This is a genomic window from uncultured Ruthenibacterium sp., assembly GCF_963558415.1.
Lineage (GTDB): Bacteria > Bacillota > Clostridia > Oscillospirales > Ruminococcaceae > Ruthenibacterium.
Window position 1 is genome coordinate 1 of the sequence record NZ_CAUWGY010000005.1, and the last position, 56,136, is coordinate 56,136.

A 56,136-nucleotide genomic window follows, 5' to 3' on the forward strand; every position below is an offset into this window, starting at 1 on the left:
GGATTCCATCTTCGAGGGCGTGGATTGGTTCCACTTCACCGGCATCACTCCGGCGTTGGGACCCAATGTGGTAGACATCTGCCGCGAGGCTTGCAAAGCTGCCAAAGCGCACGGCGTGAAGATTAGCTGCGATTTGAACTACCGCGGCAAACTGTGGACCCGTGAAGAGGCCCGCGCTGCCATGACCGATCTGTGCCAGTATGTGGACGTTTGCATCTCCAACGAAGAGGATGCCAAGGACGTATTCGGCATCGAGGCCGAGGCGACCGACATCTATGCCGGCACTCTGAACCACGAGGGCTACAAGAGCGTGGCCAAACAGCTCGCGGACAAATTCAACTTCGAGATGGTTGCCATCACCCTGCGTGAGAGCCACTCTGCATTTGACAACGGCTGGAGCGCCATGCTGTACAACGTTGCCAAGGACGAGTATTGCTTCTCCAAGAAATACGATCTGCACATCATCGACCGTGTGGGCGGTGGTGACAGCTTCGGCGGCGGCCTGATCTACAGCTTGCTGAACGGCAAGGACACCCAGGCTGCGGTGGAATTCGCTGTGGCGGCTTCCGCTCTGAAACACTCCATCGAGGGCGACTACAACATGGTCACCGTGTCTGAGGTGGAGAAGCTGGCCGGCGGCGACGGCTCCGGACGTATCCAGCGCTAATTTTACTGATCCCGAGACGACGGCAATTAGCGCTTGCCGTCGTCCCGTGTTTAAAAAACTCAAGATCACTCAAACCCAAAAACACCGCTCCGCAAGGGGCGGTGTTTTTGGTTGTGCACGGAAATTTTACACGGCCTGCCGCCGCTTTTTACACCCGGGGCGGAATGGGGAAAATTTTCGGCGCTTTTTCTGAAAAGCAGGCGGGTCACGTCTGCTTTTTGTTGTTTTTGGACAAAAGAAAAGAAACGATGTAAAGTCATTTTTTTCGAACATTTGACGAAAAGGTGTCTGGTTTAAAATGAGCAGAATGCTACAATAAAAAAGGCGGCAAAAGTCCGGACGGCCGCCCAAAATGCCCTTCTTGAGAGGAGGAACTTTTTCGATTGGAAGAAGTCAATTTTTTGCACATTTCCGATACCCATTTGTGCTTTGAGGAAAACCGGCAGCCCATCTGCTCTTCGCCCCAGCGGGTGGAACGTGTATACGCCGCGGCCGCGGCGCTGGACCAAAAGCCGGCCTTTGTCCTGATCACCGGCGACTTTGTACACGAAGGCGACGCCGCTGCTTACGCTGCTGCTCGTCTGTTTGTCCAGACCATGGAACAGCGTTACGGTTTGCCCACCTATGTGGCCCTGGGCAACCATGACCGACACGATGCCTTTTACCGGGGCTTTTGCGAAACACCTGCTCACTCGGGCCCTTACTACTACAAAATCAAAATGCCCGGCCTGCGCCTTTTGGTGCTGGACTCGGCCGTGGACGACCAAGTGCTCGGACGGCTGGATACCGAACAGCTTCAGTGGCTGGAAGAACAGTTGGAAAAAGGGTGTACGACCCCCACGGTGGTGGCTTTGCATCATCCACCCTGCGGCACCACGGTGCACGCCACCAATGGCAACAATTTGCAGCAGCCAGATTTGTTCCAGCACATTCTGGAGCGCTATCCGGTAAAAGCGGTCCTGGCAGGGCACAAGCACTTTGCCACCGCCGCGATGCTGCCCGGCGGCACGCCCGCCTACACCGGCGCAGGAGTGGCCTTTGCCATCGACATGCCTCAGGGCGGTGCGCTGAACTTTGTGGACGGCTTGCAGGCTCAGTTCTGCGCCGTGTACGACAACGAATTTTACTGGTCTCCCTTCTGCCTGGATGAAAGAACGGTTTTGGGGCGCATGACGCCCCGGCAGATGCGGGAATACCACGCGGAGAAATAAATTTTGTGAGAGAGAGGAAAGAACGATGATTTTTAAAAAATGGATGGCCTTGGCTTTGGCCGGTGTTCTGGCGTTTTCCCTGGCCGCTTGCGGACAGAGCGAGGAAGGCGCGGCCCAGCAGACCGCTGCGGCGGCCGGCAGCGAAGACACTGCCACGGAACCCGTGGAGATCACCTTTTACAGCTACACGCTGCTGAACGCAAACTCCCAGGAAGGGACCCAAAAGCTGCTGGATGAGTTCATGGAACAAAATCCGGACGTGAAAGTTACGGGCATCCCGGTGTCCAACTCCGACATGGCTGCCCGCCTGCAGGCCGACATGGCCGCCGGGGAAATTCCCGACGTGGCACAGCTTCCGTTCCGCGCCATGGATTTCGCCGTGAACAGCCTGGGCGCCGTACCCATCAACGATTTGACCAGCGAAGAGGAGTTTGACAAAAACTTCGAGACCTTCTCGCCCAACGGTCTGGCTCTGGGCGAGTTTGACGGCAAGACCTACTGCCTGCCCTTCACCTTCAGCACGCCCATTCTGTTCTACAACGGAACCCTGTTCGAGCAGGCAGGTCTCGACCCCAACGACCCGCCCGAGACCTGGGATGAGGTGCTTGCCTATGGCCAGGCCATCAAAGAAGCCAACCCCGACGTGGAGGCTCTGCACGTGGCCACCACCGGTGCATCCAGCGGTGAGTGGATCGCCCAGGCGCTGATTTATTCCAACGGCGGCAGCATCCTGTCCGATGACCGCACCACCGTCACCTTCAACGAAGAGGGCGGCATGGGCGCCATGCAGATGCTGCGCGACATGGCCGACGCGGGCGTTCACGGAACCCTGACCGAGGAAGAGGCCAGCGAGGCTTTCTCCAACGGAACACTGGCCATGTATCTCCAGTCCAGCGCAGTGCACGCCAGCATGAAAAAGGCTGCCGAGGCCGGCGGCTGGGAGCTGTACGGTGCAGCCATGCCCGCCTTTGAAGGCAAAGAAGCCGTGCCCACCAACTCCGGCAGCGCGCTGTTCGTATTCACCCAGGATGAAGCAAAACGCGATGCGGTGTGGCGCTTTTTGCAGTACATGTCCAGCGACCGCGGCTATGAGATCATCACAGAAGAAATCGGTTATCTGCCTTTGCGCCCGGCGCTTGTAGAAGAGGGCGGCGCTCTGTACGAATTCGCACAGGAAAATCCGCTTTTGGGTGTGAACATGGAGCAGATGACCCGCATGCAGCCGACCACGCCCTTCCCCACAGAGAACTGGCAGACCTTGAGTGCTTCCTTGTACGAGATGGTGGACAAAGTGCTGTGGACCGACGAGCCGGTGGAGCAGATCGTCAACGATACCGCCGCCCAGGACCAGGAACTGTTGAACGGCTGAGAAGCATATGAGAAGCGATACATTGACTTGCGCGCCGGGGCTTGCGCTGCCCCGGCGCGGCCGCGAACAAGCGGCTGTGAAAACAAAGCGCAAAGCTCTTTCCCGGGTGTGCTGGCAGCCCTATGTGTACCTGCTGCCCGCCCTAGTTTTGATGTGCGTGTGGATTTACTGGCCGCTTTTGCGCACCTTTTATCTGAGCTTTTTTAACTGGAACATGCTGCCCACCACCACGCCCCAGTTCTGCGGGCTGGACAACTTCGCAAAACTTCTGCGCACACCGGGCTTTTCCAATGCGGTGGTGAACACCCTTTTGATGATGGTGGGGCTGCTGCCCTTTTCCATCGTGCTGCCGGTGATGGTGTCCATCTTTGCCAAAAGCATCACCAAGCGGGCCAGCGCCTTTTACCGGGGCATGATCTTCGTGCCCATGATTCTGGCCCCCGTGGCCGCGGCGGCGGTATTCCGCTGGATTTTGCACCCGGCGGGCGGCCTTTTGAACCAGCTTTTGGAAAAACTGGGCGTCCAGGAATCCATCTCGTTCCTCAATGACCCCAAGTACGCGCTGGGATGCATCATCTTCATCACGGGCTGGAAGATGACCGGTTTCTTCACACTGCTGTTTTACAGCGCCGTGCAGAACATCGACGACGGATACTACCAGGCCGCAGCCATGGACGGCGCGGGTTTCTGGCAGCAGACCTTCCGCATCACACTGCCCCTTCTGTCACCCACACTGGTGTTCAACACCATGCTCAGCATTCTGTTTGCATCCAGTTGGAGCTTTACCTATGTGGACACCCTGACCCAGGGCGGACCGCTGAACGCCACCATCAACGCTTATTATTTCATGTGGGACAAGGGCTTCCGCACTTCGTCCTCGGGGCTCACCAGCTCCTCGGCAGTGGTGTTCTTTTTGGGCTTTGGGCTCATCGCTCTGGTGCTGAGCCACGTGGGGCAAAAACTGAGCTATTACGACAATTAGGAGCGAATCGTACATGGAAACACAGGTGCTTGTTTACCGCGGCCCCGTCCGCTGGGCGGGCCACGTTCTTCTGGCGGCGGTCAGCGTGCTGTCGCTGTTTCCGCTGGTGTGGATGGTGCTCAATGCCTTCAAGCCTACGGATGAGATCCTCTATTTTTCCTTTTTGCCCCAAAATGTGACCTTGCAGAACTTTGTGGATGCGCTGGCCATGATCCCGCTGCCCACCATGATCGTCCGCAGCTTTGCCAGCGGCATTTTCCAAATGACAGGCCAGCTTCTCACGGGCATTCTGGCGGCTTACGCTTTGACCCGTTGGGACTTTCCCGGCAAAAAGTTGTTCTACGGACTGTTCACGGTCACCTGGCTTGTGCCGTTTCAGGCCACCATGCTGCCAAACTACGTGAACCTGGTGCAACTGGGCTTGCGGGACACGGTCACGGGCATTGTACTGCCCAATCTGGCGTCTGCCTTCGCCATTTTGACGCTGTATCAAAGTTTCAACGCCTTCCCAAAAACCATCTTTGAGGCGGCACAGGTGGACGGGGCAAACTCTCTGAAAACCCTTTTGCAGGTGGTGCTGCCCAATTTGAAAGGGCCGGTGGCCTCTCTGGGCATCATTTTGTTTATCAACTGCTGGAACGAGTACTTCTGGCCGCTGCTCATCACCCGCAGCATCGACAAGGCCACCGTGCAAATTGGCCTGAGCATGTTCCTTTCCAGCGACGGAAACCTCTGGGGGCCGCTGCTGGCCGCCGCGGTGCTGGCCAGCCTGCCCATCCTGATTTTGTACCTTGTTTTGCAAAAGCAGATCATTGACTCTTTTATGAAAAGTGGGATCAAATGAACGCTTCACTGTTACAGGGCACCCGCAACACACGGGATCTGGGGGTGCTCCTTCCCGGCGGCAAGCCTTGCCGCCTGTTGCGGTCCGACCATTTGGCCGCTCTCACCGACGCGGACATCCGCCTTTTGCAAGACTGGGGCATTGGCTGCATCCTCGATTTGCGCCGGCCCGATGAACAACTGCGCCAACCCACCCCTGCCGCTTTGCAAAACGCGGTGGTGCCGGTGCCCATCGACAACACCCCCTTGTTCACCGTGCGCCGCATGGACCCCACCTTCCGGCTGGGCGAATTGTATCTGCACATGCTGCACGTACAGGGGCCACGCTTTGTCCGGGCCGTGCATTTGGCTGCGGACAGTCTGCGCCGGGGGCAGGGCGTATTGTTCCACTGCTCTGCCGGCAAAGACCGCACGGGGCTTTTGGCCGCGCTGCTCCTTCTGTGCGCGGGCGTGCCGCGCGCCGAGGTGATTGGGGACTACCTGCGCACAAAAGACATGCTGGCAGGCGCGCCTGAGCTGGACGTGGCCACCATCCCGCCGAACACGGCCCCCGATTTTTACAAGGCCTTGCTGGGCTGTGAGGCCGAGGCCATGGAAAGGGCTCTGGACGAGTGGGACAAACTGGGCGGTGCGGCCCGCTGGCTGGAAAATGCAGGCGCCGACCCGGCGGACATTGCTTTTTGGAGTTTTCAAAACACATAAAAAAACGCGCTCTGTCCGAAACAGAGCGCGTTTTTGACTTTCAAAAAAATCAGATCTCTACTTCGAAAGCAGCTTCCAGGCTCTTGCCTGCATCCAGCACTTCGTGGGTGCCGCGCATGCTGCCGGGATAGCCGTTCCAGGGCTCCATGCAAACAAATTTCTCGGCGCCCTGCTGCCAAAGCACTGCGTTGGTAAAGTGCTCGTCAAAGCGCACGGTCACGTGGTGGCCGTTGCCCTTGTCGGTGAAGGACATGGGGCTCTTCACGCCTGCATAGTGGCGGGTGGTCTGGTCCGGATCGTAGGGGAAGTCCACGCCCGTGAAGGGAGTCAGCGCGCCGGTGTCTGCGTCGCGCACGCTCTCGGCGGTCAGGTCCCACACAAGGTTGTCCACCGCGCTGATGGAGAAATAAGGATGGAAGCCAAAAGAGAACGGCATGGCCTTGTCGCCGGTGTTCTCATACTTCTGGGCAAAGCGCAGCACGTTGCCTTTGAGCGTGTAAGTCACGGTGACACGGAAGGAATAGGGATAGCTCTTGCGGCTCTCGTCGTTGTCGGTGACCGTCACAGTCACAGATGCGCCGTCCTGCGTGTTCTGGCCTGCATACTCCCAGGGTGTGGTGTGCAAAATGCCGTGGACCACCATGGGATAATGGCCGCCTTCAAACTCGTTGCCTTCCTCCGGGGTCGGGCCGCACACAGGGAAGCACACGGGCACGCCGCAGCGGGGACGCTCGGGCAACTCAAAGTTCGGATGGCGCAGCCAGGAATACTCCTCGCCGTTTTTGGTCATACTGACCACCATACCGCCCTTTTCGGGCACCACGGTAGCCGTGGTGCCGGCTTCGGAATCGGCCAGCACGTAGGCGGTGTATTCGCCAAAGGGTGTTTTCGTAACAGTAAACATGATCATCAACCTCCATGGAACGTATTATGCGCACAGCCCGAATATTGTTTCGGACTGATGTGATACTCTGCTTTGAACGCGCGGTAAAAATTGGCGTAATCTCCAAATCCGCAGTGGCGGTACACGTCGGTGGGCGCCACGCCCCCCGCCAGCATCTGCTTTGCAATCACAAGCCGCTTTTGCACGATGTACCGATATACACTGGTTCCTACCACCCGGTTGAAAGCGTGGGAAAGATGGTACTTGCTCACAAAGAATTTGCTCGCCAAAAGCTCCAGCGACAACGGGTCCGTGTAGTGCTCGTTGATGTACCGCAGCACCTGAGGCACCACCCCCGCGTCCTTCTCGCCTGCGCCGTCCGGCGGCAGCGATTCGGCCATGCGGTTCAGTTCCACCATCACCTGCAACAAAAGGCCCCGGCACATCACCTCGGCACCGTAACGCTGGCTTTCGTTTTCTAAGGCCAGTTGTTCCAACAGCCGTTGAAATTCCGCCCGCACCGCCGGTGCCAGCCGAAGAAGATTGGTGTGGCCCGGCACGCTCACGTCAAAACAGCGGGTCAGGCTGGTGGCATCGGTGCTCAAACTTTCCAAAAACGTCTTGTCCAGCCACAATACCATGCGCTCGTATACGCCGGCGTCTTTCTCAATGCGGGGCTGGTGCAGTTCGGTGGGCCCGATCAGCAAAATGTCCCCCGGCAACAGATGATAGTTCCGGCTCTCTACATTATAGCAGACATGGCCGCCCAAAAACAGATATACTTCGTAAAAATCGTGATGATGCAGCGAAATTTCTCCCGGTTGTGCGTCGCAATAGCGGTAAATTTCAAAGCTGCGCCGCAGCATGTGCTGGCGGGATGTAAAGTGCTGATTTCGGCTTGCCATGCCTGTGCCTCCTCGTGGATTTTTCCATTTTCAGTTTACAACAATATTCGCAATGTGTAAAGCAATTTAAGCTATTTTCATTGTAAATCAAAGTGGTACACTAAACTTGTGAAAAACAGCGCAATCCGTTACAATAGAACCAGATACAGAAAGCGCAGGAAGGCGCTTTTTATTCGAAAAACAGGAGGTTTTGTCTATGAAAATGTCGTTCCGCTGGTACGGCGAATCCGACCCCATCAGTCTGGAGTACATCAGCCAGATCCCTGGCATGCACAGCATTGTCAGCGCTGTGTACGATGTAAAACCCGGTGAGGTGTGGCCTGAGGAGAGCCTGGCCAAAATGAAAGAGCAGTGCGAGGCCCACGGCCTTGTGTTTGACGTGGTGGAATCCATTCCTGTGCACGAAGACATCAAGCTGGGCCGCAACAATGTGGACGAGCTTTTGGAAGTATACTGCGAGAACATCCGCCGCTGTGCGAAATACGGCGTCAAATGCGTGACATACAACTTCATGCCGGTGTTTGACTGGACCCGCACCCAACTGGACAAAAAGGCGCCGGACGGCTCCACCAGCCTTGTGATGTACTGGGATCAGATGAAGGGCCTGGATCCTTTGAAGGATGACATCCATCTGCCCGGCTGGGATTCCAGCTATACCCAGGACGAAGTGCGTGAGTTGATCAGCGCCTACGGCGAGATCGGCGAAGAAGGTCTGTGGAAAAACCTGGAGAAGTTTTTGAAGAAGGTCATCCCCGTGGCCGAGGAGTGCGGCGTGGTCATGGCCATTCATCCGGACGATCCTCCCTATCCCATCTTCGGTCTGCCCCGCATCATCACCTGCGAGAAAAACCTCGACCGTATGTTGAAACTGGTGGACAGCCCCGCCAACAGCCTGTGCCTGTGCACCGGTTCTCTGGGCTGCGCCAAGTCCAATGATATCCCCGCCATGGTGCGCAAATATTCTGCTATGGGCCGCATCGGCTTCATGCACATCCGCAACGTAAAAATCATGGAGGATGGCAGCTTTGAGGAGCGCGCTCATCTGTCCAGTTGCGGCAGCCTGGACATCTACGAGATCGTCAAAGCACTGGTGGAGACCGGATTCGACGGCTATGTCCGTCCGGACCACGGCCGCATGATCTGGGGCGAGACCGGCAAACCCGGTTACGGTCTGTTTGACCGCGCTCTGGGCGCCACCTACATCAATGGCCTGTTCGAGGCTTGCGAGAAGGACCGCAAATAAACCTTTTTGAGCAAAGGAGACATTATCATGCAAAAGAATGTTTTGGATACCAATTTGACCGGAAAAGTAGCCGTTGTGACCGGTGCGGGCGGCGTTCTGTGCAGCGCTTTTGCCAAGACGCTGGCTCGTGCGGGCGCCAAAGTGGCCCTGCTGGATTTGAACGAAGAGGCTGCTCAGAAATTTGCCGATGAGATCGTCGCCGAGGGCGGCGAGGCAAAAGCCTACAAATGCAACGTGCTGGACAAGGACGTTTGCTACGCTGTGGCCGACCAGGTGGAAAAAGACCTGGGTTCCTGCGACATCCTCATCAACGGCGCCGGCGGCAACAACCCCCGCGCCACCACTGACAAAGAGTATTTTGAAGCGGGCGACATCGACGCCGACACCAAGAGCTTCTTTGATCTGGACGCTTCGGGCGTTGAGTTCGTGTTCAACCTCAACTTCCTGGGCTCTTTGATCCCCACCCAGGCGTTTGCCCGTCAGATGATCGGCAAAGAGGGCTGCAACATCATCAACATCAGCTCCATGAATGCCTTCACCCCGCTGACCAAGATCCCGGCTTATTCCGGCGCGAAAGCGGCCATCTCCAACTTCACTCAGTGGCTGGCCGTTCACTTCTCCAAAGTGGGCATCCGCGTGAACGCTCTGGCTCCGGGCTTCTTCTCCACCAAGCAGAACGCCAAACTGCTGTGGAACGATGACGGCACTCCCACGGCTCGTACCGGCAAGATTCTGGCCGCGACCCCCATGGGCCGTTTCGGCGAGAGCGAAGAGCTGGACGGCGGCCTGTTGTTCCTGTTGAACAACGAGGCAGCTTCCTTCATCACCGGCGTGGTGCTGCCCATCGACGGTGGCTTCTCTGCCTATTCTGGTGTATAATTTTTACGCTCAAACGCGCAAAAGAGAGGGCTTTGGCCCTCTCTTTTTTTGCAAAAAGACAGGCGGCAGACCCAAAAAAGCGTCTGCCGCCCTTGCTTTTTTAAAGGGAATGGCGCACAATGATACATGACAGGAGGGTAAGGGGATGGAAAAAACACTTATCCGACCGGTGTTCACCGGTGCTGAACTGCGGCGGCTGATCGTGCCGCTGGTGTTTGAACAGCTTTTGGCGGTCACCGTAGGCATGGCCGATACCATGATGGTGGCCACCGTGGGCGAGGCGGCAGTGTCCGGCATTTCGCTGGTGGACCAGGCCAATGTGCTTTTGATTCAGGTGTTCGCGGCCATGGCCACAGGCGGTGCGGTGGTGGCCAGCCAGTACCTGGGCCGCCGGGACCGGGAAGGCGCCCGGGACGCGGCGCGTCAACTGATTTATGTGATACTGGCCATGTCTGTGGTGCTGGCGGTGGTGTGCGTGGCGTTTAACCGCCATTTGCTGCGCTTTATGTTCGGTCAGGTGGAGCCGGATGTGATGGCTGCCGCCGAGACTTATTTCTGGATCAGCGCATTGTCCTATCCTTTTATTGCCGTGTACAACGGCGGTGCGGCGCTGTTCCGCAGCATGGGCAATTCCAGAGTGTCGCTGCTGGCCTCGTTTATTATGAACGCAATCAACATCGGCGGCAATGCGCTGCTGATTTATCAATTCAATATGGGTGTGGCCGGTGCCGCCACGGCCAGTCTTGCTTCCCGCATGACGGCCTGTTTCATGGTGCTGGTGCTTTTGCGCAACCCGCACAACGCCATTTGCCTGGAACATGTGCTGCGCCTGCGCTTTGATGGTGGCAAAATCCGCAGCATTTTAAAAGTGGGTGTGCCCAACGGCATCGAAAACGGCATGTTCCAAATCGGCAAACTTTTGGTGGCGGGGCTGGTGGCCTCTTTCGGAACTTCCTCCATCGCGGCCAATGCCATCTGCAACAACGTCAGTTCCATCGTCAGCATTCCGGCCTCGGCCATCGGCCTTGGCATGGTCACGGTGGTGGGCCGGTGCATGGGCGCAGGAGAGAAAAAACAGGCCCGCACCTACACCCGCAATCTCATGGCGCTGGCCTGGGGTACCATTGTGCTCATGAACGGTGCCATCCTGTTTTTGGCCGGGCCTCTGGTGGGCTTTTACGCCATGCCCGCCGCCACCACGGCGCTGGCCATGGAGATCATGCGCGAATTCTGCTTTTGGAGCGTGCTCAGTTGGACGCCCTCCTTTATTCTTCCCAATGCACTGCGGGCTGCGGGCGACGCCCGTTTTACCATGTGCGTGAGCATGATTTCCATGTGGATCTTCCGCATCGGCATGTCCTACGTGTTGGGATATGCCCTGAACATGGGGCTAAAAGGTGTGTGGCTGGCCATGTACATCGACTGGTGTGTGCGTGCGGTCATCTTTTTGTGGCGGGCCAAAGGCGACAAATGGCAGCAGAAAAAAGTCATTGAATAAAGAAAACAGGCGGTACGGCATCTTGTTTGTTTATCGATAAAGGGACACAAGGCCTTTCAGGTGCGCAGTGCGAAACTATTTTAGGAGCATCGAAGATGGAATATGTATATTTTTTGCCCCCGATTGAAGTTTTAATATTTAATTTAATCAATCTGGACCGTTGTCTTACCAGGAAATATTCCATCTTTAAAACCGCATTGGTGCTTTGCTGTTTTACCGCTCTTTTCAGCCTGCCTTGGATTCTTTCCCCGGGGAAAGAATTTTATGGAAAAGGCCAGCTTTCTGTATTGGGATTTCTGTACATCGTTCCCTTAAAATTTTTGTACCAAGAAAAGCTGGAACTGCTTTTTACCAACGTGTGTATGAATTGGTCCTATTCTTTGGCAATCATGGCCATTTCTGTACAGACAGCGTATTTTTTGGGCTTTCCAAATTACGATTTATCCTTGGCACTGGTCGAAGCAATCCTCTTGGGGGCAGCGTTTGTTCCGTTTAGAAAATATATGATCCCTCAATTTTGTTACATCCTCCAAAATACGCAGAAAGTTCAAAAAAAGCAGTTTGCATATTTGAAAACAAGCATTTATTTTCAATTTTTTATGCTTCTTGTCCTTCATGTGATTTTTTTGGATAGCAAAAAATACATACTCCAAATTGCCGCGCTGGTCATGTTTGTCGTATCGAACTATCTGCTCTATCGAATTGTTTACGAGGTCATAAACAATTCGATCAAAGTGAATAAACTTGAAAAGGAAGTTTCAAAGGATGTCTTAACAAAACTTGGAAACCGCATGCAATTGATGAAAGACATGCGTTCTCTCATGCAAGAAAATCGGACGTTTTCGATTGTTTTCCTTGATTTAGACAGCTTTAAACTCATCAATGACAAGTATGGCCACGATATTGGCGACAGGTATCTGATACATTTTGGAAAAGTGGTTTCGGAGGAACTGGGAGACAAGGGAAAGCTTTATCGATACGGCGGGGATGAGTTTATCGCAATCTATTATGGTGTACTGACCGAGCACAAAGTTGACAGAATCGTTCAATGCAACAATTGGGATGAAGGCGCACCTTGCGCGTTTAATCAGGTCAGTGCAGGTTTTGTTGTGTGTGAGCCGCCGTATGACGCTCAAAATCCGAGCGATATCATCATGTCCGCGGACGATATCATGTATCAAAACAAACAAACCCGGAAAGAGGTCAAGGCGTAAAAGCTCTTTGCGTGCAACAAAATACAGGGCTGCGGCTAAAATGCCATAATCCAGTCCCCTTTGCCAAGGAAACCCGGCCTTAGACTCCGAATAAAGTGCGGGCGTTTTCCTCCGTGATGCGCAGAATCTCCTCTTCGGTCATGCCGCGAATCTCCGCCAGACGCCGGGCCACGTACAAAATCAGGCCCGAGTGATTTTCCTTGCCGCGGAAGGGCACAGGTGCAAGATATGGGCAGTCGGTCTCCAGCAGGATTTTGTCCAGAGGACACGCGGCCGCGGCTTCCACGGTTTTGCGGGCGTTGGCAAATGTCAAAACGCCGCCGAACCCGATGTACAGCCCCTGGGCGGTCAGCCAGGCCACGTCGTCGGCGCTGCCGGAATAGCAGTGCACCACCCCTTTGGGACGGTGCTTTTTCAACAGAGCATAGGTGTCGGCGTGGGCTTCCCGGTCGTGGACAATGATGGGCAAATCATGGGCCCGGGCCACTTCCAGCTCCGCCTCGAACAGAGCGGCTTGCTCGTCCTTGGGAATGGGCCAGTAATGGTCCAGCCCGCACTCGCCTACGGCCACCACCCGCTTGTCTGCGTACAGAGGCTCGATGGCCGCAAGCTCGCCAGTCCCCGCCAAAGCGGGTGCGGGTGGAGGCGTCCTCTTCAATCAGGCTCTGGGGATGAATGCCCGCGGCCACGTACAGCCAGGGGTACTTGTCCGCCAGCGCCAGGCACTGGTTGGCGGTGTCATAGTCCGTGGCGCAGTCCACCACGGCGCAAACTCCCTGGCCGGGCAGCGAGTCCAGAAGCTGGGTACGATGGTCGTCGAACCGGTGGGATATGTAGTGAGAATGAGTGTCAAAAATCATAAAATACCTCTTGAAAAAAGCGCCCCGATGGGGCGCTTTTGTGTTTTGTTAGGAAATCAGGCTGCCGGGCTTCACTTCGTCCGGGAAGAAAATCACAGACGCGCCGCCGTCGGGCAGATTGGCGGCCATAATCATGCCCTCGCTCACGTATTTGCCCTTCATCATGGGACGGGGAGCCAGGTTGGCCACGATGGCCACGGTGCGGCCAATCAAATCCTCGGGTTTGTACCATTTGGCAATGCCCGAGAGCACCAGACGCTCCCGCTCGCCGTCAAACAGGGTGATTTTCAACAGTTTGCGGGACTCCTTAATGGTCTCGCAAGTCAGCACTTTCGCAGCGCGCAGCTCGCACTTGGCAAAGTCGTCGATGGTGATTTGAGGCCGGTGCTCCAGAGGCTCGGCGTTCTCATCGGGCTTGGGTGCTTCGGGTTTCGGAGCGGCTTTGGCCCGGGCTTCCGCCTCGGCCTTGGCCAGCTCTTCCAGCTCTTTGGCCGCGTCGATGCGGGGGAACAGCGCTTCGCCCTTGTGTACGGTGTATGTGGCGTGGGTGCCGAAGCCCTTCAAATCGTCATAGCCCATGGCTTCGCCTGCAATGCCCAGTTGCGCTGCCATCTTCGGCGTGGTGTCGGGCAGGAAGGGAGCCAGCAGAGTGGCCACATAGCGCAGGCTCTCGCACAGGTTATAAAGCACCGCAGCCAGGCGGGGTTTGTTGGCTTCGTCTTTGGCCAGCACCCAGGGAGCGGTCTCATCGATGTACTTGTTGGCACGCTGGATGCCCTTGAAAATTTCCGCCAGAGCCTGGGGAATCAAGAGCTGGTCCATATTCGCAGTGACCGCGGCAGGCATGGCCTCGATCACATCTTTCAAATCCTCGTCAAATTCGCCGGCGGTGCGCTCTTCGGGCAATGTGCCGCCAAAGTATTTTTCCACCATGGCCACCGTACGGCTCAGCAAATTGCCCAGATCGTTGGCCAAATCGGAGTTGATGCGGGCAATCAGCGCCTCGTTGGAGAAGTTGCCGTCGTTGCCAAAGGGAATCTCGCGCAACAAAAAGTAGCGGATGGCGTCCACGCCGTAGCGCTCGCACAGAATCACCGGGTCCACCACGTTGCCCTTGGATTTGGACATTTTTCCGCCGTCCAAAAGCAGCCAGCCGTGGCCAAACACCCGTTTGGGCAAGGGCAGATCCAGAGCCATCAGCATGGCCGGCCAGATAATGGTGTGGAAACGCAGGATCTCCTTGCCGACCATGTGCAGGTCCGCAGGCCAGTATTTGTCATAGTCATGGTAAGCGTCGTTTTCATAGCCCAGAGCGGTGATGTAGTTGGACAGAGCGTCCACCCACACGTACACGGTGTGCGCCGGGTCAAAGTCCACGGGAATGCCCCACTTCACCGAGGTGCGGGACACGCAGGTGTCCTGAAGACCCTGGTTGATGAAGGCGATCATCTCGTTTTTGCGGCTCTCGGGCTGAATGAAGTCGGGCACGTCCTCGTACAGCTTTAGAAGGCGCTCAGCGTATTTGCTTGTCTTGAAGAAATAGGCCTCTTCCTCGGCCTCGTACACATCGCCGCCGCAGTCCGGGCACTTGCCGTCCTTGAGCTGGCTGTCCGTCCAGAAGCTCTCGCAGGGTTTGCAGTAATGGCCCTTGTAGCAGCCTTTATAAATATCGCCCTTGTCGTACAGCGTTTTAAAAATCTTCTGCACGGCCTTCACATGGTAATCGTCGGTGGTGCGGATGAACCGGTCGTTGGAAATGTTCATCAGTTTCCACAGATCCTTGACGCCGCCTTTGCCCTCGACGATCTCGTCCACGTACTGTTTGGGAGTCACGCCTTTGGCCGCGGCTTTGTCCTGAATCTTCTGGCCGTGCTCATCGGTGCCGGTCAGAAACAGCACGTCGTAGCCCTGCATCCGTTTGTAGCGGGCCAGCGCGTCGCAGGCCACGGTGGTGTAGCTGTGGCCGATGTGCAGCTTGTCGCTGGGATAGTAAATGGGCGTAGTGATGTAATAGGTTTTCTTTTCCATATGTTTTCTTCCTTTCAAAGCGTGCGAATGGAACACGCTGTGATTTATGTTCCGCACAAGGTCTGTGCCTTGTGGTCAACAGCATCGAACAGTTCCCGGTAGAGTTCGCTCTCGCCGGGATAGGGGTGGGTCAAAAGCGCCTTTTCCAAAGCGGCGCGGGCCCTTTGGGCGTCCTTCTCATTGCCAGTCTGAAGCCGGGCGGCGGCGTACAGCGCGCACTGGCTGGGAGGCGAAGTGCGGCCCGCACGCAAAGCGCCCAACAGCTTGGGCGTGCACAAAGCGCCTGCCTCGGCACCGGGGCCAACGGTCAAAAGGGTCAAAAGCAACAGATCGCCCTGGGCGGCCAGCCGCTGGGCCGGCACTACCTGAGGATATTCCAAAAGTTTTTTCAAAAGAGCCATGGTTTCATCGTATGCGCCTTCGTCCATGCGGCGGGCGGCCTCCAGAATCACCAGGCCAAAGGTCAGCGGCGGGGTGCGCTTTGTCAGTTCGGGCAAAGGCTCGGTCCAATCGGCAGGCAGATCCCGGGGACGCATTCCCTCGGAAAGCCGGGCGTTGGCCTCGAGCGTGATCCAGAAGGCCCGGCGCGCTTCGTCGCTTTTGCGCAGGTCCAGAAGATTTCTTCCGTCGTTGCACACGCCCGGAAAAGGCAAAAGGTTCATCAGCGCCACGGCCAGGCTCGTCACGGCCGCAATGGCGCACATCAATCCGGGGATGCCGTTCACGGCCAGAGCCGCAGCCCACAAAAGCACCGCGGCCAGCCCATTGGCCAACGCACCGCCCAGATTGTACAGAGCGTAGGGGAAGGATTTGTCCGGCGCGCCCGGAGGCGTCATCAGGCACTGGCCGCCGGTGCCTGCCACCTGACAGCGGCCCCGCACCAGCTTGCCGTCCCGTTTGGTCCAGATGGTCTTGCCCACCCGGAAAGAGACAAATTCATATCCTGTGAGCAGGCCGCACACAAGATGCCCCGCCTCGTGCAGGGGAATGGACAGATAAATCACCACATACATCCATACCAGCGCACCCGCCCAGATGCCCGCAAAGGACAGGCCAGGCAGATCCAGCGCGCCGGGCACAAACCGGTCCATCAGCAGTGCCATCGCCACGCCCAGCGCCGCGCCAATCAGAATAAAACACACTTTTCCGAGAAACTTTTTCATAAAAGGCTCCTGTCCGCCTCAAAGGGCAGGGTCATCGGGTCATTTTTCGTCAATGAAGAAGCGCTTGTACCAAACAAGGAAGGTGAATACGGTCCCGTTGGGGGGGAGCGGGGGGCTGGCGCATCCCCCGCCAAAGCGTCGGATTATTTCTCATCGATGAAGAAGCGCTTATACCATACCAAAAAAGTAAATACCGTCCAGATTTTGCGTTGGTTGTTGGCCTTCTCGTGGAAGTGGTCGTCCAACAGCTTCATCAGCGCGTCGGTGTCGAAGAAAATGGCTGCGTAGTCGCTGGTGAAGTAATCCTTGACCAGATTGTAATATTTTTCCTCCCGCAGCCAGTAGCGGATGGGCACCGGGAAGCCTTTCTTCGGCCGGTTGGCCCACTCGTCGGGCAGGGTCTTGTTGGCCGCGTGGCGCATGACGATTTTCGTGTTCGTACCGTGGATGCGGTAGCGGGTGGGAATGGTCTCGGCAAACTCCATGACCTGCTTGTCCAGGAAGGGAACACGCAGCTCCAGGCTGTGGGCCATGCACATTTTGTCCGCCTTCAAAAGAATGTCGCCGGGCAGCCACAAATTCATATCCAGATACTGCTTTTTGGTCACTTCGTCCTGGTCCTTCACCCGGGCGTACACCTGGTCGGTCAGAGCGCGGGGCGCCGGGCCCACCCGGTAGGCGGGCTTCAAAACGGCCTCGGCCTCTTTCTCCGGGAACACCAGCGCCTGTCCCATGAAGTAATCCTCGGGCCGCTCGGAACATTTCAACAAAAAGTTCTTGCCCTTGAAGTAGGGCAGCTTTTTGGCCACGTCCGCGGCCAGACGGCGCACAGGACGAGGAACCTTTTTGAACTTCTCCATGGCGGGGGTGTCGGCGTACCACTCGTACCCGGCAAAAATTTCGTCCGCGCCCTCGCCGGACAAGACCACGGTCACGTGCTCCCGGGCCAGCTTTGCCAAAAAGTACAAAGGCACGCTGGAAGGATTGGACTGGGGCTCGTCCATGTGATACTGAATGTCGGGGAAAGCGTCAAAGCACTCCTCGGCGGTCAAAAGCTTTCGGTAGTTTGTCACGCCCAGCTTTTCGGACAACTCGGCCGCGTAGTTTGTCTCGTTGAATTTGTGATAGTCAAAGCCCACGCTGAAGGTGTTGTCCGGCATCAGGCAGGCGGTGATATAGCTGGAGTCCACGCCGCCGGACAAAAAGGAGCCTACCTTCACGTCCGCGATGCGGTGGGCCTGCACAGACTCGTGCACGGTCTCATCCAACTTGTCGGCGCAAGCTTCAAAGTCCTGCTCCTGTGGCTCAAACTCGCAGTCCCAATAGCGCTGAATGGTCAATTTGCCATGTTCGTACACCACGTAGTGGGCTGCGGGCAGTTTGTACACGCCCTTGAAGAAGGTCTCCTCGGTGGCCGAGTACTGGAAGGTCAGATAGGGGCGCAGAGCCTTCTCATTGACCTGTTTGACAAAGTCCGGATGCTCCAGAAAGCTCTTGATCTCACTGCCGAACAAAAGCCCTTTGTTTCCGGGGATGGGATAATAATAAAAAGGCTTGATGCCGAAGATGTCCCGGGCGCCGAACAGACGCTTGTTCTCCTTGTCCCAAATCACAAAGCCGTACATGCCACGCAGCTTGTACACCAATTCGATGCCCCACTCTTCGTACCCGTGCACCAGAACTTCGGTGTCGGCGTTGCAGTGAAACGTGTGGCCCTTGGCCTCAAGCTCCTTGCGCAGGTCCATGAAGTTGTAAATCTCACCATTGAACGTGACGATGACGGTGCCGTCCTCGTTTTTCATGGGCTGGGCGCCCGCCTCGGACAAGTCCAGAATGGACAGGCGGCGAAAGCCCAGAGCCACGTCCTCGTCGGTGTACATGCCGCCCATGTCCGGGCCGCGGTGCACGATGCGGTCCATCATGCGCTGCAAAACAGTCTCTTTGCTGTTCAGAATGCCGGTAAATCCAATAAATCCACACATAGGCGGGTCAGTCCTCCTCAAAACCGATGGGCGTTTTGCCAAAAGCCAAAATCGCATTTTTGGCCAGCACTTCCATCGAGTCGATGTAAAATGAATCCAGATGCTCGTCCCGCTTGATCAAAGACAGCTCGGTGCAGCCCAAAATCACCCGGCCGCAGCCGGCCTGGCGCAGATGGTCCACTACGCTTTGAAAGGCGACCATATCCGCGGGCTTGCCCTGCTTGATGTCATTGTAAATAATGTCCATCACTTTTTGCTGGTCCGCAGGGTCCGGGACCACACACGCAAGGCCCTGGGCCTCGCACTGGCGCTGATAGGTGCGGGTCTCCACAGTGCCGCTGGTGGCCAGAATCCCCACCTTGTCGCAGCACTGTTTTGCGGCGCACACGGTCTCTTCCACCATGTTCAGAATGGGCACCGGGATGGTTTTGTTCAGCCGGTCGTAGAAATAATGGGCCGTGTTGCACGGAATGGCCAGCATTTCGGCCCCAAAGGTCACCAGCCGCGCTGCGTCCGCCGCCATGATGTCAAAGGGGTCGTCCTTGCTCTGACCCAAAATGAAGCGGGTGCGGTCCGGGGTGGTGGCCCGGCTGTTGATGATGATGTCGATGTGGTCCTGGTCGCAGGCGGCCTTGGTGTGCTTTGTCAAAAGCTCATAGAAATAGACCGTGGCCATGGGCCCCAGCCCGCCCAGAATGCCCAGCATCTTCGGAGGCATAAGCGTCCCTCCTCACTTGTAGTAAGTCTTGAATTTTTTAAAGTAGCGCTGCATGTGCACCAGATAGTAGGCCATGCGCTTTGGGTTTGTCAGAAGATCGAACTTGTAACCGAAGCTGGTGGTCTCCCGGCCTTCCCGCACAAGCTGGCGGGCCTTGGCCACAAAGGCCGGGTCTTTCACAAATTTGTACACCACGGCCCGGGGCACCGAGTGCCAGAAGGTCTCCTTTTGATTCATTACGCAGGGGCCCAGGTCCTTGTGCAGCACCCGGTCCTCCACCACGTATTTGGCCAGGTTATAGCCTGCGCCTGTCACGTAATAATTGGAACGGCCCTGCCGCAGATTGATCTCAAACACCCGGTAGGAACCGTCCCGGCTGTCGTACTTCACGTCAAAGTTGGCAAAGCCCGTGTAGCCGATGTCCTCGAGAAAGGTTTTCAGCTTTTCCATCAAAGGCTCATTGTACTCGGTGATGATGGCCGCGTGATTGCCCAAGGCCTTGGGCGTGTGCTCTTCCAGCCCCACATGGCCAAGACACATCATTTTTACATGGCTGTCCTTGTCCACATAGGCGGTCAGCACGTGCATGAAACTGTCGTCTCCGGGCACCATGTCCTGCACCAGCACTTTGTCCGGATACCCCGCTGCGTAAATCTGACCCAGAATCTGGGCGGCCTCTTTGGGATTTTGGGCTGTGTACACCTTTTTCATGCCATCAAAGGGGTGTTTCCAGTACAAAATCGACGAGGAAGGTTTCACGATCACCGGGTAGGAAAAGCCCAGCGCTTGTTCGCTCAGCGCCTCTTCGCTGAGCGCCTGCTCGGCGCAGAAAGTTTTGGGGTAGGGAATCTCATACTGGTCGCACAGAGCGTAAAAATCTGCCTTGCTCACCAGCTTGTCCCGCAAAGCGGGCGTGATGTAGGGCGCCACGCAGTTTTGGGGCAGCTTGTCCCGAATGTCCATCAAAAGGCTGGCGTAGTCGTCGGTGCAGCCCAGCACAATGCAGGTCTTGCCGGCGTTCTGATTGGCAAACTCCGTCACGGTTTTTAAAAGCGTGTCGGGATTATCAATGTCCTTGATATAGGTGCATTTCACAATGCGGGAGTACATGGTGTCGCCCATGGGCCAGCGGCCGAACGCGTGCGACACAACGCCATAGGCCTCGTGAAAAGCACGGGCCACAGAATAACAGTTCATATCCGCGCCGATGAGCACGGGAAGGATCTCGGTTTGAGCCATACAAAAAAGCCTCGCTTTGTCTGAAACTGGGGCGGGGTATACCACCCCATAATATTACTACTATATTATATAGCCAAAACAGGGCTTGTCAACCAAACGAGTTTTTGAAAATTCCCGTTTGAGCGCATTGGCGCTGAGAGAAAAATACATCCCAAAATTCAAAAAAAGCGGCAACGCTCTCGCGCTGCCGCCATTGTTCAATGATTCACTTGTCCAAACCGTTTCTCCGCTTTTTCAGAGTCTCAAACATTTGCTTTCAACCACTGCGGAAAGGGCGGCGTCCCTTTTTTATTTACCAGTGCATGGGTCTAGTTTCCCTTCTTGAGAAATGCCGGTTTACTCGCCTGCAAATCTCTGTCTCAAGCTCATTGCATTCGTTCAACCACAAACATACGAAATCTTGTGCGATCTATATTAATTTGCGATTTATTTGAAATGTGAATGTGTTTGGAAGAATAAGGCCATTTGCCTACTGCATTGGTAGAATAACCTTTCTTTGTTATTTTTGTTCGCGCTTTGCTTATCAACTGCAAACCGCGGGATTTATTGCAGTTTTTCTGCTTTTTTCGGTCCTTGCACTTTGTTTATCAACGTACAAATCACAAAGCCTGCAGATTTTCTGCTGTCATCCTGGCTTTCGTACTCCGCTTGTCAACCACAAACTACGAAACCAGCAACAGATCTGCTCTTTTTGGTTTTTACACTCTGTTTCTCAACGGACAAATTGTAAAACCTTTTGCAGTTTTTTCTGCTCTTATTCCGATTTCCGCACCTTGTTTGTCAACCACAAAACTACGAAAACATATGCAGCTTTTGCTGCTGTAACCGCCGCTTTATTTTTATGGGCACGTTTCCAACAGGTGCCAAATATTTTTGTGGGGCGGTGTTTGAGTGCCTCTCGGCTGCAAGACGCATAGACTCTTTTGGCGGCGCCTCGCTACACGGTGTTCCATCTGCCTCATCTCCTGCGGTTTCTCTTCCCGCAACTCCGGGCAGTGAACCAGCTCTAATCGATGTTCAATCGTAGCGGTCCGTCCTGAGTTATACGCCCTGCACCAACTGCACAGGTTCTTCTGCTTGGTACATGGGCTTCAACTCCCTTCTGTCTTTCTGTGTCTTTATTATACCCCGCATTTTCATTGTATGCAATAGCTAAAATGTGAGAATGCTGTTAATTTTTTATGTACAATTTGTACATAAACACTCCGGAAGAAAGGTTGACGGCCGGGGTAAAAAACGTCATAATAAGAAAGACGACGATTCGGAGGGGAAAACGATGAAAGCACACATTGCTGCGGCGGCGCCGCGCGCTTACCATTACGGTGTAAAACAGGCCGATCGCCAGGGTCTGGAACGGGTGTTGGAGCAGTTGAACATTTCGGCGAAGGTCATTGCGCCGGGTCAAATCACGCAGCGGGTGGACCGGCTGGACGAACCCGCGCCGCAAGGCCCCTTTTCCGGGCCGGCGCAGAGCCTTTTGCTTTTGGACGGCGTGGACGGCGAGCTTTTGCAGACGCTTCTGGCTGCTCTGAAAAAAGAAGGCGTACAGGTGGACTACAAGGCCGTTGTCACGCCCCACAACCGCCAGTGGACGGTTTTGGAGCTGCTTGAGGAGTTAAAACGGGAGCGACAGGCGATCAGGGAGGCGCAAAAATCATGAAAATCGATGGATTGACCAGCGAGATCCGACAGGCGGGTTGCGCGGGATTTTGTTACGAGCAGACCGGGCGGCCCCGGTTTCGGGACAGAGTGACCTTTTATCGGGACGGCCGGGTGCTGTTTGAGCGCTACTGCTACGGGGAGGCTGCCGGCCGGGCGTGTTCGATGTGGGCCTCGGGAGTAGACCCGCAAGGGCGCATTTTGTGGGATTACGACGCCTGTTCCTACACGGGGAAAACCGAGGCGCCGGTACAGATCACCGGCGCAGGACACGGCGGTCTCGTGCTGGACGGAAAACCTGCGGTGTGGGCCCGGGTGGAAACGTTGAAAACCGATAAGGAACACGGCTACGGCGCTCTTAAAATGTTGTGGCTGCGTTTGCGGGGCATGTAGAAAAGAAAAGGGGGGCGGCAAGCCCCCTTTTTTAATTCAGGTGATTTGGAACAGGTAGAACTTCAGATAGTTTGTCTCGGGAACGCCCCACAAAATGGGGTGGTCGGGAGATTGCTGGCGCGCCTCGATTTGACGCAACTGCACGCCTGCGTCCTTGGCGGCGTCCCGCAGCATTTTGCAGAAGGCCTCCTCGCTGGCGAAATGGCTGCAACTGCAGGTGGCAAGGTATCCGCCCCGGGGCAAAAGTTTCATGGCGCGGTAGTTGATCTCTTTGTATCCCCGCAGCGCCGCGTGCAAAGTTTTGCGGGACTTGGTGAAAGCCGGCGGGTCCAGAATGATAAAATCGTACTTGGGTGCGCCGGATGCGGCCAGCGTGGGAAACAAGTCAAACACGTCCGCGGCCACGCACTCCATCACGTTCTCCACACCGTTCACCCGGGCGTTGTGCCGGGCCATCTCCACGGCGCTCTCGCTCACGTCTACGGCGGTCACGTGGGCCGCTCCGCCCAAAGCCGCATTCAGCGCAAAGCTGCCGGTGTGGGTAAAGCAGTCCAGCACAGTCTTGCCTTTGGCCAGCCGCGCCACCGCCGCCCGGTTGTACTTCTGGTCCAGAAAGAAACCGGTCTTTTGCCCGTTCTCCACGTCCACGGTGTAGCGCACGCCGTTTTCCACAATCTCAGCCAGGGCCGAGTCCGGCGTGGGCAGTCCCGGCACCGGGAACCAGGCCTTGTAACTGTCCAAGCCCTCCAACGTGCGGATGGATACGTCGTTTCGCTCGTACACGCCGGTGATCTGCTGGCCGTCGGCCTGCAAAAGTTCCACCAGCATGGGAAGCAAAAGCCCTTTCAGCTTCTCCATGCCCACACTCAGCACCTGCACCGACAAAAGAGGGCCGAAGCGGTCCACGGTCAGACCGGGGAAATGGTCCGCCTCGCCGAATATAATGCGGCAGCAGTGCACTTCCTCGGGCCGCAGCACGGTCTTGCGGTATTGCCAGGCGTGGTCCAGGCGTCTGCGCCAGAAGGCGGGGGAGAAGTCATCGTTGGCGTTGCGGGACACAAGCCGAATCCGAATTTTGCTTTTCAAACTCACAAAGCCCGTGCCCAGGTACCGGCCCTTGGGGCTGACCACGTCCACCAGTTCGCCGTTTTCCACGGGCGCGGCCGTTTGCACCTCGGTGTCATACACCCAGGGGTGGCCGCTCTGAATGGAATGTGCCGCCTTTTCGCTGACGGTAAACAAGGGGAAGGAGCGCTGTTGTTTCATACATCTATACCTCGATTTTTCAGTCTTTCTCCATTATAATAGAGCCAGAGCAAAATGAACAGGGGGAACTGTTATGGAAATTGAACGCCGCTGGAAAATTGCCGGCTTCCCGGAGAACCTGCCGATGGTGCGCCAAGCGCAGATGCGGCAGGGATACATTGCGACGGCGCCGGTGGTGCGCATCCGCACCGACGGAGTGCGCTATGTGCTGTGTTTCAAAGGCAAGGGCACGCTGGCCCGTGAGGAGATCGAGTCCGACATTGACAAGGACCTGTTTTGCCGGCTGGAGGCGTTCATCGCAAAGCCTTTGGTCTCCAAAGACTACCGGGTATATGCGCTGCCCGACGGCCGCAAGCTGGAAGTGAGTTTGGTGGATGCGGATTTGCCCACACGCTTTTTCTACGCCGAAGTGGAGTTCGACAGTGTGGAGGAGGCACAGGCCTACACGCCGCCGGCGGACATCGGCCTTTTGGAGGAAATGACCGAGGACAGAAGCTTTTCCATGAGCGCCTACTGGAAGCGCACCCGGGGCGAAGGTTGACACGGGCGGTGGGGATGTGTTATCCTCAGTCCAAATCATAAAAAAGGATGTGGGAAGATGCGCAAATGATCCGGATTTGTACGGCATGAGACGCGCCGCCTTGGGCGGCTTTGTTTCGTGCGCCACAAATGCGGGATGATTTTGCGCATCCGTACCTGTTTTTACAAGGCCGCGGATGCGGTGGACTGCGCCTTTGGGCGGGGTCTGCCGTCCCGCGTCTTTTTTTATGAAAAGGAGAGAATATGTCACAAATCTCTGTGGAACATCTTAGTTTTGCTTACGACGGCGGCGAGATGCTGTTTCGCGACGTGAGCTTTTCCATCGACACGTGCTGGCGCCTGGGCCTGACCGGGCGCAACGGCCGCGGCAAAACAACGCTGCTGCGCATTCTGGCCGGACAGTTGCCTTGCGCGGGGGCTGTGCGGGACAAGGTGCCCTGCGTGCTGTTTCCCTTTCCGGTGACAGATCCCACTCTGCCCGCGGCGGAGTTGCTGCGCTCCTTCGCGCCCGATGCGCCCGACTGGCGCTGCGCCTGTGAGGCGGAGAGGCTGGGACTGGACGGGGCGGTCCTTGCGCGAGCCTTTGAGAGTTTATCCAAAGGCGAGCAGGTCAAGTGTATGCTGGCCGCGCTGTTCGTGCAGCAGGGGAAATACTGCCTCATCGACGAGCCAACGGACCATCTGGACGCAGCCGGGCGCAGATGCGTCAGCGCCTATCTGCGGCATAAGCAGGGCTTTTTGCTGGTCAGCCACGACCGGGATTTTCTGGACGGATGCACCGACCACACATTGGCGCTGGGGCGGGACGAAGTCACGCTGTGCCGAGGAAATTATTCCGTATGGGAGCGCGAAAAGCTGCGCCGGGACGCATCCGAGCAGGCGCGGGATGCCCAGTTGCGCCGCGAGATCGCCCGTCTGGACCAGGCGGCGAGGCGCGCCGAGGACTGGGCAGGCAAGGCCGAACAGGAAAAACACACCCGCAACTCCGGGCTGCGGCCGGACAGGGGGTATCTGGGCAGCAAGGCCGCCCGGCTGATGAAGCGGGCCAAGACCGTACAGGCCCGGCGCCAACAGGCGGCAGACGAAAAACGGACGCTGCTGCGTCAGGTGGAGACGGCCGAGGCGCTGCGTTTCCAGCCGCTGCGCTGGGACAAACCCAGCTTTCTTGTGCAGGCGCAAGAAGTGTGCCTGTACTACGGTGACCGGCTGGTCTGCCGAACGTCGTTCTGTTTGCGGGCAGGCCAACGGCTGGCCGTGACCGGTCCCAACGGGTGCGGAAAATCCACGCTGCTGAACGCGGTGTGCGGCGCCGCGGTAAAACGCACTGGCACTTTGGTCACCGCTCCGGGCCTGGTGATCTCGCGCGTGCCCCAAGACCCGGGTGAATGCACAGGCACTCCGGCAGAGCTGGCCGCCCGCGCAGAGGTGGACCGGACGCTGTTTTTTACACTTATGCGAAAATTTGGCTTCGAACGGGAAGCCTTTGCACAGGATGCGTCCCGGTTCAGCACAGGCCAGAAAAAGAAAGCGCTTTTGGCTTTGAGCTTGTCCAAGCCGGCCCATCTCTACGTGTGGGACGAACCGCTCAACTATGTGGATGTGTTGTCCCGCAAACAAATCGAAGCGCTTTTGCAAAACGCCGAAATCGCCCTTCTGCTGGTGGAACACGACCGCGCTTTTTTGCGAAATGTGGGTGCTGATGAATTAGCGCTCTTATAATTTAAGTGCTAATTTAACGAGTGAAAGCAAAATAAAGTGCGTAATAACGCATAAAATAAAATCAATTGTGACGAATTTGTGAAAATTAGCACTCTATGCTTGACAGTGCTAAAAAACTGGGTATAATAAAAGTGTACCTTGAAGGAGGGCTTCAAGGGAACCAAAAAAGACCTTCCAAAATGAAGGGCAAACGAAGGCGGGCAAAAAACACAAACCCGCCGGGTAGGACGTTTTGATTGGAGGAATGACTTATGTTGCCTAGCATTTTTGGTGAAAATTTGTTCGATGATTTCTTTATGGATCCGTTCAACGATCCGTTCTTTACTTCCAGCCGCAATGCATTGTACGGCAAACACAGCAAAAACCTGATGAAGACCGATGTGCGCGAGACCGATGGCAGCTATGAGCTGGACATTGATCTGCCTGGCTTCAAGAAAGACGAGATCAGCGCCGAGATTCGGGACGGATATCTCACCGTCAGCGCCGCGAAAGGTCTGGACAAAGACCAGAGCGACAAGGAAGGCCGGTACATCCGCCGCGAGCGCTACGCCGGTCAGTGCAGCCGCAGCTTCTATGTGGGCGAGGGCGTGACCGAGCAGGACATCAATGCGAAATTTGAAGACGGCATCCTGCGTCTGTCCATTCCTAAGAAAGAGCAGCCGCAGCTTCCGCAGACAAGGCGCATCGCCATCGAATAACAAACAAAAAAGCCCCGGCGGGCATGCCCGCCGGGGCTTTTCGTTTTGTGTGACAAGGGGTTTTGCTTGTCAGCGCGCTGCATACAACACGGGCCGGCGCTTTACATTTCAAAATCGCAGCTCGCACGCTCGCAGATTACGCTGTGTACGAATTTTTTTACTTCCAGATGCGCGGGGTGGTTCTGGTATCCGTCCAGTGCGTCCCGGTCTGTGAATTGGGATTCCAAAACAACGTCAAACCCTGCAAAACTACGGCTCACCTGGGCGCACACAAGGCCCGGGACAATGCCCACCAGACCCTCCAAAAGCTCTTTCATGCGGGCGGCGTTCTCCTGTTTGTGTTCCGGGTCGGAAAGATTCCAAAATACAATGTGTTTTACCATTTAAAAATTCTCCTTTTTGTATTTTTTGGGCGCTTCGGTTCCTTCGAAGAATGGGGCAGGGACGCGGCCTGTGGAGGCGGCGTCCGGAGCGCTTTTCGGCGAGGCCGGAACTCCCTGTCACAGACGGGATTGCCGGGCTCTGCGGTTGTGCGGCCGGCGCTCACCGCTGGGGTTCTCCGGGAAAGGGGGCTTTCAGGGCACCGGGGGCTCGTCCTTGTCTGTTTCCATGGATAACTCCCGCAGGCCCAAGTCGTTTTTCAAGCGGCTGGCGCTGGCAATGGACGCTTTGCCGTATTTTTTTCGAATGGCGTCCAAGCTCTTTTCCAGTTTTTCCCGCTTTTCATCGCACTGAGGCTCCGGGTCCAGCAGAGAGAGCTGGCGGGCATCCGTTCCATCGGTGAGGCCCATGGCTGTGACGGTGAGCATCCGAATCGGCTTTTGCGCGGGCCAGTGTTTGTCCACCAGAGCCAGGGCAGCCCGGGCGATGTCCCGGGCCAGATGAGTGGGGGCGGGCACCGGCGCCTGCCGTGTGATGGAGCGCAAGTCCGTATCCTTGATGAGCACCTGCACCACGGTGCACAAAAGCCCGTGGCTGCGCAGACGGGCGGCCACGTCGTCGGCAAGCGCCGTGAGCGCGGCGGCGATGTCGTCCCGGCTCACAAGGTCCCGGCGGAAGGTCATGCCGTTGCCCACGCTCTTCACCTCGGGCTGCTCACAGGCTGCGCGCACGGGGGCGTCGTCCTCGCCCCGGGCGTAGCGGCGAAGCTCCGGACCCAGTTTGCCCAGAGCCTGCTGCAACTGCACCGGGTCCGCAGCGGCCAGTTGCCCAATGTTGCGAATCCCAAGTCCGGTCAGCGTCTTTTGCGTGGCTCGGCCCACATACAAAAGCGTTTGCACAGGCAACGGCCAGACCATGCGCTTAAAATCCTCCCGCCCGATGACCGTGGTGGCGTAGGGCTTTTTATAGTCCGAGCCCAGCTTTGCGAACACCTTGTTGAAACTGACGCCCACGGACAGCGTCAGGCCCGTTTCGGCCCGGACCACATGGCGGATCTGGTCGGCCACCTGCTGGGCAGACGAACCGAACAAATGCCAGGTGCCGGTCATGTCCAGCCAGCTCTCGTCGATGCCAAAGGGCTCCACCCGGTCGGTGTATCGGGCATAGATGGCGTTCACCTGCCGGCTCAAAGCCCGGTACCGGTCGTGGTGAGGCGGCAGCAAAGTCAAATCCGGGCATTTGCGCAGGGCGCTGTACACCGTCTCGGCGGTCTGAATGCCAAAGCGCTTGGCCGGTTCGTTCTTGGCCAGAATGATGCCATGGCGGCTCTTTGGGTCGCCGCACACGGCCACGGGCACATCCCGCAGCTCCGGGTGGGACAAAAGTTCCACCGAGGCGTAAAAACTGTTGCAGTCGCAGTGAAAAATCACCCGGTCCGTAGCCATGCCGCTCCCCTCCTTTTTTGCTTATTATACCATTTTATGATATAGTAGGGAAACAGAATCTGGGGGGAAGAAAATGGCAAAACAAAAATGCTATACCCTGTTTGCGTGGGCCTTTGCCGCTGTGTTTGCCCTGGTGCTGGCAGACGTGCTTTTCAACAACCGAACGCCGTATTATGAGGTGAAGCTCCTGCCGGCGCTGGTGTGCTGCGCGGCGGCGTTCGGTGTGCTGGTGGTCCTTTGGCAAGGATGGAAAAAACTGCGCTGGCAGCCGGGTTTTCGCTTGGAGATCGGGCTGGTGGCGGCGCTTTTGGTCGGCTATCTATTGGTGCAGATGGTGTTTGCCTTTGTTTTGGAAGTGCAGCCCACCCGCACCTGGGACTTTGGCCTTGTGTTCAGCGCGGCCCAGCAGTACGCCCAGACCGGCGTGTTGCCCGCCGATTATTTCAATCAGTTTCACAACAACGCGCCCATGTATCTCGTGCTTGTGGCGGTGTTCAAGGTTTTGGGCGCTTTGGGCGTGGAAAACACAATGCCCGCAGCCCTCGTGTGCAATGTTTTGTGTGTGAACGTCTCGCTGCTTTTGCTGTACCGGGTGCTGCGGCATTTGTACGGAGTGAAAAACGCGTTGTTCGGGCTGATCGGGGCGTTTTTGTTTTTGCCTTTTTTGCTGTACGGACCCATCGTGTACACGGACACGGTCACGCTGCCTTTTCCCATCGGGGCGCTGGCGCTGTGGCTCAGTGCCCGGGACCGGCCGGCCGGCGCCGGGCGGATGCTGCGCTGCATGGGCGCGGGATTTTTGGCCGCGGCAGGCGCCTGGCTAAAAATCACAGTGGCCATCGCTTTGGTGGCGGCGGTGCTGGATGCGCTTTTGTACGCGGGCAGCCGCAAGGGCTGGAAAATGGCCGCGTGCATGGCGGTGAGCTTTGCGGCGCTGTACACGGTTCTGAGCGTTGCCGCGCTGATTAGCCCCTGGCTGCCGGCCTATGACAAGGAAAAGGCCATCCCCTGGCAGCACTGGGTGATGATGGGCCTTTCCGGCGACGGCGGCTACAACGACGCGGACTACAAACTGACCCTTCAGGGCGAGGATTACAGCGCCCGGGTACAAATCGCCCAAAGCGAGATCGTCCGCCGCATAGAGGAGATGGGCCCCAAAGGCCTTTTGAGCCACGGGCTGGACAAACTGAGTTACATCTTCGGCGACGGGCTGTACTATGCGCCCATGAAACTGGACATCGGCTCGGTGCACAAGGGAAATTTCTTGCAGGAATATTTTATCCAGGGCATGCGCCACACGGGCCGGTCCGTGTACGCCGCGCTGGGCATACAGGTGGCGATGCTGGCGGGGCTGGCGGCGGCGTCTGTGAACGCTGCGCGCCGGCGGGACCACCGGGCCACGGTGCTGCGGGTGGCGGTGCTGGGCCTTGCGCTGTTTTTGCTTTTGTGGGAGGCGCGCAGCCGGTATCTTTTAAACTTTTTGCCTGTGATGCTGGTGGCGGCCTTTCCCGCGGTTGACGAAGGCAGTCAAAGCGTTTAGAATGGACGTAGCGGCGTATAAGCGCATTTTTACACGAAGAGAGGGAGAGACATGGATCGAAATACAAGCAGGATCTTGCAAGAACTGGCCAACGCGGCCGACGAGGCGAAAAGCGCGGTGCAAAACGCGGCTACGGCCGTGGGTGAAAAGTACGACATTGTGAAAGCGGGCTTGGAGATGAACCGCCTGGAAGTGCGCCAGGAAGCGGTATTCAGCGACATCGGCCGGGTGCTGTTCCTGGTGCATACGGGAAAAGTGAAGGATACCATGGAATCCGATGAGGGGCCCCGTTCGCCCCAGCAGGTGATCGACGAGCTGTTGATCAGCGCCGAGCAGATCCAGCAGGAGATCGACGCCGCCGAGCAGCGCATCCAGCAGGAGAGCCACACGGGCCGTTTTTGCACCAAATGCGGGCGCGAGGCCGGTGAGGACGATGTCTACTGCGCCGGCTGCGGCGCGAAACTGGCGGACAAATAAGAAGCCAAAAGAGAGGATGACGCTCTATTTTTTCGCTGTATGAATATTTTTGGTTCTTTTTGATCTATTCGTTTTTGGGCTGGTGTCTGGAAGTGTGCTTTTGCACGGTGGACACGGGAAAACTGGTGAACCGGGGCTTTCTGAACGGGCCGGTGTGCCCCATCTACGGCTTCGGCATGGCGCTGGTTTTGGCGGTTTTGACACCGGTGCAAAACAGCGGCCTTGCGCTGTTTTTCGGCGGCATGGTGCTGGCCAGCGCCCTGGAGCTGGTGGGCGGCTGGGCGCTGAAAAAAATCTTCCACACCACCTGGTGGGATTATTCGGACCAGCCCTTCAACCTGGGCGGATACATCTGTTTAAAATTCAGCATGGCCTGGGGCGTTTGCATCGTGGCGGTCATGCGGGGCATTCAGCCCTTGGTGTACCGGGTGGTGATGGCGCTGGACACAACGCCGGGCCGCGCGCTGGCTGTGGTGGCCGCAGCCGGGCTTTTGTGCGACATTGTGGTCACGGTGCAGGGCCTTGCCCGGCTGGATCATGATTTGGGCGCCATCAGCGATGTGGCGCGCCTTTTGCGGGACGGCAGCGACGCCGTCAGCGAAAAACTGGGAACGGCGGCTTTGAAAGTAGACGCCGAAGTGGATGAGCGCCGGCCTGCGGCCGCGGCGCGGCTGGACATTGCCCGTGCCGAGATGCTGGACCGCCGCAATTACGTGGCGCGCCGTTTGATGCGCGCGTTCCCTCAGATGAAAAACCACCGGTACGAGGCCGCCATGGAGCAGCTCAAGGACTGGATGAAAGAGAAAAAAGGATAAGGAGACCCCCACATGAAAACATCCCCGTTGAAAGGCATGAGAGACTATTTGCCCGCCGAGCAGCGCATCCGCGACTTTGTGCAGGGCGAGATTTTGCGCGTGTACCGCGCGTCCGGATTTGAGCGCATCGCCACTCCGGTGCTGGAGGACATGGAGAATTTGGACAAGAGCGAGGGCGGCGAGAACCTGAACCTGATTTTCAAGGTGCTCAAGCGCGGCGAAAAACTGCAAAAGGCCCTGGCCGATGGTAAGGAGAAGGATTTGTCCGACATGGGTTTGCGGTACGATTTGACGCTGCCTTTGTCCCGCTACTATGCGGCCAACAAAGAGCAGTTGCCCAGCCCCTTCAAGGTCATTCAGACCGACCGGGTGTACCGGGCCGAGCGGCCTCAGAAAGGCCGGCTGCGCGAGTTCGTACAGTGCGACATCGACATTTTGGGCGACGAGAGCCCCAACGCCGAAATCGAGCTCATCGACGTGACCGCCCGGGCGCTGATGGCCATTGGGTTTGCGGATTTTACCGTGCGCATCAACGACCGGCGGATGCTGCGCCAAATGCTGGAGGGCATGGGCTTTGCCCCCGACAGTCTGGATTCGGTGTGCATCAGCTTTGACAAGCTGGACAAGGTGGGCCCCGAGGGCGTGGCCGCGGAGCTTTTGGAAAAACAGTGCCCCGAGACAGCGGTGGCCGCTTTGCGCGCGTTTTTGGAAAAAGGACAGGTGAGCCTTGCGGACGTGGCTGCACTGTGTGCAGACAAGAGCCTGGGCGACAATGTGAAATACGTGATGGACACCGTCACAAAGCTGGCGGGGGGCGCCTACAAGGTGGCGTACGACCCGTCGCTGGTGCGCGGGCAGGGTTACTACACCGGCATGGTGTTTGAAGTGAGCTGCGCGGGCTTTGCAGGTGCGGTGGCCGGCGGCGGCCGGTACGACAACATGGTGGGCAAGTTCTTGGGCCAGCAGGTGCCGGCCGTGGGCTTCTCCATCGGGTTCGAGCGCATCTGCGCCATTTTGCTGGACCAGGGCTTTGCCGTGCCCGCCGAAAAAAAGAAACTGGCCCTGTTGTACGCACCCGGCTCCGACTTTGCCGACGTTCTGCAAAAGGCCGCCCAGTTGCGCGGGGAGTACGCAGTCACCGTGCTGACCACGGGCAAAAAAGTAGGCAAACAAATCGACCGTCTGGCCCACAGCGGCTACGCGGCCGTGTGCTTTGCGGACAAGTATCCCGAAATCAAGGTCATCGAGGAAGCATAAACTCAAAAAGAGGGACCACTCTTGCCTTTTTGGACAAAGAGGTCCCTCTTTTTTCATCTCTGGCTTTGCGCCATGCATCACAAATCGGGGGAGCGTGCAGCAATCATGCGTCAGAAAGAAAAGATACGGTTGGTGCTCAAGGACAAGGGAGCCATGACACAGCGCCAGTTGGCCCAGGCCATGTATGGAGATGACCGGCACGCGCCAAGCATTTATTTTGCGCTCATGGCACTTGTAGATGAGCGCGTGGTCACAAAGCAAGGCGAACGCCCCGCCGTTTATTTTCTCAGCGGAAATGTGCCGGCGGTCAAAACGCCCGAACAAAAGCAAAAACGCAGGCGGGACGTTTTAAAGGATGTCATCAGCAACGAGAGCATCGAAAAAGTCTCCCGCCTGGTGGAGCAAAGCGATGCGTACGGCCCGGAAAACCGGCTGCTGACGCGCTGTCTGCAAAAATTTCCCTACAATCGGGACCCGGACATCGTGGCCATGAAAATCGGGCTCATTGATATCACCAATTCCACCCATCTGTCCCAGCACAAAAGCTTGATCAGCATGGACCAGTTGAGCCGCATCATTGCCGCCATCCCGAACATCGATGAGCGACTGGAGGCCGGAGACCCTGAGCTGGTCAATGAAATCGCGCGCAGCAACGGTAAAATCAATCTGTTTTCGTTTGCATCCAAATATTGCTGTTATCACAACCGGAACTTGTACGAAAAAGACGACTACTCCATTTTGGACACGGTGCTCAAAGAGTCCCTTCCACGCTACTTTTCGGACATTACAAAAGCGCAGATCCAAAAATGGCAAAATCAATTTCAATACGCCAGCTACAACGACTACATCACAAGAAAACTGGACGAGCTGGGCATTACAACGCCGTATCGAAAACGCAAGTTCGACCACTTTGTGTGGTACAAAAACCGATAAAAAAGCACCCGCCCCGTTTTGAACGGGCGGGCGCTTTTTTTATTGACTTGTAAAACGCAGGGTGCGTGCGGCCTCGTCCGCCGCAAAGCGCAATTCAAAAAGTTTGCAAAAATCTTCGGCGCTCAGCGCTGCGCAGAACGTGGCCCCCACCCGGAAGTCCTCATCCACGGTGACAAAATCAAGCTCCAGGGGCTGACCGTTTTTCTCCAGTTGCACCGACACGATTTCTCCGTCCCGGTACACAGTCTTCATGCGCCAGGTGTTCGCACCAATGGTCCACTCGCTCACGTACGCATCGCCGTTTGCGTTTAGATGGTACTCGCCCCCAAGCGCCCGCACGTACTCCCGCACGATCAGCGGAAAACTGCTCGAATCGCTTACCACGCCCAGGTCCACAGGCAAAAGATAGGCCTCTTTTTCCGTGCTGTAAAAGGCGTAGCAATAGTCGTCCGTAGTTAAGCCGTAAGGCGAAAAGGGATTGTCCTCATCGTCGTAGGCCATCTGTCGGCCGTCCAATTCCAGCGTATCCAGCGAGGACACGTGCTTATTTTCTAGGTACTTTGCGGGCACGGTGCTGTCCACGATCTCTCCGTCCACGCACAGTTGCGCGTACCGGTGTGCAAGCTCCTCATACAAAGCCTGCCGGTCGTTCTGCCCGGTCACGGCCAGGTCCGTCAGGTTCACCCAGTCCTCGTGTTCCAGAGCCTCTTGCTGCGTTGCGCTCCACGCAAGATGCACGCTGGCCACCGGGTTGTGCTTGAGAAACTCCGGAGTGTTAAAAGCCAGCTCCGCTGCGTAGATCTTATCCGCCTTCAGCACCGCATCCACCGCCGTGGAAAGGTCCGAAAACTGCAAAACATACATCCAGCCGTATTGTTCGAGATACAACGGGCAGGTGGCCAGATTGGCCTGCACCTGCTTTTTGTACAGCTCGTGCACCGCGCTCACATAGTTGCAGGTGATGGTGGGCGTGTAAAAAGAGGTCTTGGACGCGTCAATGTAAATGGGCTCCAGATAGCTGTGAGCCTCAAATTGCAGACCCCGCTGTGTCTCAAACCGGTATTCCATATCGTCCGGCGTCTCGGCCACCAGTTCGCTGCCCAGCTCCTCATAGGGCTCGGCACACACCTCGTCCACGTACCGGAGCACCTCTTTGCGGCTGGGAATCTCTCCGTCCGCCCCTACGCACCCGGCCAGCAGCATTGCCGCCAGGGCCAGCGCAGCCATCCGCTTTTTCATGCGGTCCGCCCCCCTTCGCCCTCATTCTACCACAAATGTGAACAGGGCGTCCACGGTCGTCTCCAGTTCCTTTGCAAGGTGAAAAGCCAGGGCCAGCGTGGGGTCGTACTTGTTGTTCTCAATGGCGTTCACCGTCTGGCGGGACACCCCGCACCGCCGGGCCAGCTCCTCCTGAGAAAGCCCCAGCGCCTTTCTTCTCGCGCGAATCTGATTTTCCATGTCAGCCACCGAGCTTTCTTTTAAAATACATCAGCTCAAGAAAATAAACGATGGACGTGACCGTCAGATGGGTGAAGGGGTTCACCATCTCCGGCTGCCCGGTCACCAGATTGCGCACAATGTCCAGCACCAGCACCAGGCTCATCACCAGCAGCGTGTGACTGCCTGCCTTCCACACCATCAACTGGCTTCGCTCGTCCCCCGGATGAAGCAGACTCACCATCAAAAATACATCGAGAGATGCAAAAATCAGCAGCACCGCCAAAAAAAGAAAAGCACCTACCGGCATACCAACACTCCTCTCTGAGCAAAAATGTCAAACTCTTTTGACATTTTTAGTTTTGCACAGAAAGGAAAAAATGTCAAGAGTTTTTTACATTTTTCCTTCCCAACTGAGAGTACAGCACGCTGATAAGCACAAAGGCCATGCCGGGTAAAGCGGCCTTGCCGGGCATTTCGCCGTAGAACAGCGCCACCCAGACCGGGGACAAAAGGGGTTCCAGAGCGGTGATGAGGCTGGCGGCGCCGGCGCTGGTTTTGGAAAGACCCTTGGACATGCACACGTAGGAAAGGCCCAGTTGAAACACGCCCAAAATGGCCACGCACGCCAGCGAGACCGCGGAAAAATCGTGTTCAAGCAACAAAAAGGGAAGGCCCGCCGCCGCGCCGATGAGCTGGCCGAAGAAAGAGGACGAGGCGGCGTCGCCCTCTTCGTCGGCGCCGAACAAAAACACACCCGCGTAGCACACGCCGCTGCACAGGCCCAGCACGTTGCCCAAAAGCCGCCCGGAAAACAGACCGTCCCACAAAAAGAACAAAAGCCCCACAAACACACCCGCCGCGGCCCGCACCTGCCTTGCCTCCAAGCGCCGGCCCTGCAGCCGCTGGGCCACCAGCACCCAAACGGGAGAAGTGTACATCAAAAGCACCGCGCAGGCGGCACTGGTGAGCTTGGTGGCAAAGGCATAGAAAATGGTGGTCAGGGCAAGGCTGAAAGCCCCGCACGCCACCGTGGTGTTCCAGCGCAGCCGGTGACGGCTTGCCGCCAGAAAAAGCCCGGTCACGCCTGCGGCCACGGCGCAGCGGGCGCCGTTCACCGCCACAGGCGACCAGGGCACCAGTTTGATGCACACTCCTCCGGTGCTGCACAAAAGCGCCGCCAGCACCAGCCACAGCGCGCCGCTTGTCTGTTTCATGGTCTCATCCCCCTTGCAAAAAAAGGCTGCATCGCCTATCATAAAAGGATATGAGAGAGCACGGGGGGAGAGAACATGAAACCATTTTGCGCGGCGGACATTCTGCTGCCTGCAGAGAGCGTGGAACTGGAAAAGTGGGCGGCGCTGGCCTGCGACCAGTTCACAAGCAAGCCCGAATATTGGCGCCAGGCTGAGGCGCTGTGCCAGGATGCGCCCAGCACGCTGCACATCACGTTGCCGGAAGTGTATCTTGGCAAAGAGGGAGAAAAAGAGCGCATCGCGAAAATCCATCAAACCATGGAAGAATACCTGAAAACGGTGCTGACGCGCACGGTCCACGGTTTTGTGTACGTGGAGCGCACCACCGCCAGCGGCGTGCGCCAGGGCCTGGTGGGCGCGGTGGATTTGGAACAGTACGACTATCGTCCGGGCACCCGGCCCCTGGTGCGGCCATCGGAAAACACCGTGGCCGAGCGCATCCCGCCCCGTCTGGCGGTGCGCCGGGGCGCGGCGCTGGAGACGCCCCACATTCTGATGCTCATTGACGATGAACAAAACACCGTGGTGGAGCCTTTGGCCGCGCGCAAAGACCGGCTGCAAAAACTGTACGACACGCCCCTGATGCTGGACGGCGGCCGCGTGGCGGGCTGGGCCGTGACCGACCCGGCGGACATCGCCGCTGTGGAGCGTGCGCTGGAGACCATGGGCACCCAGGCGTTTTTTGACGCAAAATATCCACAGGCCGCGTCCGCGGCGCCTTTGGCGCTGGCTGTGGGCGACGGCAACCACTCGCTGGCCACGGCCAAAGCCGCCTGGGAACAGGTGAAGGCCGGGCTCACAAAGGCCCAGCAAGAAACCCACCCGGCTCGCTGGTGCCTTGTGGAACTGGAGAACATCCACTGCCCGGCCATCGGGGTAGAGGCCATCCACCGGGCGGTGTTCGGCACAGATTTTAACGCTTTTTCCACCGCATTCCGCGCCTGGCTCGAAGCCCACGGCGGCTGCGGCGATGCGCAGATGTTCCGGCTCACCGACGGCGAGAAAGAGCAAAGTCTGGGCGCGGCCAACCCGCCCCATCCGCTGGCCGTGGGAACGCTGGAAGCCTTTCTCGGGGATTTGTGCAAAGAAAACCCCGGCGTGCGCGTAGACTACATCCACGGCGAAGAAGAAGTGCGCCGGCTGGCCCGCGCGGGAGCCGTGGGCGTACTTTTGCCCGATTTTCAAAAGAGCGATTTGTTCCGCGGCGTGGTGCTGGGGGGCGTGTTGCCCAAGAAAACCTTTTCCATGGGCCACGCAGAGGAAAAACGCTATTATCTGGAGTGTCGGAAAATCTTGTAAAACGCCGCGCAAGGCGCTATACTGTTAGAAGATTTCACAATCGTAAGGAGAATGATTCATGGAGACCATGGGTAATCTGCGCCGCACCCATTATGTGGGCGGTCTGCGGGCCAAGGACGCGGGCACGGAGATGACCGTTGCCGGGTCCATCGCCAAATGTCGGGACAAGGGCGGCATCATCTTTGCCGATTTGAGAGACAATACCGGCATTCTGCAATTGATTTTTGACGATTCCACCGACAAGGCTGTGTTCGAAAAGGCCGGCAGCCTGAAAAGCGAGTACGTGGTCATCGCCAAGGGCGTTCTGCGCGAGCGCGACGCCAAGACCGACAAGATCCCCACCGGCGAGGTGGAGCTGTTTGTCACCGAGTTAAGAGTGCTCAGCGAGGCCGAGACCACGCCTTTTGAGGTGCGTGACGGCATCAATGTAAACGACCAGTTGCGGCTGAAATACCGCTATCTGGATCTGCGCCGTCCGTCCATGCACGAGCCCATTGTGCTGCGCTCCAAAATCGCGCAGCTCATCCGCAACTATTACTGCGACAACGATTTTGTGGAGATCGAGACTCCCATGCTCATCAAATCCACACCCGAGGGCGCCCGGGACTATCTGGTGCCCAGCCGTGTGCAGCCCGGTCATTTCTACGCGCTGCCCCAGTCCCCCCAACTGTACAAGCAAATTTTGATGCTGTCCGGCTTTGACCGGTACTTCCAAATCGCCCGGTGCTTCCGCGACGAGGATCTGCGCGCTGACCGTCAGCCCGAGTTCACCCAGGTGGACATGGAGATGAGCTTTGCCACCGAAGAGGACATCATGACCGTCAACGAGGGCCTTGTGAAAAAACTGTTCAAAGAAATTTTGAACATCGACGTGCAAACGCCTTTCCTGCGCATGCCCTACGCCGAGGCCATGGCACGGTTCGGCTCCGACAAGCCCGACACCCGCTTCGGCCTGGAATTGATGGACGTGACCGATGCGGTGCGCACCAGCCAGTTCGTTGTATTCCGCTCGGCCGTGGAAGGCGGCGGCAGCGTGCACGCCATCAACGTCAAGGGCATGGCGGACAAGCTCAGCCGCAAGGAGATCGACAAACTGGTCGAGGTGGCCAAGACCTACGGGGCCAAGGGCCTTGCCTACACCCGCTGGACTTCGGACGCCAAGTCCTCCAGCTTTGAAAAGTTCCTCACCGAAGACGAGACAGCGGCCTTGTACGCGGCGGCCGATTTCGCCCAGGGCGACGTGCTGCTGCTGGCCGCGGATTCGAACAGCGAAAAGGCCTGCACCATTCTGGGCGCCGTGCGCTTGGCAGTGGCTGAGAAATACGAGCTCATCGACAAAGACAAATTCAACTTCTTGTGGGTCACGGACTTCCCCCTGTTCGAGTACAGCGAGGAAGAGGGCCGCTACATGGCAAAGCACCACCCGTTCACCATGCCCAAGGACGAGGACCTGGACAAGGTGGAGAGCGAGCCCGGCGTTTGCCGCGCCAAGGCCTACGACATGGTGCTCAACGGCTGCGAAGTGGGCGGCGGTTCCATCCGCATCAACGACCCGGCTTTGCAGGACCGCATGTTCCGGGCCCTGGGCTTCACCGAGGAGCGCGCCCGGGAGAGCTTCGGCTTCTTGATGGACGCCTACCGCTACGGTGCACCTCCCCACGGCGGCATGGCTTTCGGCTTCGACCGTCTTGTGATGCTGATGCTGAAAAAGGACTCCATCCGCGACGTGATCGCCTTCCCCAAGGTGCAGAACGCCGGCGAGCCCATGTCCGGCTGCCCCGAGACCGTGGAGCAAAAGCAACTGGACGATTTGTCCATTGCCTACGTGCCCAAATCCGAAGAATAAACCAAAACGGCACAGGACCTGAGTCCTGTGCCGTTTTTTTGAAAGGAGACGCAGAGATGCGCACGAACGCTCAAATTTTAAAAATCGCAATGGAGCAGTCCGCCCGCGACAGCGGCTGCCTGGCAGAGGATTTTCAATCAAACCAAAACAAAGTGGTGTTGTCCCGCAAAACGCAAGGCGCCAGAAAATATCTGGAGCTTCCCTTTGTATGTGATTTTACTTCCTACGGAAACAACATCGTAGCGTCTGTTTCACCGCCTTTGGTTCAAATTGCACAAGCGTACATCGACCGCTTTCCCACCGAGCACTGCTTTGAAACACCCAATCTTCACGTGCTGATGCAGGCCCTTGCGCCCATGGGACTGAATGTGTGTTTTATGGCCGAATATTTTTTGCCGGATGTGGACAGGCTGCGCCCAATGCCCTGTGCATACCAGACAAAAATCCTTTGCCAAAACGATTTCGGGCCTTTGTATCTGCCCCAGTGGAGCAACGCGTTGTGCGAAAAGCGGAAAAATCTGGATGTGCTGGCGGTGGCCGCTTACGACAACGACCGGCTCATCGGACTCGCCGGATGTTCCGCCGACTGCGACACCATGTGGCAAATCGGCGTGGACGTGCTGCCCGAATACCGCCGGCAGGGCGTTGCCAGCGCGCTCACCAGCCGGCTGGCGCTGGAGATTTTGGACAAAGACCGGGTGCCGTTTTACTGCGCGGCCTGGTCCAACTTAAAATCCGTGGGCAATGCGCTGAAATGCGGCTTTAAACCCGCGTGGGTCCAAATGACGGTCAAACCGAACGAGGTCATTCAACAGTACAATCAGTGAATGGAGCGCACCCCTTTTGGCCATACTCCCCTGGAAGGAGCGTGGGTGTGTATGCAGAAGTTTTTAAAAAAGCATCGCTGGAGCATCCTGGCCGCCGGAGCGGCCATTCAGGTGCTGACCGGCATTCCGTCGGCCTGGGGCGTGTTCCAGAAAAGCGTGTGCCAGGGATACCGCCTGGACGAGGGCGACAGCGCTATGATTTTCAGCTTCGTCATCTGCTTTTTCGGCATCGGATGTGTGCTGGGCGGCCTGTTGCAGGACAAAAAAGGCCCCCGTGTCGCCGGAATCGCCGGCACCGTGCTGTTGGGCGCCGGGTTTTTGAGCGCCGGACTGTGGGTCCCGGCGCAGAACCCCTGGGTGTTTTACGCGGCCTTCAGCGCCCCCGTGGGCCTGGGCTGCGCGTTTTTATATCCCGCGGTCATGAGCTGCGCCCAAAAATGGTACGCGGACAAAAAAGGCCTTGCCACCGGAGTCATCGGCGGCGCGGTGGGCATCTCTGGCGCGGTGCTCACGGCTTTGGGCCGCTGGCTCATCGGAATGTGGGGCATCCGCGGGGCCTTTTGCGCGTTGGGCGCCGGCATGCTGGCGGTGTGCGGCGCAGCCTGCCTTTTACTGGAAAATCCAAAGACCAGCGCTTGCTCTGACACAAAGGCAAAAAATTACACCCCCGGCCAAATGGTCAAAACCCGGCAGTACTGGCTTTTGGTGGCGGTGGTGGCGCTGTCCACTCCCGCGGTGCTGCTGTTCAGCCCCATCATCGTGGAACTGGCCCAGCAAAGAGGCCTTTCGGAAAAGGCCGCTTTGTCCTGCATCGTGGTGGGCTCTGTGTGCTCGGCCGCAGGCCGGCTGTTGATGTCGTGGCTGTCGGACAAAATCGGCCGAAGGTACACGGATATGCTGCTGTTTGCCGGACTGTGCGGGCTGTCGGTCTGGTTTTGGCGCGCAGGCGGCTGGTGGGTGCTGGTGGTGTACAGCATGCTCACCTTTTGCTACTCCGGCCAGGCCGCCGTGCTGCCCAGCGCTGTCACGGACCTGTTCGGGCCGCGGCACACCGGCGTCAACTACGGATTTGTGGCCCTGGGCATGAGCGCGGGCAGCGTGGGCTTTCCGCTGGCGGCAAGACTTCTCCATCTGACCGCCGGGCGCCATGTCATCGCCATCGCAGCGGCCGGTGTGGGGCTTGTGTGCCTGTTCTTTCTCAAACCGACGCAGGGCGAGCGTCTGTGAGCGGCGCCCATGCCCGCCCCAGCGCCTGGGCGGCCCCTTCAATGTCCTCGGGGGCAAGGCCCGCGTAGCCCAGCACCAGCGTGGGGGATGCCGGGCACGGACCGTGGTAATAGTCCGAAAGCCCCGTCAAATGCACGCTCTGCGCTGCGGCACGCTCCACAAGTTCGGCCTCGGTGGCGTTTGTGTGCACTTGTAAAAGAAGATGCAGCCCCGTATGACTGCCCCGCACCGTGTGCGGCACATCTGCAAGCGCATTGTCCAGCGCCGCCACCAGCGCGTCCCGCCGGCCCCGGTAGGCTGCCCGCAGCCGCGCCAAATGTCGGGAAAACCAACCCCCATCCATAAAACGGCTCAAGGTCTGCTGCTCAAAACGGCTCACGGTGCACGAGTAAAAGCCGAACCGCTGGCGATAGGCCTCCAAAAGCTCTGCGGGCAGCACCATGTATCCAATTCGGATGGCCGGCGCCACGCTTTTGGAAAAGGTGCTGATGTAAATGACTTTTCCCGCCTCGTCCAGGCCCTGCATACAGGGAATGGGCCGGCCGTCAAACCGGAACTCGCTGTCGTAATCGTCCTCGATCACGTACCGGCCCGGCGCGCTCTGAGCCCACTGCAAAAGCTCTGTGCGCCGGCCCACAGGCATGGTCACTCCCGTGGGGAACTGGTGGCTGGGCGTCACGTAAGCAAGCTGCGCACCGCTTTTGGCCAGCGCCCGGGCCGACATTCCCTGTTCGTCCACAGGCACAAAAGTCACCGGCGTGCCGTTGTTGGCAAGAATGCGATGGGTGCGGGCATAGCCCGGGTCCTCCACCGCAAACAAACGCCCTGCAAACAGCCGCGCCAAAATGCCCAACAGATATTCGATGCCCGCGCCCACCACGATTTGCTCGGCCTCGCACCGGGCGGCCCGGGCCTCCCGCAGATGCCGCGCAATGGCGGCGCGCAGCTCCTCGTCTCCGCTGCGGGGGCCGTGGTTCAAAAGCCGCGGCTCGCCCACCACGTCCCGCTGGATGCGACGCCAGGTCTTAAAGGGAAACAACTTCGTATCGATGCTGGCCGTCTCAAAATTGTACCGCCAAAGCGGTGGAGCGGGCGCCTTTTCCACTTTTGCCGCCGGTGCCGGCGCAGTCAGCCGCCAAAGCTTTTGCACCACAAAACCGCTGCGGGGCTTTGCCACAAGATATCCTTCTGCCGTCAGCATCTGATAGGCTGTGTCCACGGTGTTCACGCTCAACTCCAACTGTTCGGCCAAACGGCGCTTGGAAGGCAGCTTCTCGCCCGGAGCAAGCCGCCCCGTCCGGATGGACTGTACAAAATACGTATACAACTGCTGGTACAAAGGAGTTTTACTCCCCGCCTGTGGCACAAATACCAAATCTTCCATCTCTGCCTCCAATCTGAACCCATGAAAAATTTAAAAATTGAATATTTCAATGAGTTCAATTTCTTTTATAATGAGGATAAGGCGAAACGGAACGCCTGTCAAGAGAGGGAGGAAAGATACCATGCGGGAAGATCGTTTTTCGGTGCGTCAACTGGCCGCGGTAGGCCTTTTGAGCGCGCTGGTGTTTGTGTTCAGTTGGGTGCAGATCCCCATTGGGGACGTGGCCCGCATTCATTTGGGAAATGTGTTCTGCGCGCTCAGCGGACTTTTGTTCGGGCCGCTGGTGGGGGGACTTGCGTCCGGATTCGGCAGCATGCTGTTTGACTTCACCAACCCCGCCTACATCGCCGAGAGCTGGATCACCTTTTTGACCAAGTTCTTCATCGGCTTTTTGGCCGGACTCATCGCCTGCCGGGGAAAGACGCACACTCTGCGCCGGGACCTTGTGGGCGCCGGCGTGGGCAGCGCAGCGTATGTGGTGCTGTATCTGTTCAAGTCGTTTGTGGTCATGTATCTGGTCGAAGGGCAGGCTTTGCAGGCGGTGCAGGTGCAGCTTGTGACCAAGGGGGTCACCAGCGTCATCAACGGCGTTTTGGCCGTGGCTGCGTCGGCGGTGCTGGTGCAGGCCATTCGCCCCTCGCTGGAAAGAGCGGGCGTGCTGGGTCTGGGACATGCGCACTGAATCAAAAAATATACGGGGCTTTGCCAATGCAAAGCCCCTTTTTTCATCCTGCGCTTTGTGACGAAAAAAAGTGAGATGAATAAGAAATGGTCTATGGGCTGGCTTTTTTGAATCAAATCATGTACAATAAAAGAATCGTGGAAAAATTATGCCCCTGCGGCCTGAGGGAGGAGAATACAGATTGTATCAGATCCAAAAATTCTTCCGGAAAACCGGGAAGGCATTTCAGCGCTTTTTTAGGCGCGTGCGAAGCGGCAGCCTGCTGGACATTGCCATTTTGGCGGTGGCCTGTTTGTTGGTGATCGTTCTGATCGCCATTTTTGTGCTGACGGTCACTGCAAAGGGAGAGCCTGCTTCCGGTACACCCCAAAGCATCTCACAAAGCGAGAGTTATGACATGAACGCAAACTCCCTCAATGTAGAGGAGTACGACGGCACCGTTCTGCCCGAAACTGAGGACGCGGGGCAGGAATACATCGACAACACCCTGTTCATCGGCGACTCCAACACCGAGCGCATGGTGGTCTACGAGGCCACTACCTGGCAGAACAACCTGGGCGTGACCGGCATGGGCATTCAGGACGTGACCGGCACAGCCACGCAGAAGTTCTCCGGGTATTCCTCCTTGGTGACCGTGCCAAAAGCGGTGGAACTGCTTCAGCCGCAGCGCATCATCATCACCTTCGGCACCAACAACACCGGCTGGTCCGCCGATGTGTTCGCCGAGCAGTATAAAAAGGCCCTTTCGGCCATTCATGAGGCATACCCCTCTGCCGACATCATCATCAATGCCGTGCCTCCGGTCGCAAAACAGCGGGATTATCCCAACATCAGTATGCAGACCATCGACAGTTTCAACCAGGCGCTTTTGGAACTGGCACGGGAAGAAGGATATACCTTCCTCAACTCCAGTGAGGCGCTCAAAGACCCCTCTACGGGCTACGCCAAAAGCGGGTACATGGTCAGCGACGGCGTGCATTTGAGCGAGACGGGCATGAATGCGCTCATGGATTACATCCGCACCCATGCCCACGAGACCGAGGACACCCGCCCCGAAGTGTCCAACGTGCCCACCCATGTGGCGCCTCCGGACGGTTTGTTTGTCACTGTCAATGAGCCCGATTCTTCCTCTTCCTCCTCTTCTTCTTCCTCCTCCAGCAAGGTCGAAGGAAAGGTGAAAGTGGTGTTCAGCGTGGCCGGTGACACCGCCGGCGGCTCTCTGAGCGGCACGCTGCAGCAGGAAGTGGAACCCGGCGGCACCTGTTCTGCGGTGACTGCCACCGTGAACAGCGGCTACGCCGTGACCTGGGGATGCAGTGTGGGAACCATTGCCAATGTGAACGCCACCTCCCTGTCCTTTACCGTGCCCAGCTATGTGGAGGGCGGCACCACCATCACCGTGACGGCCAGCTTTAAAAAGACCACCTGCGAACACACTTACGACGCAGGCGTCGTCACCACCGAGCCCACCTGCGGGACCGCGGGCGTCAAGACCTTCACCTGCACCAAGTGCGGTGCAACGTACACCGAGTCGGTGCCCGCCACGGGCGCTCACAATTTCAGCATCCTGGTCAGCGAGACCCCCGCTCAGGTGGGTGTGGACGGCTCCCGCGTGTACCAGTGCAGCGTGTGCGGTGCCCAGTACACCGAAGTCATCCCGGCTTTGCCGGATTCTTCGACACCGACCCCGCCGCCTTCTTCTTCGACGGTCACGTCGACCCCCACAAACAGCACGGCTTCTGTGGAATCCACGGGCTGAACGATTGCGCATAAAAGCGGACGACTGCATGGCAGCCGTCCGCTTTTTTGTGCGAAGAAATGGTATATTCTTCATCCATTGGCAGATACTACTAATACAAATCTGTAAAGACCAATGGAGGAAAATTATGAAGGCTACTGGAATCGTGCGCCGCATTGATGATTTGGGACGGGTGGTCATCCCAAAGGAAATCCGCCGTACTCAGATGATCCGAGTGGGCGACCCGTTGGAGATTTTTGTGTCCGGAGCGGGAGAAGTGATTTTTAAAAAATACAGTCCCATCGGAGAGCTGGCCGTTGAGGCCGCCCACCTGGTGGAGGCTTTGTACAAAAACGCCGGCGTGCCCGCCCTGGTCACCGACCGCGACAAAGTGGTGGCTGCGTCCGGAATCCTGCGCCCAGGCGTGGGGCGCTCTTTGGACGGCGAGTACTCCTCCCGCATGGAAAACCGGCGCGTTTACACCGCCGACGGCGAAAAATTTGCCGTGTGCAGCGGCCTGGCCGTCACCTTGATGGCGCCTGTCCTCAGCAGCGGCGACCTCATCGGAAGCGTGGCGGTTTTGGCGTCCGACACAGTCTCCCCCGAGTGCGCCGGGACCCTTGCCCGGGTGTCGGCCTCCTTCTTGGGCCGCCGGCTGGAGGAGTAAGCCTCCCCGTTTTCGCTGCAAAAGACCGTTTGGACACACCGTCCAGACGATTTTTTAATGTTTATCATTAAAAAGTTATTGAAAAATTAGAATTTCTATTGTATACTGAGGGCGAGGTGAGGAAGATGGTACAGCGGTGGATGAACGAGTCCTTTGCCCGGGCGGCAGCGCGGGTGTTAAAGGGTGTGTGCTGGCTTGTGATGGGATTTTATGTTCTGTGCCTGGTGTTGAGCATACTGGGCCGGCAGACCTTTGTGTTGCACACCAGCACCGGCACCTATGACCGGGCCATTTACGCCGAGGAAAATCACGAGCCCGCGTCCCGGGGCCTCACGGTGGGCAGTTCCGACAATGTGTACGTGCGCGCCAACGATGAGGACGGCATAGACTGGGTCACCCAGATGGGCTTGAGCCTGATGTACGCGGTCCATGTGCTGCCTTTGATTGCGGCCTACTGGCTTTTGAGCCGGGTGCTGGCCAACGTCCAGGCCGGGCGCATCTTTGCGCCGCCCAACGACGTGTATCTGCTGGGCTACGGGGCATTGCAGTGCGCCGTGGCGGTGCTGGTGCCGGTTTTAAAGATGCTGATTTGCCAGGTTTGCAATCTTTTTTCAAAGAGCCAGATTTCCATCGGCATCAGCATGAACCTGATGGGCGCGCTGTTTCCCGGTGTTGCCTTTTTGGTGGCGGCGTACATCCTTCATTACGGCATGGAATTGCAGGACGAGGTGGACCACACACTATGATCGTCATTCGACTGGACCGGGTGCTGGCAGACCGGAAAATGCGGCTGAACGACCTTGCCGCCAAGGTTGGAATCTCCAACGTGAATTTGTCGTACTTAAAAACCGGAAAGGTGCGGGCCGTGCGCTTTAGCACGCTGGACGCCATTTGCAAAGCGCTGGACTGTCAGCCCGGAGACATTTTGGAATATGTAGACGATGAGCCATGAAAAACAAGGCCGGTCTTTGACCGGCCTTGTCTTTTACAAATCGTCTGCGTCTTGTACGGGGGTCTCGCGCGGGTCTTTCGGGCGCCCTGTGTAACTGCCCAGAGGGTCCGTTGGATCGGGGCGGGCATTGAGCGCCGCCCGGACGGCGGGCGCGTCCATGGGATCTTTTTTCTTCATGGCACTTTCCTCCTTTGTATATAACATGCGCCAAAGGGCCATGCTATATACATGAAAGGAGGGAAGATGGGTGAAAGGGACAAAGCTGTTCTGGCGTTCGATGCTGCTCTCGCTGGCAGTCATCGTGCCCTTTTATCTGGTGGTGGCAGTCTATGGAATGAGCCGCGCTACGCCCGTCCAGGAGGCGCGCACCGATGTGCCCATCACGCATCCCACCTCCACAGACGCCAAAACGCTCTTAGTCATGACCGGCCAGGAAGAGCCCGAGCACTTTGTGCTCATCCGGTTCGACGCCATGGAAAACCGGGTGGTGACCATGGCCGTGCCCGGAGAACTGGCCGTGCCGGGCACAAACGGACAGGAAAGCCTGGTGCAGGCCGTGCAAAAAGCCGGTCCGGCCCAGGCTGCCCAGCTTGTGTATCAGGTGCTGGGAGTTCCGGTCAGCGACTATGTGTATTGCGACGCCGACACGCTGGCGGAGCTGACGAGCGGGCTGGGAAATACCCGCATGAGCCTTGCCAATTACATGAGCGCCGCCACGTTGGGCGAACTTCAGTTGAGCATTCCCGGGGTGGGGAACATGACGCTCAACACCCAGTTGCTGGCGCAGGTGCTGGCGGCGGGCGCCGCCAACCCGGAAATGGAGCTGTTGCTGCGGGCAGAAGGGTATCTGGCGTTTTTGAAATCCGGCATGGAACACCTGACCGAAGTGCTGCCCGATGCAATGCGCACGGCCGTCAGTGAGTGCTCCACCGCCCTGACCGCCACCAAAATTTACGACTACGAGCGCATTTTCCGCTTTTTGGAAAAACAGGCGCCCGAGTGCCGGGCCTTCACGCTGCCCGGAACGTACGCAGAGGACGGCCTGTTCCGCCCAGGCTCCCAGGCCGACGCAGTGGTCCAGGGATATCTGGACGGGGATTCGGCTGTGTCGGACTGAGTTTTCAAAACAAAAAAAGCCGGTCGAGCTTTGCCCGACCGGCTTTTTTTATTTTCAAGATTTGCGGCACCCCAGTTTTGCCAAAAACCGGTCAAAAGCCGCCTGGCCTGCCGGTGTCTGTTTGAACACGCCGGCGTGTTCAAGACAAGTCTCGAACTTGGCGCCGATTTCCTGCTTGACGGCTTCCAGCGCTTTGGCCTCGCTCAAATTGCAACCGTATTTTTCCACAAGGAAATCGATCCAGTCGCTGTGCACCGGCGCCGCGGCCTTGGCCTCCTCGGCGCTCACACGGCCCGCCAGCACCCGCGCGACCACTGCGGCCTGCTTTTCCAGACGGCTGGGCAAAATGGCCAGTCCCATCACTTCGATCAGACCGATGTTCTCCTTTTTGATGTGGTGAATCTCCGGATGCGGATGGAAAATGCCGGCGGGGTACTCCTCGCTGGTCCGGTTGTTGCGCGGCACAAGGTCCAGCACATAGCCGGCCTCGCTGTCGTGATGCAAAATCGGCGTGACCGTGTTGTGCGGCACGTTTTCACCGTTTTCCTCGGTGTTGGCCAGAATGTCGGCCGCCGCGTCCGAATAACCACGCCAGGTCTGCAAAAACTGCTCCGCAAAAGCCTGCATCTGCGGAATGTCGTGACCGGTCACACGCACCGTGCTCACAGGCCAGCACAGCGTCTCGATTTTTACGTCCGGATATAACGGGTGAAAATACGTGCACTGGGTCTTTGCGCGCTGCATGGGGAAGGTGTAACATCCGCCCTGGAAATGCATGTGGCTGAGAATGCTGCCGCCCACAATGGGCAAATCTGCATTCGAACCGCAGGTGTAGTGGGGGAACTGGCGCACAAAGTCAAACAGTTGGGCAAACGTGCGGGGCTGAATGCGCATGGGTTCATGCTTTTCCGCAAATACAATGCAGTGTTCGTTGTAATACACATAGGGGCTGTACTGCAAATACCACCGCTCGCCGCACAAACTCAAAGGCACGATGCGATGGTTCTGCCGGGCCGGAAAATTCACACGCCCTGCATACCCGATGTTCTCCGGGCACAGCATGCACTTGGGATAGCTGGCCGCCGGCTGCAGCCGCTCCAGCGCGATGGTCTTGGGGTCCTTTTCAGGTTTGGTCAAATTGATGGTGATTTCCAGCGTCCCGTATTTGCCGGTGTATTCCCACTGAATGTTTTTCGCGATTTGAGCGGTGCGGATGTAGTTGGACACGATGCACAAATCGTAAAAATAATCCGTGGCGGCCTTCGAACCCGACGTTTTCCACAGCGCGTCGAATTTGGCGGCTACCTCGCTTTCCCGCGGCATCACCGCTCCCATGATGCGGGCTTCAAAGTTCACCCGCAGCGCCGGGATCTCGTTATCAAACAGGCCCTTTTTTGCGGCCTCGTCCAAAAGTCCTTCCAAAAGTTCCGTGGGTACGTCCAAATGTTCCTCGGGCACTTCGCCGGCCCAGGGCTCAGACAGCCCAAACAGGTCCAAAAGCGTGTTGCGCGCCACGTACATGTCCAGCTCAGTAATGAGCGAATGTTGCACACTGAACCGGAGCAGGCGCTCGATGAGAAGTGCGGTCTGTGCCATAAAAGCTCCTCCTTCATTGGAAACGAACAGGTTGGTTTGCGTCTCTTCTACTTTCATTATATCGGCGCGGGCCCGCGCTTACCATGTACTTTTGTTGTGGTCACTGGGCAATTCTGTGCCCAAATTTACACAAACCCACCCGGTGTGATAAAATGAGCACAAAGAGAGGAGTGACACCATGCACATCCGGCAACCCATCCAGGGCCAGCGCATCTGTCTGCGCAACTGCCAAGCGTCCGACATCGAGTTTTTGTCCCGCATGTGGCTGGACGCGGAAAACGGAAAATACACAAGCGACCCCACCCCCGAATATGCCGACGAGGCCTTTCAAAAAGCCTTGCAAACGCTGCCCGACAGCCCCTTCGGATACTATCTTGTGGTACAGCGCACCGATACAAAACAGCCGGTGGGCTCGGTGTCCCTGTTTCCGGACACGGACAAAAAGGTGTATGAAATCGGCTACTGCATTCACAAAGACCACTGGAGAAAAGGATACGCCACCGAGGCCGTGGAGCTGGCCATTGACTGGCTGCGAAAAACGGGCGCAGAAAAGCTGACCGCTCAGGTGGCAAACGAAAACGCCGCCTCTCGGGCGCTGTTGTGCAAACTGGGCTTTCGCGTGGCGGGGCAAAGCAGTTTTCAAAAATACAACATGCCCGTGCGCTTTGAAAGCCTGCTTTATGCGCGCCGGCTGTGAGGGCTTGACAAAGCCCGCAGGACAATGGTACCATAAAGAGCAAAGGCAGCGACGGAGAAAAGTAACGCGAACAGGCAGGCCTAGCGAGTGGGGGATGGTGCAAGCCCCGCGCCGCGCCCCGCGCCAAGAACCCTCCCGAGCCGCAATCCGAACCCCCTCGGGCCAGTAGGTGCGCCGTGGGCAGCGCGTTAAGCTGCAACGCTTTTGCGAGCGGAAAAGGGACCGCCTTTCGGCGGTAATTTAGGTGGCACCGCGGATCTGACAGCGATTCGTCCTAAACGGACGGTCGGGCTGTCGGATTTTTTTATTTTTTAGGAGTGATATCGTATGAAACGAACCGAGATTCGCCAGCTCTACCGCGAGACTCCCGCCGACGGCGCCGTGGTCACCGTGTGCGGCTGGGCCAAAACTGTGCGCGATTCCAAAAACATCGGTTTCATCGAACTGTCGGACGGCGGCTGCTTCAAGCCCCTTCAAATCGTGTTCGAGGCCGCCAAATTGGACAATTACCGCGAGATCGCCAAGGCCGGCGTGGGCACTAGCCTGCAGGTCACCGGCCGCGTGGTGCTGACCCCGGGCGCAAAACAGCCCTTTGAGATCAACGCCGACGAAATTTGTGTTCTGGGCACCTGCGGCCCTGAATATCCGTTGCAGAAAAAACGTCACACCGTTGAATTTTTACGCACCATGCCCCATCTGCGCCCCCGCACCAACACCTTTGCGGCGGCCTTCCGCGTGCGCAGCGTGGCGGCTTACGCCATCCACAAGTTCTTCCAGGAGAACGGCTTTGTGTACGCGCACACCCCGCTCATCACCGGTTCTGACTGCGAGGGCGCAGGCGAGATGTTCCGCGTGACCACGCTGGATCTGGACAATGTGCCCCGCACCGAAGACGGAAAAGTGGACTTTTCAAAAGATTTCTTCGGCCGGTCCACTAACCTGACCGTGTCCGGCCAGTTGGAAGCCGAGGCCATGGCCACAGCGTTCGGCAAGGTGTACACCTTCGGACCCACCTTCCGGGCCGAGAACTCCAATACGCCCCGCCATGCCGCCGAGTTCTGGATGATCGAGCCGGAGATCGCGTTTGCGGATCTGGCCGACGACATGGACCTGGCCGAGGCCATGGTCAAGAGCGTCATCTCTTACGTGCTGGAGCAGTGCCCCGCGGAGCTGGCCTTCTTCAACCAGTTCTTTGACAAGGGCCTGTTGGAGCGCCTGAACGCCCTGGTGAACAGCGAGTTCGTGCGCGTCAGCTACACCGAGGCCGTGGAGATTTTGAAACAGCACAACGACCAGTTCCAGTACAAAGTGGAATGGGGCACCGACTTGCAGACCGAGCACGAGCGCTATCTGACCGAGAAAATTTATCAGAAACCCGTGTTCGTCACCGATTATCCCAAGGAGATCAAGTCCTTCTACATGCGCCTGAACGACGACGGCAAAACCGTGGCCGCGTCGGACATGCTGGTGCCCGGCGTAGGCGAATTGATCGGCGGCAGCCAGCGTGAAGAGCGTCTGGACGTGCTTTTGGCCCGCATGGACGAGCTGGGGCTTGGCCGCGAGGACTACGAGTGGTATCTGGATCTGCGCCGGTTCGGCACGGTGAAACACGCCGGCTTCGGTTTGGGCTTTGAGCGCCTCATCATGTATTTGACGGGCATCCCCAACATCCGCGACGTCATTCCCTTCCCCCGCACCGCCGGTGGATTCTAAAATTTCATCGAAAAAAGACCGGCCGGGCACATGCCCGGCCGGCTTTTTGGTTCATTGGCAAACGTTGAGCATCTCATCCATCAGTTGCGGTGCGCCGCTCAATCGATAGTTCTTATAATCGGCTGAAAATTCCCCGTTTGAAGAGAAGAAAATCGTGGAACACCAGCGCCCGTCCTTGAATCCGTGCACATAGAGCATCTCATCCGAAAGCCCCTTGGCCGAACCGTCGGAAAAAGGAGTGGCAAACGTCCTTTGGTAACGGGCCTGTTCCAACAGCGCCCAAAGCCGGTTTTGCTGGTCCTGGGTCAACTGGTCGTACCGGACCACTTCGATGTCCGGTTGCGCATTTGCAATCGTGGTCTTTTCCCACATCACCAGCAGTTGGTCGCTTTCCAAAAGAGGCTGTGCCGCGGACATGGGCCAAAAATAAAACGTCAGCGCGGCCGCCACCAGCACCAAAAGGCCGCCGGCCCCAATCACTTTCCTTCGCATCCCCTCACTCCTTGCTGTCTCGATTCAGATAGGCGATGTAATCGTTTCCCCAGTCCTCCAGCGCGCTCAGCACACTGCGGAACTGCTCGCCCACTTCGCTCAGCCGGTACTCCACCCGCGGCGGAATCTGCCGGTACTCCGTGCGCACGATCAGGCCGCTGGCTTCCAGCGCCTTCAACTGCCGGGACAAAGTGGTGTGGGTCATCTCCTCGGGCATCCGGCGCTGAAGTTCGTTGAACCGGACCGGGCCGTCCGCCAAAAGATGCATCAGATACAAAGACCATTTCCCGGCAAGCACTTTTTGCGCCGTCACATACGGGCAGCGCCCAAACAAAGAAGGTTCTTTCATGTTACGCTCCTCTCTGATACCGGTATCAAAAAATATCGTACTTGTTTTTAATTGCCTATAATTGTACCATAAATACAACACAATGCAAGGAAGAAGGCGTTTTCAAATGGAAGAAATTCAAAAATACCTAAAAGAGTGCGGCACCTTTTACCTGGCTACTTGTCAGGACGGCCAGCCCCGGGTGCGGCCGTTCGGCGCTGTGTGCGGGTTTGAGGGAAAACTGTACATTGTGACCAACAACCAAAAGGACGTATACCGCCAGATGAAGGCGAACGACCGGGTGGAAATTTGCGGCATGAACAAAGGCACCTGGCTCCGGCTGACCGGACGGGTCAAAGAGGACACGCGCCGCGAGGCCCGGCAGGCCATGATGAATGAAAATCAGGCCGCTCTCAGCTCCATGTACACCGTGGACGACGGATTGATGACCGTGTTTTTCTTTGAAGAGGGAACGGCGGTGCTCTCCTCTTTTACCCAGGAGCCCCGGACCATCCGCTTGTAAAAGCAAAAAACAGCCGCAAACCGATTGGTTTGCGGCTGTTTTCCTGTTACACGCCACACAGCGCAGAGCAAGTTTATTCAAAATCGTCCTCGCCGCCGCCGCGCTCGATTTCGTGAGCGCGCTCTTCAAGCTGCGTGATGCGCTTTTGCAGCGCCGACAACTCCGCCCGCACAATGTCCGGGTAGTCCCGCTGGTTGAGCACCTCGCTCTCGTGCAGCACCTTGTTGCCGTTGATGCGCACCACCCGGGCGGGAATGCCAATGGCCGTGGCATTGGCCGGAATGTTGGCCAGCACCACGCTGTTGGCGCCGATGCGGCTGTTGGCCCCGATGACGATGGGGCCCAGCACCTTGCACCCGGTGCCGATGAGCACGTTGTCCTCAATGGTGGGGTGGCGCTTGCCCTCGTCCTTGCCGGTGCCCCCCAGGGTCACCCCATGGTACAGCGTCACGTTGTTGCCGATTTCTGCGGTCTCGCCGATGACCACGCCTGCGCCGTGGTCAATGAACAGTCCGTCGCCAATGGTGGCACCGGGATGAATCTCAATGCCCGTGAACCCGCGCCCCCATTGACTGACCATCCGCGCCAGGAAAAAGCGCCGGTGGCGAAACAGCCAGTGAGACACTTTATAAAATACCAGCGCATGAAAGCCCGGATACAACAGCATGACCTCCGCCAAAGTGCGGGCGGCCGGGTCTTTGTCCCGCATGGAACGGGCGTCTGCCAAAAGGCCCATGCACAACACTCCTTTGTCTACAAAATTGGGATACATACAAGTATACCATGCAAAAAGGCCGTATACAAGCCAAAAAAACGTCCAAACGCACAAACAGGCCGGCCGGGTCCCACACCCGGCCGGCCTGTACCGGCAAAATGCGCCGGCAAAAACACCCCTCAAAACATGTGATTCTTATTTTTGTGTGCTGGGCTCTTTGGCCATCAATTTCTGCACGCCCTGCACGGCTACGATCACGCCCAAAGCGAACAGAGCCACCGCAAAGAACAACTGCAAACCGTCGCCTGCCACATTGGCCGACGTGCCTGCCAGAATGCCCCCGGTCTTTTGCACGATGGTCATGGTCAGCGCGGTCAGCGTCACGGCCAGCATGACCACCATGGGCACCCACAGCATCCAGCCCTTGCGTTTGGTGCGTTTCAGATACACTGCGCAGGCAATCAGGGCCAGGGCGCTCAAAAGCTGGTTGGCCGAGCCGAACAGCGGCCAGATGGACTGATAGCCCGCTTTGGCCAAAAGGTAGCTGAGCACCAGCGTCAGCACGGTGGCAAAGTACTTATTGGTGACCACCTTGCGCCAGGGTTCCATGTTCTCATCCTCAATGGACGCGTCCAAAAACAGCTCCTGGAAGGACAGACGGCCAATGCGGGCCACGCTGTCCAGACTGGTCAGGGCAAAGGCGGACACCGCCAGGTTGATGAGCGTGAAAATCAGGTTGTAGGAAAAGCCCAGCTCGGCCAAAAAGCCGGCTACGCCGCCTGCAAAAATCTGGGCGGGCGTGGTGTAGCCCTGGGCCGCCGCCTCACCGGTGGCAAAGCTGCCCACGGCGATCAGCGCGATCACCGCCAGCATGGACTCCATCAGCATGGCGCCAAAGGAGACCGGCAGCATGTTCTTCTCGTTTTTGATCTGCTTGGAAGCCGTGCCCGAGGAAACCAGGCTGTGGAAGCCGGAAACAGCGCCGCAGGCGATGGTGACAAACAGAATGGGGAACATATAACCGGTGCCCTCCACATAGAACGAGGTGAAGGCCGGCAGGTTGATGGACGGATTGGTCAGCAGTACGCCCAACACGGCGGCCACGATCATGAACACCAAAAGATAGCTGTTCAGATAGTCACGCGGCTGCAACAGCGCCCACACAGGCACCACGCTGGCCACAAAGATGTACGCGAACACGATCAGATGCCAGGTGCCGGTGGGAAAATACACCGGTGCGTGCAGGCCCACGGCTACGCCCACCACCAAAAGCGCAATGGCGATCAAAGTGTTCAGCCATTTGTGCAGCTTGCCGTAGCGCAGCAAGCAGCCCAGCGCCACAGCTTCTACGATGAACAGCATGGAAGTGGTGGCCACGTTGCCGTTGGCCACGATTTGAGAGCCGTCGGCCGCAAAGCCGTTGAATGTGCCGGCCACTACGTCCGCAAAGGCTGCCACCACCAAAATGCAGAACAGCCAGCAGAACAAAAGAAACAGCTTTTTGCCCCACTTGCCAATGTATTCTTCAATGATGTAACCGATGGTGCGGCCCTTGTTCTTCACCGACGCGTACATGGCCGAAAAGTCCTGTACAGCGCCAAAGAACACGCCGCCGATCAAAACCCACAAAAGCACCGGCACCCAGCCGAACACCGCCGCCTGAATGGGGCCGTTGATGGGGCCCGCACCTGCGATGGAGGCAAACTGGTGGCCAAATACTACGCCCGTGTCCGCCGGCTCGTAGTCTACGCCATCTTCAAATTCATAGGCCGGCGTCTTTGCGTTGGGGTCGATGCCCCAGGTCTTTGCCAGCCATCGGCCGTAGAAAAGATACCCCGCGCCCAGAACCACGATGGCAATGCACATCATGATAAGTCCGTTCATTGATTGATTCCTTCTCTCCTTCGTTTTTCATCGTCAAAAAAAACAGGGCTTCATCCTCCTGTCGGAAGACGAAACCCTGTACACAAGTTCCGCGGTACCACTTCGCTTGCCGCAAACGCGACCACTCTGCCGTGTCAAACAACACGTGTGCCGGTAACGGAGCACAACTCCGGCCGCGCCTACTGGGACTTTTCCGTTGGGGCGGCTGCTGGCAGGGGATGCCCGGTTCGGTCTGCTTCCGCCTTGC

General features: G+C 57.5%; 56 protein-coding genes. 33 read left to right on the forward strand and 23 right to left on the reverse strand.

Annotated elements, in window-relative coordinates:
• From AB5H98_RS01525 to AB5H98_RS01550, 6 genes are all read left to right on the forward strand, one after another.
• A partial coding sequence (locus tag AB5H98_RS01525; protein ID WP_367924150.1) for a PfkB family carbohydrate kinase occupies positions 1-667 on the forward strand: 667 nt, incomplete at its 5' end.
• 383 nt (positions 668-1,050) lie between these two features.
• Entirely contained in the window at positions 1,051-1,878 is an 828-nt protein-coding gene (locus tag AB5H98_RS01530) for a metallophosphoesterase (RefSeq protein WP_367924151.1), read from the forward strand.
• A gap of 25 nt (positions 1,879-1,903) precedes the next feature.
• Positions 1,904-3,247, forward strand: coding sequence for an ABC transporter substrate-binding protein (locus AB5H98_RS01535; protein ID WP_367924152.1), 1,344 nt, complete (start codon positions 1,904-1,906; stop codon positions 3,245-3,247).
• 7 nt (positions 3,248-3,254) lie between these two features.
• Positions 3,255-4,229: a carbohydrate ABC transporter permease gene (locus AB5H98_RS01540; RefSeq protein ID WP_367924153.1), complete on the forward strand. Its 975-nt coding sequence runs from the start codon at positions 3,255-3,257 to the stop codon at positions 4,227-4,229.
• A 13-nt stretch (positions 4,230-4,242) separates the two neighbouring features.
• Positions 4,243-5,073, forward strand: coding sequence for a carbohydrate ABC transporter permease (locus AB5H98_RS01545; protein WP_367924154.1), 831 nt, complete (start codon positions 4,243-4,245; stop codon positions 5,071-5,073).
• Positions 5,070-5,774 (forward strand): tyrosine-protein phosphatase, encoded by a 705-nt coding sequence (locus AB5H98_RS01550; RefSeq protein ID WP_367924155.1) that lies wholly within the window; start codon positions 5,070-5,072, stop codon positions 5,772-5,774. Before AB5H98_RS01545 ends, AB5H98_RS01550 begins: the two co-directional genes overlap by 4 nt.
• 49 nt (positions 5,775-5,823) lie before the next feature.
• Here the strand turns inward: AB5H98_RS01550 and AB5H98_RS01555 are convergent, their stop codons facing one another.
• Together AB5H98_RS01555 and AB5H98_RS01560 are read right to left on the reverse strand one after the other, a co-directional pair.
• The gene (locus AB5H98_RS01555; RefSeq protein WP_367924156.1) at positions 5,824-6,678 is read right to left on the reverse strand and encodes an aldose epimerase; all 855 of its coding nucleotides are present in this window, start codon (positions 6,676-6,678) and stop codon (positions 5,824-5,826) included.
• A gap of 5 nt (positions 6,679-6,683) precedes the next feature.
• Positions 6,684-7,562, reverse strand: coding sequence for an AraC family transcriptional regulator (locus AB5H98_RS01560; protein ID WP_367924157.1), 879 nt, complete (start codon positions 7,560-7,562; stop codon positions 6,684-6,686).
• Positions 7,563-7,758: 196 nt separating this feature from the next.
• Here AB5H98_RS01560 and uxuA point away from each other — a divergent pair, with 196 nt between their 5' ends.
• From uxuA to AB5H98_RS01580, 4 genes are all read left to right on the forward strand, one after another.
• Positions 7,759-8,805 (forward strand): mannonate dehydratase, encoded by a 1,047-nt coding sequence (gene uxuA, locus AB5H98_RS01565; RefSeq protein ID WP_367924158.1) that lies wholly within the window; start codon positions 7,759-7,761, stop codon positions 8,803-8,805.
• Between the two features lie 27 nt (positions 8,806-8,832).
• Entirely contained in the window at positions 8,833-9,684 is an 852-nt protein-coding gene (locus tag AB5H98_RS01570) for an SDR family oxidoreductase (RefSeq protein ID WP_367924210.1), read from the forward strand.
• Positions 9,685-9,829: 145 nt separating this feature from the next.
• Positions 9,830-11,182, forward strand: a complete 1,353-nt coding sequence (locus AB5H98_RS01575; RefSeq protein ID WP_367924159.1) for an MATE family efflux transporter — start codon at positions 9,830-9,832, stop codon at positions 11,180-11,182.
• Positions 11,183-11,277: 95 nt separating this feature from the next.
• On the forward strand, positions 11,278-12,396 hold the full coding sequence (locus AB5H98_RS01580; RefSeq protein ID WP_367924160.1) for a GGDEF domain-containing protein: 1,119 nt from the start codon (positions 11,278-11,280) through the stop codon (positions 12,394-12,396).
• A gap of 79 nt (positions 12,397-12,475) precedes the next feature.
• Here the strand turns inward: AB5H98_RS01580 and AB5H98_RS01585 are convergent, their stop codons facing one another.
• The 7 genes from AB5H98_RS01585 to AB5H98_RS01615 form a co-directional block, all read right to left on the reverse strand.
• The gene (locus AB5H98_RS01585) at positions 12,476-12,970 is read right to left on the reverse strand and encodes a TatD family hydrolase (RefSeq protein WP_367924161.1); all 495 of its coding nucleotides are present in this window, start codon (positions 12,968-12,970) and stop codon (positions 12,476-12,478) included.
• Positions 12,867-13,256, reverse strand: a complete 390-nt coding sequence (locus AB5H98_RS01590) for a TatD family hydrolase (RefSeq protein WP_367924162.1) — start codon at positions 13,254-13,256, stop codon at positions 12,867-12,869. The genes AB5H98_RS01585 and AB5H98_RS01590 overlap by 104 nt, the downstream gene beginning before the upstream one ends.
• Before the next feature lie 48 nt (positions 13,257-13,304).
• Entirely contained in the window at positions 13,305-15,302 is a 1,998-nt protein-coding gene (gene metG, locus AB5H98_RS01595) for a methionine--tRNA ligase (RefSeq protein ID WP_367924211.1), read from the reverse strand.
• A gap of 26 nt (positions 15,303-15,328) precedes the next feature.
• Positions 15,329-16,447, reverse strand: a complete 1,119-nt coding sequence (locus AB5H98_RS01600) for a hypothetical protein (protein ID WP_367924163.1) — start codon at positions 16,445-16,447, stop codon at positions 15,329-15,331.
• A gap of 143 nt (positions 16,448-16,590) precedes the next feature.
• On the reverse strand, positions 16,591-18,429 hold the full coding sequence (gene asnB / locus AB5H98_RS01605) for an asparagine synthase (glutamine-hydrolyzing) (protein WP_367924164.1): 1,839 nt from the start codon (positions 18,427-18,429) through the stop codon (positions 16,591-16,593).
• A gap of 7 nt (positions 18,430-18,436) precedes the next feature.
• On the reverse strand, positions 18,437-19,147 hold the full coding sequence (locus AB5H98_RS01610) for an aspartate/glutamate racemase family protein (protein WP_367924165.1): 711 nt from the start codon (positions 19,145-19,147) through the stop codon (positions 18,437-18,439).
• Between the two features lie 12 nt (positions 19,148-19,159).
• Complete coding sequence (locus AB5H98_RS01615) at positions 19,160-20,386, reverse strand: ATP-grasp domain-containing protein (RefSeq protein WP_367924166.1); 1,227 nt, start codon at positions 20,384-20,386, stop codon at positions 19,160-19,162.
• Between the two features lie 1,276 nt (positions 20,387-21,662).
• Here AB5H98_RS01615 and AB5H98_RS01620 point away from each other — a divergent pair.
• Both AB5H98_RS01620 and AB5H98_RS01625 read left to right on the forward strand, forming a co-directional pair.
• Positions 21,663-22,046, forward strand: coding sequence for a DUF3783 domain-containing protein (locus tag AB5H98_RS01620; protein ID WP_367924167.1), 384 nt, complete (start codon positions 21,663-21,665; stop codon positions 22,044-22,046).
• Positions 22,043-22,438 carry a hypothetical protein gene (locus AB5H98_RS01625; protein WP_367924168.1) on the forward strand — a complete coding sequence of 132 codons (396 nt, stop codon included), beginning with the start codon at positions 22,043-22,045 and terminating at the stop codon, positions 22,436-22,438. Before AB5H98_RS01620 ends, AB5H98_RS01625 begins: the two co-directional genes overlap by 4 nt.
• 36 nt (positions 22,439-22,474) lie before the next feature.
• Here the strand turns inward: AB5H98_RS01625 and AB5H98_RS01630 are convergent, their stop codons facing one another.
• On the reverse strand, positions 22,475-23,704 hold the full coding sequence (locus AB5H98_RS01630) for a class I SAM-dependent rRNA methyltransferase (RefSeq protein WP_367924169.1): 1,230 nt from the start codon (positions 23,702-23,704) through the stop codon (positions 22,475-22,477).
• 73 nt (positions 23,705-23,777) lie between these two features.
• Here AB5H98_RS01630 and AB5H98_RS01635 point away from each other — a divergent pair, with 73 nt between their 5' ends.
• From AB5H98_RS01635 to AB5H98_RS01645, 3 genes are all read left to right on the forward strand, one after another.
• The gene (locus tag AB5H98_RS01635; RefSeq protein WP_367924170.1) at positions 23,778-24,245 is read left to right on the forward strand and encodes a CYTH domain-containing protein; all 468 of its coding nucleotides are present in this window, start codon (positions 23,778-23,780) and stop codon (positions 24,243-24,245) included.
• Positions 24,246-24,487: 242 nt separating this feature from the next.
• A complete protein-coding gene (locus AB5H98_RS01640) occupies positions 24,488-25,963 on the forward strand; it encodes an ATP-binding cassette domain-containing protein (RefSeq protein WP_367924171.1) in 1,476 nt (491 codons plus the stop codon).
• Positions 25,964-26,214: 251 nt separating this feature from the next.
• Positions 26,215-26,661: an Hsp20/alpha crystallin family protein gene (locus AB5H98_RS01645; RefSeq protein ID WP_367924172.1), complete on the forward strand. Its 447-nt coding sequence runs from the start codon at positions 26,215-26,217 to the stop codon at positions 26,659-26,661.
• Positions 26,662-26,762: 101 nt separating this feature from the next.
• On the opposite strand, the gene AB5H98_RS01650 is transcribed toward AB5H98_RS01645, so the two are convergent.
• Complete coding sequence (locus AB5H98_RS01650; protein ID WP_367924173.1) at positions 26,763-27,044, reverse strand: Dabb family protein; 282 nt, start codon at positions 27,042-27,044, stop codon at positions 26,763-26,765.
• Positions 27,045-27,236: 192 nt separating this feature from the next.
• Entirely contained in the window at positions 27,237-28,487 is a 1,251-nt protein-coding gene (gene dinB, locus AB5H98_RS01655) for a DNA polymerase IV (RefSeq protein ID WP_367924174.1), read from the reverse strand.
• Positions 28,488-28,560: 73 nt separating this feature from the next.
• On the opposite strand from dinB, the gene AB5H98_RS01660 reads away from it, so the two are divergent.
• The 5 genes from AB5H98_RS01660 to AB5H98_RS01680 all read left to right on the forward strand — a co-directional run bounded on the left by AB5H98_RS01660 (position 28,561) and on the right by AB5H98_RS01680 (position 33,509).
• On the forward strand, positions 28,561-30,027 hold the full coding sequence (locus AB5H98_RS01660) for a glycosyltransferase family 39 protein (protein ID WP_367924175.1): 1,467 nt from the start codon (positions 28,561-28,563) through the stop codon (positions 30,025-30,027).
• Positions 30,028-30,078: 51 nt separating this feature from the next.
• Positions 30,079-30,504, forward strand: coding sequence for a zinc ribbon domain-containing protein (locus AB5H98_RS01665; RefSeq protein ID WP_367924176.1), 426 nt, complete (start codon positions 30,079-30,081; stop codon positions 30,502-30,504).
• 59 nt (positions 30,505-30,563) lie between these two features.
• Positions 30,564-31,319 (forward strand): putative ABC transporter permease, encoded by a 756-nt coding sequence (locus AB5H98_RS01670; protein WP_367924177.1) that lies wholly within the window; start codon positions 30,564-30,566, stop codon positions 31,317-31,319.
• Between the two features lie 12 nt (positions 31,320-31,331).
• Entirely contained in the window at positions 31,332-32,576 is a 1,245-nt protein-coding gene (gene hisS / locus AB5H98_RS01675; RefSeq protein WP_367924178.1) for a histidine--tRNA ligase, read from the forward strand.
• 105 nt (positions 32,577-32,681) lie between these two features.
• Entirely contained in the window at positions 32,682-33,509 is an 828-nt protein-coding gene (locus AB5H98_RS01680; protein ID WP_367924179.1) for a hypothetical protein, read from the forward strand.
• A gap of 39 nt (positions 33,510-33,548) precedes the next feature.
• On the opposite strand, the gene AB5H98_RS01685 is transcribed toward AB5H98_RS01680, so the two are convergent.
• The 4 genes from AB5H98_RS01685 to AB5H98_RS01700 all read right to left on the reverse strand — a co-directional run bounded on the left by AB5H98_RS01685 (position 33,549) and on the right by AB5H98_RS01700 (position 36,163).
• On the reverse strand, positions 33,549-34,748 hold the full coding sequence (locus tag AB5H98_RS01685; RefSeq protein ID WP_367924180.1) for a hypothetical protein: 1,200 nt from the start codon (positions 34,746-34,748) through the stop codon (positions 33,549-33,551).
• Between the two features lie 21 nt (positions 34,749-34,769).
• Positions 34,770-34,967 (reverse strand): helix-turn-helix transcriptional regulator, encoded by a 198-nt coding sequence (locus AB5H98_RS01690; protein ID WP_367924181.1) that lies wholly within the window; start codon positions 34,965-34,967, stop codon positions 34,770-34,772.
• Position 34,968: 1 nt separating this feature from the next.
• Positions 34,969-35,256, reverse strand: a complete 288-nt coding sequence (locus AB5H98_RS01695; protein ID WP_367924182.1) for a hypothetical protein — start codon at positions 35,254-35,256, stop codon at positions 34,969-34,971.
• Between the two features lie 73 nt (positions 35,257-35,329).
• The gene (locus tag AB5H98_RS01700) at positions 35,330-36,163 is read right to left on the reverse strand and encodes a DMT family transporter (RefSeq protein WP_367924183.1); all 834 of its coding nucleotides are present in this window, start codon (positions 36,161-36,163) and stop codon (positions 35,330-35,332) included.
• Between the two features lie 75 nt (positions 36,164-36,238).
• Here AB5H98_RS01700 and AB5H98_RS01705 point away from each other — a divergent pair, with 75 nt between their 5' ends.
• From AB5H98_RS01705 to AB5H98_RS01720, 4 genes are read left to right on the forward strand one after another with little or no spacing between them, the layout of a single operon-like run.
• On the forward strand, positions 36,239-37,501 hold the full coding sequence (locus AB5H98_RS01705) for a DUF1015 domain-containing protein (RefSeq protein WP_367924184.1): 1,263 nt from the start codon (positions 36,239-36,241) through the stop codon (positions 37,499-37,501).
• A 58-nt stretch (positions 37,502-37,559) separates the two neighbouring features.
• On the forward strand, positions 37,560-39,347 hold the full coding sequence (gene aspS / locus AB5H98_RS01710; RefSeq protein WP_367924185.1) for an aspartate--tRNA ligase: 1,788 nt from the start codon (positions 37,560-37,562) through the stop codon (positions 39,345-39,347).
• A 56-nt stretch (positions 39,348-39,403) separates the two neighbouring features.
• Entirely contained in the window at positions 39,404-40,174 is a 771-nt protein-coding gene (locus AB5H98_RS01715) for a GNAT family N-acetyltransferase (RefSeq protein WP_367924186.1), read from the forward strand.
• Between the two features lie 51 nt (positions 40,175-40,225).
• Positions 40,226-41,401, forward strand: a complete 1,176-nt coding sequence (locus AB5H98_RS01720; RefSeq protein WP_367924187.1) for an MFS transporter — start codon at positions 40,226-40,228, stop codon at positions 41,399-41,401.
• On the opposite strand, the gene AB5H98_RS01725 is transcribed toward AB5H98_RS01720, so the two are convergent.
• Positions 41,373-42,785, reverse strand: a complete 1,413-nt coding sequence (locus AB5H98_RS01725; protein WP_367924188.1) for a PLP-dependent aminotransferase family protein — start codon at positions 42,783-42,785, stop codon at positions 41,373-41,375. The genes AB5H98_RS01720 and AB5H98_RS01725 overlap by 29 nt on opposite strands.
• 121 nt (positions 42,786-42,906) lie before the next feature.
• On the opposite strand from AB5H98_RS01725, the gene AB5H98_RS01730 reads away from it, so the two are divergent.
• The 5 genes from AB5H98_RS01730 (at position 42,907) to AB5H98_RS01750 (ending at position 46,824) form a co-directional block, all read left to right on the forward strand.
• Positions 42,907-43,467, forward strand: a complete 561-nt coding sequence (locus AB5H98_RS01730; protein WP_367924189.1) for an ECF transporter S component — start codon at positions 42,907-42,909, stop codon at positions 43,465-43,467.
• Between the two features lie 181 nt (positions 43,468-43,648).
• Positions 43,649-45,226, forward strand: coding sequence for a GDSL-type esterase/lipase family protein (locus AB5H98_RS01735; RefSeq protein WP_367924190.1), 1,578 nt, complete (start codon positions 43,649-43,651; stop codon positions 45,224-45,226).
• Between the two features lie 127 nt (positions 45,227-45,353).
• The gene (locus AB5H98_RS01740; protein ID WP_367924191.1) at positions 45,354-45,872 is read left to right on the forward strand and encodes a stage V sporulation T C-terminal domain-containing protein; all 519 of its coding nucleotides are present in this window, start codon (positions 45,354-45,356) and stop codon (positions 45,870-45,872) included.
• Between the two features lie 125 nt (positions 45,873-45,997).
• Positions 45,998-46,618, forward strand: coding sequence for a DUF2975 domain-containing protein (locus tag AB5H98_RS01745; RefSeq protein ID WP_367924192.1), 621 nt, complete (start codon positions 45,998-46,000; stop codon positions 46,616-46,618).
• Entirely contained in the window at positions 46,615-46,824 is a 210-nt protein-coding gene (locus AB5H98_RS01750; protein WP_367924193.1) for a helix-turn-helix domain-containing protein, read from the forward strand. Before AB5H98_RS01745 ends, AB5H98_RS01750 begins: the two co-directional genes overlap by 4 nt.
• Before the next feature lie 33 nt (positions 46,825-46,857).
• Here the strand turns inward: AB5H98_RS01750 and AB5H98_RS01755 are convergent, their stop codons facing one another.
• Positions 46,858-47,001: a hypothetical protein gene (locus AB5H98_RS01755; RefSeq protein ID WP_367924194.1), complete on the reverse strand. Its 144-nt coding sequence runs from the start codon at positions 46,999-47,001 to the stop codon at positions 46,858-46,860.
• Between the two features lie 70 nt (positions 47,002-47,071).
• On the opposite strand from AB5H98_RS01755, the gene AB5H98_RS01760 reads away from it, so the two are divergent.
• Positions 47,072-47,941 (forward strand): hypothetical protein, encoded by an 870-nt coding sequence (locus AB5H98_RS01760; RefSeq protein ID WP_367924195.1) that lies wholly within the window; start codon positions 47,072-47,074, stop codon positions 47,939-47,941.
• Positions 47,942-47,995: 54 nt separating this feature from the next.
• On the opposite strand, the gene AB5H98_RS01765 is transcribed toward AB5H98_RS01760, so the two are convergent.
• Entirely contained in the window at positions 47,996-49,537 is a 1,542-nt protein-coding gene (locus AB5H98_RS01765; RefSeq protein ID WP_367924196.1) for a UDP-glucose--hexose-1-phosphate uridylyltransferase, read from the reverse strand.
• A 178-nt stretch (positions 49,538-49,715) separates the two neighbouring features.
• Between AB5H98_RS01765 and AB5H98_RS01770 the strand changes: the two genes are divergently transcribed.
• Positions 49,716-50,234 (forward strand): GNAT family N-acetyltransferase, encoded by a 519-nt coding sequence (locus tag AB5H98_RS01770; RefSeq protein ID WP_367924197.1) that lies wholly within the window; start codon positions 49,716-49,718, stop codon positions 50,232-50,234.
• A gap of 327 nt (positions 50,235-50,561) precedes the next feature.
• Positions 50,562-51,947, forward strand: a complete 1,386-nt coding sequence (gene asnS, locus AB5H98_RS01775; RefSeq protein WP_367924198.1) for an asparagine--tRNA ligase — start codon at positions 50,562-50,564, stop codon at positions 51,945-51,947.
• A gap of 51 nt (positions 51,948-51,998) precedes the next feature.
• Here asnS and AB5H98_RS01780 read toward each other — a convergent pair whose 3' ends face one another.
• Together AB5H98_RS01780 and AB5H98_RS01785 are read right to left on the reverse strand one after the other, a co-directional pair.
• Positions 51,999-52,439, reverse strand: a complete 441-nt coding sequence (locus AB5H98_RS01780) for a hypothetical protein (RefSeq protein WP_367924199.1) — start codon at positions 52,437-52,439, stop codon at positions 51,999-52,001.
• 4 nt (positions 52,440-52,443) lie between these two features.
• Complete coding sequence (locus AB5H98_RS01785; RefSeq protein WP_367924200.1) at positions 52,444-52,788, reverse strand: winged helix-turn-helix transcriptional regulator; 345 nt, start codon at positions 52,786-52,788, stop codon at positions 52,444-52,446.
• A gap of 106 nt (positions 52,789-52,894) precedes the next feature.
• On the opposite strand from AB5H98_RS01785, the gene AB5H98_RS01790 reads away from it, so the two are divergent.
• Positions 52,895-53,290 carry a pyridoxamine 5'-phosphate oxidase family protein gene (locus AB5H98_RS01790; protein ID WP_367924201.1) on the forward strand — a complete coding sequence of 132 codons (396 nt, stop codon included), beginning with the start codon at positions 52,895-52,897 and terminating at the stop codon, positions 53,288-53,290.
• Positions 53,291-53,363: 73 nt separating this feature from the next.
• Here the strand turns inward: AB5H98_RS01790 and epsC are convergent, their stop codons facing one another.
• Positions 53,364-54,026 (reverse strand): serine O-acetyltransferase EpsC, encoded by a 663-nt coding sequence (gene epsC, locus AB5H98_RS01795; protein WP_367924212.1) that lies wholly within the window; start codon positions 54,024-54,026, stop codon positions 53,364-53,366.
• Positions 54,027-54,200: 174 nt separating this feature from the next.
• Positions 54,201-55,889, reverse strand: coding sequence for a carbon starvation protein A (locus AB5H98_RS01800; RefSeq protein WP_367924202.1), 1,689 nt, complete (start codon positions 55,887-55,889; stop codon positions 54,201-54,203).
• Between the last annotated feature and the right edge of the window lie 247 nt (positions 55,890-56,136).

Coding starts and splice junctions, on each gene's coding strand:
- AB5H98_RS01535 (WP_367924152.1), top strand. CDS start 1,904: ATGATTTTTAAAAAATGGATGGCCTTGGCTTTGGCCGGTGTTCTGGCG.
- AB5H98_RS01540 (WP_367924153.1), top strand. CDS start 3,255: ATGAGAAGCGATACATTGACTTGCGCGCCGGGGCTTGCGCTGCCCCGG.
- AB5H98_RS01545 (WP_367924154.1), top strand. CDS start 4,243: ATGGAAACACAGGTGCTTGTTTACCGCGGCCCCGTCCGCTGGGCGGGC.
- AB5H98_RS01550 (WP_367924155.1), top strand. CDS start 5,070: ATGAACGCTTCACTGTTACAGGGCACCCGCAACACACGGGATCTGGGG.
- AB5H98_RS01555 (WP_367924156.1), bottom strand. CDS start 6,678: ATGTTTACTGTTACGAAAACACCCTTTGGCGAATACACCGCCTACGTG.
- AB5H98_RS01560 (WP_367924157.1), bottom strand. CDS start 7,562: ATGGCAAGCCGAAATCAGCACTTTACATCCCGCCAGCACATGCTGCGG.
- uxuA (WP_367924158.1), top strand. CDS start 7,759: ATGAAAATGTCGTTCCGCTGGTACGGCGAATCCGACCCCATCAGTCTG.
- AB5H98_RS01570 (WP_367924210.1), top strand. CDS start 8,833: ATGCAAAAGAATGTTTTGGATACCAATTTGACCGGAAAAGTAGCCGTT.
- AB5H98_RS01575 (WP_367924159.1), top strand. CDS start 9,830: ATGGAAAAAACACTTATCCGACCGGTGTTCACCGGTGCTGAACTGCGG.
- AB5H98_RS01580 (WP_367924160.1), top strand. CDS start 11,278: ATGGAATATGTATATTTTTTGCCCCCGATTGAAGTTTTAATATTTAAT.
- AB5H98_RS01590 (WP_367924162.1), bottom strand. CDS start 13,256: ATGATTTTTGACACTCATTCTCACTACATATCCCACCGGTTCGACGAC.
- AB5H98_RS01600 (WP_367924163.1), bottom strand. CDS start 16,447: ATGAAAAAGTTTCTCGGAAAAGTGTGTTTTATTCTGATTGGCGCGGCG.
- asnB (WP_367924164.1), bottom strand. CDS start 18,429: ATGTGTGGATTTATTGGATTTACCGGCATTCTGAACAGCAAAGAGACT.
- AB5H98_RS01610 (WP_367924165.1), bottom strand. CDS start 19,147: ATGCCTCCGAAGATGCTGGGCATTCTGGGCGGGCTGGGGCCCATGGCC.
- AB5H98_RS01615 (WP_367924166.1), bottom strand. CDS start 20,386: ATGGCTCAAACCGAGATCCTTCCCGTGCTCATCGGCGCGGATATGAAC.
- AB5H98_RS01620 (WP_367924167.1), top strand. CDS start 21,663: ATGAAAGCACACATTGCTGCGGCGGCGCCGCGCGCTTACCATTACGGT.
- AB5H98_RS01625 (WP_367924168.1), top strand. CDS start 22,043: ATGAAAATCGATGGATTGACCAGCGAGATCCGACAGGCGGGTTGCGCG.
- AB5H98_RS01630 (WP_367924169.1), bottom strand. CDS start 23,704: ATGAAACAACAGCGCTCCTTCCCCTTGTTTACCGTCAGCGAAAAGGCG.
- AB5H98_RS01635 (WP_367924170.1), top strand. CDS start 23,778: ATGGAAATTGAACGCCGCTGGAAAATTGCCGGCTTCCCGGAGAACCTG.
- AB5H98_RS01640 (WP_367924171.1), top strand. CDS start 24,488: ATGTCACAAATCTCTGTGGAACATCTTAGTTTTGCTTACGACGGCGGC.
- AB5H98_RS01645 (WP_367924172.1), top strand. CDS start 26,215: ATGTTGCCTAGCATTTTTGGTGAAAATTTGTTCGATGATTTCTTTATG.
- AB5H98_RS01650 (WP_367924173.1), bottom strand. CDS start 27,044: ATGGTAAAACACATTGTATTTTGGAATCTTTCCGACCCGGAACACAAA.
- dinB (WP_367924174.1), bottom strand. CDS start 28,487: ATGGCTACGGACCGGGTGATTTTTCACTGCGACTGCAACAGTTTTTAC.
- AB5H98_RS01660 (WP_367924175.1), top strand. CDS start 28,561: ATGGCAAAACAAAAATGCTATACCCTGTTTGCGTGGGCCTTTGCCGCT.
- AB5H98_RS01665 (WP_367924176.1), top strand. CDS start 30,079: ATGGATCGAAATACAAGCAGGATCTTGCAAGAACTGGCCAACGCGGCC.
- hisS (WP_367924178.1), top strand. CDS start 31,332: ATGAAAACATCCCCGTTGAAAGGCATGAGAGACTATTTGCCCGCCGAG.
- AB5H98_RS01680 (WP_367924179.1), top strand. CDS start 32,682: ATGCGTCAGAAAGAAAAGATACGGTTGGTGCTCAAGGACAAGGGAGCC.
- AB5H98_RS01685 (WP_367924180.1), bottom strand. CDS start 34,748: ATGAAAAAGCGGATGGCTGCGCTGGCCCTGGCGGCAATGCTGCTGGCC.
- AB5H98_RS01690 (WP_367924181.1), bottom strand. CDS start 34,967: ATGGAAAATCAGATTCGCGCGAGAAGAAAGGCGCTGGGGCTTTCTCAG.
- AB5H98_RS01695 (WP_367924182.1), bottom strand. CDS start 35,256: ATGCCGGTAGGTGCTTTTCTTTTTTTGGCGGTGCTGCTGATTTTTGCA.
- AB5H98_RS01700 (WP_367924183.1), bottom strand. CDS start 36,163: ATGAAACAGACAAGCGGCGCGCTGTGGCTGGTGCTGGCGGCGCTTTTG.
- AB5H98_RS01705 (WP_367924184.1), top strand. CDS start 36,239: ATGAAACCATTTTGCGCGGCGGACATTCTGCTGCCTGCAGAGAGCGTG.
- aspS (WP_367924185.1), top strand. CDS start 37,560: ATGGAGACCATGGGTAATCTGCGCCGCACCCATTATGTGGGCGGTCTG.
- AB5H98_RS01715 (WP_367924186.1), top strand. CDS start 39,404: ATGCGCACGAACGCTCAAATTTTAAAAATCGCAATGGAGCAGTCCGCC.
- AB5H98_RS01720 (WP_367924187.1), top strand. CDS start 40,226: ATGCAGAAGTTTTTAAAAAAGCATCGCTGGAGCATCCTGGCCGCCGGA.
- AB5H98_RS01725 (WP_367924188.1), bottom strand. CDS start 42,785: ATGGAAGATTTGGTATTTGTGCCACAGGCGGGGAGTAAAACTCCTTTG.
- AB5H98_RS01730 (WP_367924189.1), top strand. CDS start 42,907: ATGCGGGAAGATCGTTTTTCGGTGCGTCAACTGGCCGCGGTAGGCCTT.
- AB5H98_RS01740 (WP_367924191.1), top strand. CDS start 45,354: ATGAAGGCTACTGGAATCGTGCGCCGCATTGATGATTTGGGACGGGTG.
- AB5H98_RS01745 (WP_367924192.1), top strand. CDS start 45,998: ATGGTACAGCGGTGGATGAACGAGTCCTTTGCCCGGGCGGCAGCGCGG.
- AB5H98_RS01750 (WP_367924193.1), top strand. CDS start 46,615: ATGATCGTCATTCGACTGGACCGGGTGCTGGCAGACCGGAAAATGCGG.
- AB5H98_RS01755 (WP_367924194.1), bottom strand. CDS start 47,001: ATGAAGAAAAAAGATCCCATGGACGCGCCCGCCGTCCGGGCGGCGCTC.
- AB5H98_RS01765 (WP_367924196.1), bottom strand. CDS start 49,537: ATGGCACAGACCGCACTTCTCATCGAGCGCCTGCTCCGGTTCAGTGTG.
- AB5H98_RS01770 (WP_367924197.1), top strand. CDS start 49,716: ATGCACATCCGGCAACCCATCCAGGGCCAGCGCATCTGTCTGCGCAAC.
- asnS (WP_367924198.1), top strand. CDS start 50,562: ATGAAACGAACCGAGATTCGCCAGCTCTACCGCGAGACTCCCGCCGAC.
- AB5H98_RS01780 (WP_367924199.1), bottom strand. CDS start 52,439: ATGCGAAGGAAAGTGATTGGGGCCGGCGGCCTTTTGGTGCTGGTGGCG.
- AB5H98_RS01785 (WP_367924200.1), bottom strand. CDS start 52,788: ATGAAAGAACCTTCTTTGTTTGGGCGCTGCCCGTATGTGACGGCGCAA.
- AB5H98_RS01790 (WP_367924201.1), top strand. CDS start 52,895: ATGGAAGAAATTCAAAAATACCTAAAAGAGTGCGGCACCTTTTACCTG.
- epsC (WP_367924212.1), bottom strand. CDS start 54,026: ATGGGCCTTTTGGCAGACGCCCGTTCCATGCGGGACAAAGACCCGGCC.
- AB5H98_RS01800 (WP_367924202.1), bottom strand. CDS start 55,889: ATGAACGGACTTATCATGATGTGCATTGCCATCGTGGTTCTGGGCGCG.